The following is a 57,098-nucleotide window of genomic DNA, read 5'->3' on the forward strand; positions in this document are numbered from 1 at the left end:
GCTCCTTCGCGGACGCCTCCGGCGACGGCATCGGCGACCTGCCCGGCATCACGAGCCGCCTCGACTCCCTCAGGGAGCTCGGCGTCGACGCGATCTGGCTGAGCCCGTTCATGACGAGCCCGCAGCGCGACGCCGGCTACGACGTGGCCGACTACCGCGACGTCGACCCGCTGTTCGGCACTCTCGCCGACTTCGACGAGATGCTCGCGCAGGCCCACGCCCGCGGCATCCGCGTCGTCGTCGACCTCGTCCCGAACCACTCCTCCGACCAGCACGTCTGGTTCCAGGAGGCCCTGAAGGCGGCCCCCGGCAGCCCCGAGCGCGCCCGCTACATCTTCCGCGACGGCAAGGGCGAGAACGGCGAGCTCCCCCCGAACAACTGGGAGTCCGTGTTCGGCGGCGGCATGTGGGAGCGCATCACCGAGCCCGACGGCACGCCCGGCCAGTGGTACCTGCACATCTTCGACGCCACGCAGCCCGACTTCGACTGGACCAACGAGGAGGTGCGCGAGGAGTTCCGCTCCATCCTGCGCTTCTGGCTCGACCGCGGCGTCGACGGCTTCCGGGTCGACGTGGCACACGGCATGATCAAGGCCGAGGGGCTGCCCGACTACACGCCCCCCGCAGACGCCGACTCGATGGGCGGCGGCGAGGCGGACGTGCCGTACTGGGGTCAGGACGGCGTGCACGACATCTACCGCGACTGGCACAGGGTGCTCGCCGAGTACGACGGCGACCGCGCGCTGTGCGGCGAGGCGTGGATGCCGACGCTGAAGCAGACCGCTCTCTGGGTGCGCCCCGACGAGATGCACCAGACGTTCAACTTCCCGTACCTGATGACCCCGTGGGACGCGAAGGCTCTCGGCGACGTCATCCGCGAGTCGCTCGACGACTTCGGCGCCGTCGGGGCCCCCAGCACCTGGGTGCTCTCCAACCACGACGTCGTGCGACACGCCTCGCGCCTCGCGCTGACGGCCGACAACCCGCAGGGCGAGGGCATCGGCCCGAACACCCCGCACAAGCCCGACACGAAGATCGGCCTGGCCCGCGCCCGCGCGGCGACCACGCTGATGCTCGCCCTGCCCGGTTCGGCGTACCTGTACCAGGGCGAGGAGCTGGGCCTGCCCGAGGCCATGGAGATCCCCGACGAGTTCCGTCAGGACCCGACGTGGTTCCGGACCGACGGCGAGCGTTACGGACGCGACGGATGCCGCGTGCCGCTGCCGTGGGAGGCGGATGCTCCGGCCTTCGGCTTCAACGACACCGGCCTCTCGTGGCTGCCGCAGCCGGCCGACTGGGCGAGCTACGCGCGCGACACCGAGGAGGGCGACCCCGTCTCGACCCTGTCGCTGTACAAGGAGCTGCTCGCCGCGCGCCGTGAGCACGGCTTCGGCTCCGGCTCGCTGGTGTGGGAAGACGCGGGGAAGGATGCCGTGGCCTTCCGCCGCGGCGACGTCCACGTGCTCGCCAACCTCGGCACCGCGCCGCTGCCCCTGCCCGCCGGCGCCGCCGTGGTCCTGAAGAGCCAGCCCTTCACGGGCGACGCCCTCCCGGTTGACACGGCCGTCTGGTACACCACGGCCTGAGCCGACTCCCCCGTTCCGGTCGCGAACCTGGTCCTCTGCACCGTCAGATCACGACCGGGTCCGCGACCGGAACGAGGAACCCCGAAAGGAACACCCATGGCGAGCATCGATGAGGTCGCCCGGCTCGCCGGGGTCTCGACGGCGACCGTGTCGCGTGCGCTGAGCGGACGCGGGCACGTCTCCGAGTCCGCGCGCCTGCGGGTGCAGGAGGCGGCATCCGCCCTGGGCTACGTGGTGTCGTCGCGAGCCTCCAGCCTGGCGTCCGGACGCACCCGCAACATCGGCGTGATCGTGCCGTTCCTCGACCGGTGGTTCTTCAGCACCGTGCTCTCCGGTGTCTCCGCGGCGCTGATGCGCGAGGGCTACGACATCACGCTGTACAACATCACCGCCGACAAGGACGTGCGTCGCCACGTGTTCGACACGTTCCTGCGCCGCCAGCGGGTGGATGCCGTCATCGCCGTCTCGATCGAGCTCGACGACGACGAGACCCAGTACCTGCTCGACCTCGGCCTGCCCGTCATCGCGATCGGCGGTCCGAACCCGAAGCTCGACACCCTGACGGTCGACGACGTCGCCGTCGCGCAGCTCGCCACCGAGCACCTGATCGGCCTCGGCCACCGCGACATCGCGCACATCGGCGCGAACCCCGAGTTCGACATCGACTTCCACATCCCGACCAACCGGCGCCTCGGCTTCGAGAAGGCGCTGGCGAAGGCCGGCATCCCGCTCAATCCGGCCTTCCTCGAACCCGCCGACTTCACCGTCGAGGGCGGATACCGCGCGGCCAAGCAGCTGCTCGGCCGGCCTGGTCCTCGTCCGACCGCGGTGTTCGCGGCATCCGACGAGATGGCGATCGGCGCGATCCTCGCCGCACGCGACCTCGGGTTCGGCGTGCCGGAGGACCTCTCGATCGTCGGCATCGACGGCCACGAGCTCGGCGAGTTCTTCCGCCTGACGACGGTCGACCAGTTCCCGCTGGGTCAGGGCGAGAGAGCGGCGGATGCCGTGCTCGCCAAGCTCGCCGCCGACGGCGCCACCCGCGCGCCCGTCGCACTGCCGTACGAGTTGAACGTCCGCGGCACGACCGCGCGTCTGCTCTAGCCTGTGCGCGGCTACCCTGGAGTCATGACCGCCTCCGTGCCCTCCGTCCTGTTCGTCTGCGTGCACAACGCCGGGCGCTCGCAGATGGCCGCCGGCTTCCTGCGCGACATCGCGGGCGACCGCATCGAGGTCCGCTCGGCAGGTTCCCTCCCCGCCGAGCAGATCAACCCGATCGCCGTCGAGGCGATGGGCGAGCTGGGAATCGACATCACCGCGGAGTCGCCGAAGGTGCTCACCACCGAGGCGGTGCAGGATTCCGACGTCGTCATCACGATGGGATGCGGCGACGCGTGCCCGTTCTTCCCGGGGAAGCGCTACGAGGACTGGGCTCTCGACGACCCGGCCGGTCAGGGCATCGACGCCGTGCGGCCGATCCGCGACGAGATCCGCCGCCGCATCGAGGCCCTCGCAGGAGAGCTCCTCGCCTGACGGCCTCGGCCGCTGAGAGTCTCAGGCGCGCAGCGCCGACGCGGCGGACCTCGGCCCCACCGCGAGGTGCACGAGCATCGTCGCCGAGAGCACGACGGCCGAGATCAGCAGCAACTGATCGGGGGCCACGCCGATCTCCAGTGCGGCCCCTCCCAGGCCGCTGCCCAGCGCCGATCCCAGCGCCATCGCGCTGCCGTTGAGCGCGAACACGAGCGCCGCCGAGTCCGGAGCCATCGCGCTGAGGCGGGCCTGCAGCGGAACGCCGGAACCGCCGTTGCCGACCGCGCACGCGAAGAACCACACGATCGCCGCGACCGTGCCCAGTGCGCCGGGCAGCAGCAGGCCGAGCGAGCCGAGCAGCGCGGAGGCGATGAGCAGCCCCAGGATGCCGGTGACGACCTGCACGGGCGGGCGTCGGTCGGTGAGCCTGCCCGTGAGCACGTTGCCGACCAGGCTCAGCAGGCCGTAGCAGAACATCACCAGGACCATGACGAGCCCTCCGCCCACCCGCGGACCCACGATGAGCGTCGCATAGGTGAAGCAGAGGTAGCTCGCGCACATGATGCCGACGGGCACGACGAGCGCGGCCAGCAGACGCGGCTCCCGCAACGGCTGCAGCGTCTCCCGGAGCGAGCGCGGAGGCAGGCGCAGCCGCGGGACCCGGAGCAGGATGCCGACGAGCGCCGCCGAGCCGACGGCGACGACGAGGAACAGCGGAATCCGCCAGTCGCGCTGCCCGAGCAGCAGGCCGAGCGGCACGCCGAGCGCCGTGGCGGTCAGCCACCCGCCGAGGACGAGCGAGAGGGCGCGCCCTCGGCGCTCCGGAGGCGTCTTCGCCACCACGTAGGCGCTGATCACCGCGTTGAGCAGGGCGCCGCCGAGCGCCGAGACCACCCGCCCTGTCATGGCGATCGCGTAGGTGGGGGCGAGCGCGACGACGAGGTTGCCGATCACGAAGACCCCGAGTGCGCCGACGATCGTCGCCTTGCGTTCCCACCCTCCGGTCAGCGCGCCGAGCACGGGTCCGGCGAGGGCGCTCGTCAGGGCGAACACCGCCATCAGCTGACCTGCCGCCGCCGGTCCGACGCTCAGATCATCGGCGATCTGCGGGAGCAGGCCCGCGAGGACGTAGCCGTCGATGCCCATCGAGAACGTGGCGACGGCGAGCCACACGAGCGCTCCGACTCCTGCGCCACGGGCGCCATCAGCCCTCTCCCCCTCGACGTCGCACACTCCGCCATCCAATCAGAGTCGGCGCCGCCACGACCGCGACGCCCCGACGTCAGGCGTCCTGCTGATACACGTCGGGCACGCCGTCGCCGTCCTCGTCGAGAGCCTCCCTCTCGGAGATCGCACGGTAGCGGCGGTTCCGCAGGCCGAGGAGGACGGATGCCGCGAGCGCCGCGATCACCGAGGCGCCGAGGATCGCCGTCTTCGCCGCATCGTGCGCGACCCCCGCGGGGAAGCTGAGCTCGCCGATCAGCAGCGACACCGTGAACCCGATGCCGGCCAGCATCCCCACCCCGACGAGGTCGACCCAGCGCAGTCCGTCGCTCAGGCGGCTCCGCGTCACGGTCGTGGTGATCCAGGTGGCCGCGACGATGCCGAGGGGCTTGCCGATGACGAGCGCGCAGACGATCGCGATGGTCACCGGATGGGTCACGGTCTGCACGAAGCCGTCGCCCACCACTGTGACCCCTGCGGCGAAGAACGCGAAGACGGGCACGGCGAACCCTGCGGAGAGCGGGCGGAACCGGTGCTCGAACTCCTCGGCGAGACCGGCGTCGGAGGAGCCGTCTGCGGGCTTCACCGGGATCATGAAGGCCAGCGCCACGCCGGCGATCGTCGCGTGGATGCCGGAGGCGTGCACGAAAGCCCAGACCGCGACGCCGATCGGGAGGAGGATCGCCCACGCCGCGAACCGGTGCCGGAGGAAGAAGCCGCGGCGGCGCTGCGCGAGCGCCGCGTAGAGGGCGAGTCCGAGGAGAGCGGCGGGCAGCGGCATCGGATTGAGGTCGTCGGTGTAGAAGACGCCGATGATGACGATCGCGATGAGGTCGTCGACCACCGCGAGGGTGAGCAGGAAGAGCCTCAGCCCGCTCGGCAGGTGCGAGCCGATGATCGCGAGGACCGCCACGGCGAAGGCGATGTCGGTCGCCGTGGGGATCGCCCATCCGCGCAGCAGCGCGGGGTCGGGGCCGACCACGGCGAGGTAGATCACGGCGGGGACGACGACCCCGCCGACGGCCGCGATCACCGGCACGAGCGCGGTGCGCACGTCGCGGAGGTCGCCGACGACGAACTCGCGCTTGAGCTCGAGCCCGACGAGGAAGAAGAAGACCGCGAGCAGCCCGTCGGCGGCCCACGCGCCCAGGCTCAGCTTGAGGTGCCAGGGCTCGTAGCCGATCTCGAGGTCGCGCAGGGCGAAGTACCCGTCGGCGAACGGAGAGTTCGCCCACACGAGGGCGATGCCCGCCATGACGACGAGCAGGATCCCCCCGACGCTCTCCTTGCGCAGGAGCGCGCCGATGCGGCGGGCTTCGCGGTGACTGCCGCGCGCAGGGAAGGTCTGAGGGGCGGCGTGCGGAGGGACGGACATGGGATCTCCCTGGGGTCTCGACAACGATGTGTCGACCAGGCTTCCCGACTCTCCGCCGCCCAGCTTACCGGGCGCCGCGCGGCCTTCCCTGGGAGGTCACGCGGCCGCGATCACGCGGAGGGAAGCGCGCGCACCCTGTTGTTGCGCGGGTTGTGCTCCAGCTCGACGAGACCGAGCGCTTCGAGGAGCGGAGGCACGTACATGCCGAACCGGCCCCGGTACCCCTTGCGCTGCCCGTACCAGCCGCCCACCGGGTTGTCGTCTGAGCGACCCCACGCCTCGACCGTGTCGGGCGCGGCATCCTTCTTCTCATCCGCGGCCCCCAGCGCGACCCAGTCGCCGCGGCGCAGCAGCTCGGAGTGCAGGTCGTCGACCGCACGGGCGAGGTACGTCAGCTTCGTGGATCCGACCTGGCACACGAGGAGCGCGGGATCGGACTCGTCGTCGCGATGGATCGTGTATTCCGACGAGAGCGGAGCGGTCTTCAGCCGCCACGGGTCGGATGCCGTGCCCGTACCGGACCAGTGCTGCTCTGTCATGCGCGATTCCTCTCGACGGCGTACTGCCGGGGATCGGACGGACCCCCGGCAGTACATTGTGCTCCTCCGGACCGCTGCGGCGGCAGCATCCGGAGGGAATCCGTCACTTCGCGACGATGAGCCCCTTCGTCGCCTCCTGCGCGCGCTGGAACCGGCGCTGCACGTCGGGCCAGTTCACGATCTCCCAGAACGCCTTGACGTAGTCGGCGCGCACGTTGCGGTAGTCGAGGTAGTAGGCGTGCTCCCAGACGTCGAGCTGCAGCAGCGGGGTGACGCCGAGGGGCGCGTTGCCCTGCTGGTCGAAGAGCTGGAAGATCACCGGACGCGCGCCGACGCCGTCCCAGGCGAGCACGGCCCAGCCGGAGCCCTGCACGCCGAGCGCGGTGGCCGTGAAGTGCGCGCGGAAGGCGTCGAGCGACCCGAACGCGTCGTCGAGGGCGGCGGCGAGCTCGCCCTCGGGGGAGCCGCCGCCGTCGGGCGAGAGGTTCTCCCAGAACACCGAGTGGTTGATGTGGCCGCCGAGGTTGAAGGCGAGGTCCTTCTCGAGCTTGTTCACGGCGGCGAGGTCACCCGTCTCGCGTGCGGCGGCGAGCTGCTCCAGGGCGGTGTTCGCACCGGTGACGTACGCCTGGTGGTGCTTGGAGTGATGCAGCTCCATGATCGTTCCGGAGATGTGCGGTTCGAGGGCCGAGTAGTCGTACGGCAGTTCGGGGAGGGTGTACGGAGCGGACATGCGTCTTCCTTTCGATGGAGGTTCGGGGGTCAGTGCTCGCCGCCGGGTGGCAGCGCGTGGAATCGGCGGTCGACGTAGACGAGCGGACGCCCCGGGCGGCCGTGCCGCACCTCGAGCACCTCGGCGATGACGACGGTGGAGGAGCCGACGGGGACGCTCTGGATCGGGCGGCAGCGCAGGGCGACCCTGGCCTCCGGAAGGTACGGCTCCCCGGTCGGGAGCGTGCGCCACCCCTGCTCGGGGGTGAACCGCTCCGACCCGCTCACGGCGAAGCTCTGCGCCAGGGCGGAGTGCTCGTCGTCGACGAGGTGGACGACGAAGCCGTCAGCCGCGAGGATCGCCCCCGCACTGCCGGTCGCCCTGGTCACCGAGAACACGATGGCGGCGGGGTCGACGGCGACGGAGGCGACGCTCGACGCGGTCAGACCGACGGGCCCGGCGGGGCTCGCCGCGGTGATGATCGCGACGCCGGCCGGATGCTGTCGGAAAGCGGCTTTGAGGCTCTCGCCGACCTCGGTGGGGACCGGGGCCGCCGGTCGCGTGTCGTTCATCGTCATCGGGCGCGCACCGTCCGATGCGGGGCGCGTGCTTCTCGTGTTCGGGTCACGTCTGCAACGCTAAGACCTCAAGTACACTTGAGGTCAAATCGAGCGAAGGACGCCCCGATGAGCGCAGACACGGACCGCACGCCGCACGCCCCCGATGAGCCCCTGACGATCGGCGAGATGAGCAGACGCACGGGCGTCGCCCCCTCCGCTCTGCACTTCTACGAGGGCCTCGGACTCATCGCCTCCACCCGCACCTCCGGCAACCAGCGCCGCTACGCCAGGCACATGCTCCGCCGCGTCTCCCTCATCACCGTGGCGAAGCGCCTCGGCATCCCCCTCTCCGACGTGCAGGAGGCGTTCGCCGACGTGCCCCTCACGCAGACGCCGAGTCACGCCGACTGGCAGCGCGCCTCCCGCCGCTGGAAGCGCGAGCTGGAGAAGCGCCGCGAGGGCATCGAACGGCTCGAACGCGAACTCACCGGATGCATCGGCTGCGGCTGCCTGTCCATGAAGGCCTGCGGGCTGCTGAACCCCGACGACGCGCTCGGCAGCCAGGGCGCCGGCCCCCAGCGGCTGCGCGAGGACTGAGCCCGACGCTCGCGCCGAGCACCCTCGAGCGCCCCCGACCCGCCGGTAGGCTCGGGCCATGACGATCGACCTCGAAGCGCTCTACATCGACCTGCACCAGCATCCTGAGCTGTCGTTCCAGGAGACCCGCACCGCCGGCATCGCGGCGCAGCACCTTCGAGATCTCGGCCTCGAGGTCGAGGAGGGCGTCGGCGTCACCGGCGTCGTCGGCGTGCTGCGCAACGGAGACGGCCCCGTCGTCTGGGTGCGGGCCGACATGGACGCCCTGCCCGTCGAGGAGCAGACCGGACTGGCGTACGCGAGCACGGCGAAGGGCGTCGACCCCGCGGGCACGACCGTCCCCGTCATGCATGCGTGCGGCCACGACATGCACGTGACGGCGATGATCGGCGCGGTCGAGAAGCTCGTCGCCGAGCGCGCCGACTGGAGCGGCACCCTCGTCGTGCTCATCCAGCCCGCCGAGGAGTACGGAGCAGGGGCGCGCGCCATGCTGGACGCCGGCATCCTCGACCGCTACCCGAAGCCCGACATCGTGCTCGGACAGCACGTCACCCCGCTCCCCGCCGGGATCATCGGCGTGCGCGGCGGCACCCAGATGGCGGCATCCGACGGCCTCACCGTGACCCTGCACGGGCGCGGAGGCCACGGCTCCCGCCCGCACGCGACGATCGACCCCGTCGTCATGGCGGCGGCGACCGTCATGCGGCTGCAGACCATCACCTCGCGCGAGATCGACCCCCAGGGCGTCGCGGTCGTGACGGTCGGCTCGATCCACGCCGGCCTGAAGAACAACATCATCCCCGCGGAGGCGAAGCTCGAGCTCAGCCTGCGCTACCCGGACGAGGACGCGCGGGAGAAGGTGCTCGCCAGCGTCGAGCGCATCGTGCGCGCCGAGGCCGCGGCATCCGGCGCCGAGCGCGAGCCGGAGATCCGCACCGACCACACGCTGCCCGCCACGATCAACGACGAGGAGGCCACGGCGCGCGTGACCGCCGCGCTGCAGCGGGTGCTCGGCGAGGCGTCGGTCATCGACCCCGGCATGTTCACCGGCAGCGAGGACGTCTCGTGGTTCGCGAGGGATGCCGGAGTCCCGCTGGTGTTCTGGTTCTGGGGCGGCGCCGACCCGGCGACCTTCGCCGCGGCGAACGCCGCCGGACGCGTGGCCGAGGACATCCCGACCAATCACTCGCCCTACTTCGCCCCCGAGATCCACCCGACCATCGAGGTCGGCGTCACCGCCCTGTCGACGGCGGCGCGCGAGTTCCTGAGCTGAGCGGTCTCCCCGCCCGGTCGTTGAGCGAGCGCAGCGAGACGACACGCCGCACCCCCGTCTCGTCTTGTCGCTGCGCTCCTCGCTCGACGACCGGACGGGGGACGTGTCGTCGCGCTCTCGCCCAGCGAGACGACACGCCCGTCGCGTCATCCGGCTACTGGATCTGCCACTTCTGCACGGCGCTCGCCGACACGGCCTGCTGCGTCAGCCCCGTGCCGTTCGTCGACGCCGTCGCGGTGAGCAGGAGCCCGCTCTTCACCGACGTGAGCGTGTACGTGCCGTCGGACTGGGCGGCCGCGGTCCAGCGCTGGTTCGTCCCGCCGTTGCAGGTCCACTGGATGATCTTGGCCCCCGCGGCGGCCGACCCTCCGTCGACGTCGGCGCACATCCCCGACTCGACGTTCTTCACCTCGTACGAGCCGTCGGCCTGCCGGGTGAACTGCCACTTCTGGTTCGCTCCCGTGTTGCTCGTCCAGATCACCAGCTGCGTTCCGGCCGTGGTGCTGTGGTTGGGGTTGTCGATGGACTTCCCGCCCGAACCGATGGTGCGGATGCCGTCGAGCGCTCCCGTCGACGCGACCGGGGTCAGGGAGAGCGTCTGCTCTGCGGCGCTGCGGGTGCCTCCGACCGCGGTTCCGGCGGCGGTCCAGCTGCGGACCGGGGTGGTCTCGGCGAGGCGTCCGGTCGTGGCGGACACCGAGATGACGAGTCCGCTGTAGCGGTTGACCAGACGGACGGTGCCGTCCGGTGCGTTCGTCGTGGCCGAGCGGTTCTGCACGACCCACCACTGCTGACCCGCAGACGGGGATGCCGCGGCCACCGCCGTGAGCGGGGCGCCCCAGGCGCGTCCGGCCGACGACTGCGACGACACCCCGAGCAGGGCGCCCGTGGCGTCGTTCGCGACGGTGAACGCCCCGTCTCCCGTCGGCGAGAACCTCCAGGTCGCCCGGCCGTTGTCGGCCGCCGAGGACGTCACGCTCGTGTCGGCGGTCGACTGCACCAGCATCCGTCCTCCCGAGCCGATGCGGTAGGTCTTCGTCGTGTCGACGGGGGTCGCGACCGTGCCGCCGAGCGAGACGTTCACGTACTCGCCCGACTTGCCGCCGGAGCATCCGAACGAGCAGTACATCCGGAAGTCCTTGCCGACGATGGCCGAGCTGGTCTTGCTCACGGGATCGAGGAACCAGCGGTACCAGGATGCCGTGTGATAGGCCCCGGTGTCTCCGATCAGGGTCCACTTCTGCGAGGACAGGTCGTCGGTCGCGTAGATCTGCTGCGGGGCGTTGCCGCTCTGATCGACGGCCTGCGGCTCGCCGATCCAGAGGCCGAGGTAGGCGTTCCAGGCCACGTCCATCACGAAGAGCGGAGAGGTCGGCGGAGTCGTGCCCGCGGCGACCTGCTGGGCCACCGTGCCGGGGGTCGACGGCGAGTACTCGGCGCCGACGGGCGTGTACCCGGTGGTGTTCGAGGTCGTCACCGGCACCATGTTGCTCTCCTTGCCGCCGATGCCCGGCTGCGACCACTGGCCGTCGTACCACTTCTGCCAGCTGCTCGGGGCCATCTTTCCGGAGATGGGGGCGCGCGCGACGTGCGCATGGAATGCCGCCCAGCTGCCGTTCTTGTTCACGATCCGCGAGCCGTAGAAGACGTAGAAGTAGCCGGACGCGGCATCCACGACGAGCCGGGGGTCGCCGTCTCCGTAGTGGTAGGTCTGCTGCGGGAAGTCCGTGCTGCTGCCGCGCGTCGTGCCGAACGGCGAGGTGATGATCCGGTTGCTGATGGTCCAGGTCCTGCCCTGATCCCTGGACACCGCGAGATCGATGCCGTCGAAGTGGATGCCGTCTCCGTAGGGCTGCGGGGTGAACTCGTTGTGCACGAGGCCGTACCAGTCGCCCGAGTCCGGATCAACCCAGACTCCGGCGAGGTCGCAGAAGTTGCGCTGGGAGTACGTGGTCGTGCTCGGCGCGTACGAGGACACGAGTCCGGTGGGGCTGTTGTTGCAGCGCCAGGTGGTGTCCTTGTTCGAGTCGTTCGCGTTGGCCGGATTCACCGAGTCGGTCAGCGCGCTCGACAGGGTCGCGGTGTCCATGTTCGTGCCGGTGTAGAACGACCATCGCCGTTCCTGTGTCGCACCGTAGAGGGCGTGCGCCTGCTGGAAGTAGTAGGTGCCGTCCTTGTCGATGTAGCTCGCGGCCGGGGTGTCATCCGGCTTCGTCCAGGTGCCGGTGCTGCCCACCGTCACCGTGTACGTCCCGGTCACGGCCGCGCCCGCCGGCACGGACGCGAGGCCCGCCAGCAGAATGCTCGCACCCGCCGCCGCGATCAGTGAAAGTCGTCTTGTCCACGCCATCGTGTCCCACTCTCCGTTGAATGTTTGCGTTACCACTGAGAGCGCGATCTTCTCGCTGTTTTTGGACTGTGTCAATGTTTGAGAAAGGCTAAGCGCAAACAGTTTCGCGAACACCCGTCAGGACGGCCCGCTCGACGGCGCGGCATCCGTCCGGCATCCGTGCGTTTCTCGGACGGATGCCCGTTTCTCGGACGATCCTGCGCGGATCGTCCGAGAAACGGGGGATCGCCCGAAGAGCGGATGCCTGTCGTCAGCCCTTCGAGACCAGGAACTCCCTGAAGTCGGCCGCGGCGAGCATCGCGCGGACCCCGGCGGTTCCACCGGTCGCGCACGACGGATCCGTCACCGACACCCTGGCCTGGTCCCACGACGAGGTGCGCTGCCCCGTCGCGGTGATCGTGCAGCCCGAGGTGCGGAGCGTGACCCGGTACCAGGAGTTCACCTGCACGCCGCCGGGCACCCCGGTGTCGGCGAGCGGCGTCCACGACCCGTTCGCCTTGCCGAGCGACAGCCGCCCGGTGCTGCCGTCGACGCCGGCGAAGTAGCCCGTGTACGCATCGGGGCCGACTCCGGGAGAGGTCATCCGCGCGAGCACGCCGGCGTTTCCGCTCGGCGCGGTCAGCGACGTGAGCCGCACGTCGGACGACACGGTGTAGGCGTCACCGGCGATCGGAGACGCGAACTTCGGACCGTCGGTCGCGGATGCCGACTGACGTTCGATGCCGCCGGCGATCGTCGACCAGCTGCCGCCGTACCCCGTCCACCCCGTCGAGGCGCCGGATGCCCACGAGTCGGCGTAGGAGGCCGCCGTCGACGCACCGGCCTGGGTGACCTGGAGGTTTCGGAACGACGCCGAGCTCAGGTGCGTGCGCACCCCCGCCTGACCCGAGGCGAAGCATCCGGCGTCGGTCGCGGTCGCCGTGGTGGATGCCGTGCCGTTGTCGGGCTTGATCGTGGCGGTGATCGTGCAGCCGACGATGCTCGCCGTGAGGTGGTACCAGGTGCCGGCGCTCACGCCGCCGGTCACGTTCTGCAGGGCGAGCGAGGTCCAGTTGTTGTTCTGCTTGCCGATGAAGATCGTGCCGTTGGTCTCGACGCCGACGTAGTACCCCGCGTGCGCGTCGGCGCCGACCGCGGGCGCGCGAGTGCGCAGCAGCACGCCGGCCTGGCCGGTCGTGTCGAGGCGGATGTCGGTGTCGAGCGTCACGTCGGTCCATCCCGTCGAGCCCACCAGGGACTTCGGTCCGCTGGAGGCTCCGGCCTGGGAGTAGACCCCGCCGCTCACCGACCAGGCGCCGCCGTACGTGGACCAGCCCATGTCGTTGCCGGAGTCGAACGGCGCATAGAGGGGAAGAGTGCCCACCGGGCCGGTGCCGAACCGCACGTCGCACCTCGTGGTGGACCCGGCGACGAACTTGGGTGAGACCATCATGATCGCCGACCCGGATGCCGTCGGCACGATGCTCGGGCTGTAGTTGGCGCAGTGCTTGCCCGGTCCGTTGTTGTAGTCGCCGGTGGGGTCGATCGTCATGGGCGCTGATACGGCCTGCCAGGCGCCGACGCCGAGGTTGGTGTTGGTGAACACCACGCGTCCCGACTCGGGCTTGACGACCGTCGTCGGGCCGTCCGCCCCCGTGACGACCCGCTGGCCGGACATGATGAGGGTGCCGTTCGGACCTCCGGCCGGACTCCACGCGAGTGCGGGGGTGTGCAGCAGCTGACGGCCGTCCGCCGTCTGCACGAGGGTGCCGAGGTCGGTCGCCGACCCCCACGAGGCTCCGTCCGGCGAGGTCTTCAGGTAGACGCGACAGGTCTGGTCGGCGTTGCCCACCGAGTCGCGGCACAGCTCGTAGCCCAGCGCGTAGGTGCCGTTGGGCAGCTTCCGCACGATCGGCATGCCGGGGCGCGAGCTGCTGTCGCCCACCGCGACGACGTCCGTCTGGCTGCCCCAGGTCGCGCCGCCGTCGGACGACGTCGTCATCACGAGCTTCTGGCTGTAGCCGGAGGAGCGCAGACGCTCATCGGAGAAGTGGCAGGCGAGGTCGCCGTTGGCGTTCAGCACGATCTCCGGCTCCCACAGGCCCGTGGACACCTGGTTGGGCGCCCCCGACTTCGTCACGCAGTTGCCGCGGCGGGTCCAGGTGGCTCCGTAGTCGGTGCTGATGAAGGTCTGCACCTCCTGATTCGACCAGTTCACGTTGTCCCAGGCGTTGCCCGCGGCGATGATCGTGCCGGCGGGCAGACCTCCGGCCGCCTGCGGCAGCTCGTACATCGATCCGAAGTAGATGCCCCACCCGGCGGTCGGCGAGTAGAGGGTGCTCAGCGTCGACCAGGTCTGGCCGCCGTCGGTGCTCCGCTTGACCACGGAGTGCGTGCGCACGCCGGTGTCGTTGACGCTGTACATCACCAGCAGGTCGCCCCGCCGGCTCTGGTCCGCGCTGGCGCCCAGCCGGATGATGCGCGGGTAGTCGTTGTTCTCCGCGCCGCTCGGCGACGACGGCGCCGCGACCACCGAACCCGGTGAGGCCGAAGCCGCCGTGGGGAGGGCCACCAGGCCCGCCGCCCCCAGCACCGCCGCCGCGAGGACGGCCGTCAGACGGGAGGGTCGTCGCCGCCCCGTGGATGATCTCTGCATGACGCTGCTCCTTCTCTTCGTCGAGACGGACGTTCGCCGTCCCGGTCTAGGTGTGCGCGATCCCGCGCACCACGAGCCCTTCCACGCGGAGATCTCCGCCCGCCGCACGGATGCCGGTGGCGCCCGTGGCGTGAGGGAGGACGTCCGCGACGTCGATGATCGGCACGCCGTCGAGTTCGACGGCGATGCGCTCGCCGCGCAGCCTCACGACGACACGGTGCGGCGCCTCGGAATCGATGTCCGCCGCTGCGGAGGCGAGGATGCGCTCGTCGTAGTCGTGCCGGGCCAGCACCACCCGGCCGACGTGCAGCTGCACGGAGTACCCGAGCAGGAAGTTCACGCCGAGTCGGGTGTCTGCGCCCTCTCCTCCCTCGGAGAGGGCGCTCGCCCTCACCAGGAGGTCTCCGTGTCCGCCGCTCTCGGTCGCCGTGAACGCGAGCGCCGCCTCGATGTCGACGTCGGCGCGCGGGGTCGGATCGAGGAGGGCCTTGCCGTAGCCCGAGAGCGCGCCGCCGACCGGGCCCGCGTCACCATCGCCGAGTCCCGGCGAGACCGTGATCAGCTCGATGGCCGGCCTGCCTGCCACGGCGGAGATCCGCAGCGGGCTCTCCCCGTGCGCGAGGCGGATCTCCGCCGTCACGACGTGACCGTCGTGACGCACCGGAACGCGGGTGCTCTCCCCTCCGGCATCCACCCCGATGACGTCTCCGGCGGAGAACACCCCCGCGAGCTGCAGGGAGAACGCGCCCCCGCGCGCGGCGTGCAGGCGGTAGCCGGCGGACTCCCCTGCGGCGAGCGCGAGGCTCTCGCCCTGCGTCGACGGCGCGTCGGGCGTGAGCGCGGCCCAGAGCCTCCCCGGCACCGGGACGACGGCCCGGCGATCGGACTCATCGGGAGTGGTGTCGGTGAGGGCGACGTGGCCGATGCGCACGCCCCCGCCCCGCGCATGCACGCCGACGAGGGCGCGGGCGCCGAGCGGCGCAAGCTCCAGCGGCTGACGCCGCCCGTCGAGGAAGACCTCGATGCGGTCGTGGTCGGCGACGATCCTCCACGTGTGCAGCGCGGCGTGCGCGAATCCTGGCGGGAGCGGTGCATTCCCTGCCGGCTCCCCGCCGTCGGTCGCGTGCACGCGGTGCGCGTCTCGATCGATCCCGACCACGATACGACGGCCGTCCTCCGTCTCGAGCATCACTCCGTGCTCGGCGGCGTCGAGCGCCGTCAGCGACACCTCGGCGGTGAGCGCGGGCACGGCCCCGATGCGCCAGAGCGCAGCGGCGTCCAGCGCGCCGGTCAGCACGGCGGAGCGATGACCGGCGGCCAGCATCCCTGCCTCGACCTCCCAGGACGCGGCGTCGCCGTCGTTCCAGGCGCAACGGTGCGTCGGCGCCGCGGGGGCGGGGGCCTCGCGCGACGGCCCGAGCACGAGCAGCCGACCGCCGCTCCACACCTGCCGGTCGATGTTCAGATGCCGGGTCAGGTCGGGGTTCATGTTGTGGAACACGAGATAGGTCGACACCAGGTCGGGGCCGACGACGCTGCAGCTGTGCCCGAGCCCGGTGTACTCCGGGTCGGTGCTGACCACCAGCGGATTCAGCGGCCCAGGAGTCCACCCGGTGAGCGGATGATCGCTCGCCGCCGCGTCGATCCGGTAGCCGGGGCTCAGGTAGTGGTTGCCCGTGAGCGTCATGTGGTACCTGCCATCGCGCTTCGCCACGAAGGGACCCTCGGTCCAGCCGTTCATGTGGATGCCGGTGAGCACGGGCTCCCCGAACTCGGTCGGCGAGGGCATCTCGCACCCCCAGATGCCCTCGTCGCCCGCCCAGTAGAAGTACCGGCGACCGTCATCGTCGATGAGCACGTTGCCGTCGATCGCGTGCCCGACGTTCCCGCTCACGTCGACGAACGGACCGGTGGGGCTCTCGCTCCGCAGCACGTGGTGTCCTTGACCGGACGGCGAGGTGTACATGTGGAACTCCCCGTCGGCGTAGACCACCTCCGGTGCGAACGGGACCAGCCCGGGGAAGACGTCCGGCGCGATCGTCGGCCCCTCCGGCGCCCAGTGCAGGAGGTCGTCGGAGCTCCAGCAGTCCACCTGCGGGGTCGTCGAGTAGAGGTAGTAGCGGCCGTCATGGCGGAGCACGAAGGGGTCGGCGTAGTCGCCGTCGCGGGCGATCGGGTTCTCGTAGACGGCCACGGTCACTTGATCCCGCTGATCGCGAACGAGTCGACGAAGTGCCGCTGCATGAGGCTGAACAGCACGACCACGGGGAGCACGGCGATGACGGACGCCGCCATCACCATCGGGAAGTCGGTCTGCTCGGCGTAGTAGCCGGTGAGCGAGGCGACCACGAGCTGCACGGTCGACTTGTCGGGCGAGTTGGTGAAGATGAGCGGACCGAGGTAGTCGTTCCAGGTCGCCATGAAGACGATGATCACGTTGGCGGCGATCGCCGGTCGGCACAGCGGGAGGAAGACGCTCCAGTAGATGCGGAAGTACCCCGCTCCGTCGAGCTTGGCGGCGTCGAGGAGCTCGGTGGAGAGTCCCATCATGTACTGCCGCAGGAAGAACAGCATGAGCACGTTGCCGAGGGTGCCCGGCACGATGAGCGGCAGCAGGGTGTCGATCCAGCCGACCTCCGCGTAGACGAGGAACTGCGGGATGAGCGTGACGATGACCGGCACCATCATGGTCGCCAGCAGCAGGGTGAACAGCAGTCCCTTGAGCGGGAAGTTCAGCTTGGCGAACGCGAACGCCGCCATGGTGGTCGAGAAGGTGCCGATCGCCACGACGAGCAGCGTGACGATGGCGCTGTTCAGCAGGCCCGAGGCGAGGGGCACCACGTTCCACACGTCGACGTAGTGCGAGAAGTCGAACGGGTCGGGGATCCACTGCGGCGGGAACTCGAAGACCATCTTCGACTCCTTGAGCGAGGTCGACACCATCCACAGGAACGGCAGCACCATGGTGAGCGCCCCGAGCAGGACGAGCACGAAGAAGACGACGGTCGTCGCTCGACGTCGCGCCGTGAGGGTTCGCAGAGTGGCCATGTCGGTTCAGTCCTCCGTGTGCACCCAGCGCCGGGACACCCGGAACTGGATCAGTGTGATGACAAGGATGACGAGCGCGAAGAACACCGCGACGGCCGAGGCGTAGCCCATCTGGTTCGAGGCGAAGGCCTTCTCCCAGATGTAGTAGGTGATGGTGGCCGCGCTGTAGTTCGGCCCGCCGTTCTTGGTGAACAGCTGCACCTCGACGAAGGTCTGCAGTGAGCCGACGATGCCGACCACGATCAGGAAGAAGGTCACGGGAGAGAGCATCGGCAGGGTGATCGAGAAGAACGTCCGGATGCCGGATGCCCCGTCGAGCCGCGCGGCCTCGTAGTAGCTGTCGGGGATGTTGTTGAGGGCGGCGAGGTAGTAGATCGACGTGATGCCGATCATCTTCCAGACGATCATGATCACGATCGTGACCTTGATCCAGGCGGGGTCTCCCAGCCAGTCGGGCCCGCGGATGCCGAACCAGTCGCTGAGCCCCTGGTTGATGGGACCGAACTGGTAGTTGAAGAGCCACTTCCACATCACCACGAGCGCGACGATCGACGACACGTAGGGCAGGAAGTAGAGCACCCGGAAGACCTTGTTGCCAGGGGTGCGGCGGTGGCTGGCGATCGCGAAGAACAGCCCGAACGCGAGGTAGAACGGGATCGGCAGCAGCATGAAGAGGGTGTTGCCCGAGGCGATCCAGAACTTGCGGTCGGAGAGGAACGCCGTGAAGTTGTCGACTCCGACGAAGTGCTGCTCGCCGCTCAGCACGTTCCAGTCGGTGAAGCCGGCGTGGACGGCGACCGAGACGGGGACGACGAAGAACAGCAGCAGCTGCAGGGTGATCGGCGCGACGAAGACGGCGCTCCAGGTGCGCTCATGGCGCGCCTGTCTGGACGCTCTCCTGGGTGCCGTCATGGGCGGGCCTCTCTCGTGAGGGGGTCGTCCGGGCCGGTGCACGGCCCGGACGACCCTGTCCGTCTGGTGCTACTTCGCCGTCGCGATCGCGTCGTCGAGCGCGGTCTGCATCTCCGCCTCCACCGACTTCGTGTACTCGGCGGCGGTCACCTCGCCCCGATAGACGCTCGCCACGTTCGACGAGAACACGTTCCACCAGTCGCCGTTGTAGGTGAAGGTCTGAGTGGGTCGGTGGCCGACCTCCTCGATGATGCGGATGAACTGCTGCTTGTTGGCCGGCGGCTTGTCCATCGTCAGGTACTCGTCGTTCGTCATGTCGATGAGGTTGGGGACCGCCTGGCCCTTCTCCATGTTCGTGCGCTGCGCGTCTTCGTTGAAGGCGAGGAACGCGGCGAGGTTCTCGGCGTCGGTGGGGTTCTTGCTCGCCTTCGACACCGCGAAGCCGACACCGCCGTACCAGGTCGCCTCCGACGAGGTGGGCGTAGGGACCGGCCACGGCATGAGGTCCCAGTCGAACGTCACCTCGTCCCAGAACTGCCCCTGGCTCCACGGGCCGATGCCCATCATGCCGATCTTGCCGTCGATGAACCGCTGGAAGCTCCCCAGCGAGCTCTCCTCCTCCGAGCTCGGCGCCACTCCCTCTTTCAGGGAGAGGTCGGCGACCCACTGCAGGGCCTCGACGAACTTCGGGTCGGTCACGGAGACCTTCGTGTGATCCGCGTTCAGCCAGTCGGCGTCGTTCGACCACACCGCGGACTCGAGCGAGTACGGGGCGGTGCCGTAGGTCTTGTCCGCGCCCTCCCCTGAGGTCAGCTTCTTGGCGTTGGCGACGAACTCGTCCCAGGTCCAGGGGACCTCGGGGTCGGGATCGGGGATGCCGGCCGCCGCGAAGAGATCCTTGTTGTAGGCGAGGGCGAAGGGGCCGATGTCCTTGGGCAGCGCGTAGATCGCCCCCTGCCCCGGCGTCGTGCCGTCGAACTTCCAGAGGTCGATCGCGTTCTTCCACACGTTGTCGGCGTCGAAGATCTCGTTGTCGGCGACGTAGTCGCTGAGATCGGCGATCACGCCGTTCTTCACGAGCGGCTGCAGGTTCTCGCCCACCATGTAGAAGACGTCCGGCGTCTTCTTGGCGGCGATCATGGTCTGCAGCTTGGTCTGGAAGTCGGCCGCGGGCACGCTGATGTAGTCGACCTTCACCCCCGGGTACTTCTTCTCGTACTGCGCGATCATGTCCTTGAAGACGTCGACCTCCTGCGGGGACCCCCACCCCATGAAGGTGACCGTGCGGTCGCCGGACTGCTCTCCCGAGCCCCCGCCGGAGCATCCGGCCAGAACCAGGGCGGTGGCCGCGACCAGAGCGACTGCTGCGGTGCGTGTTCTCATCTGCCTCTCCTGAATGTGTGAGGAGCCGCCGGTCTCCCTCGACCGCGGCGCTGCGGGTATCCGGCCTGGGAGGACCGGCGGGAACTGCTCTGTTCGGGACGCTAATGTATAGCGCTGTAAATGTCAAAGGATTCTTGCTCGGGTTCGGCCCTAAGATGGCGGAATGGCGACAGGCAGGTCCGGCGGACGGGTGCGATTGCAGGACGTGGCGACCCTCGCCGGCGTCTCGATGAAGACCGTGTCGAACGTCGTCCACGACTACGAGCACGTGTCGGACCGGATGCGCGAGCGGGTGCAGGCGGCGATCGACGAGCTCGGGTACCGCCCCAACCTCACCGCGCGACGCCTGGCGACCGGCCGCACCGGGATGCTCGCGCTCGCGATCCCGGAGATGGATCAGCCGTACTTCGCCGAGATCGCCCGCTGCGTCGGCGAGGAGGCCGGCCGCCGCGGCTACCGGATCATCGTGGAGCAGACGCTGAACGACGTCGAGGCCGAACGCGCCGTCATCCGCGACCGCGAGGAGGGACTGGTCGACGGGGTGATCTTCCACCCCGCCCGCATCGACACCCTCGAGATCGCGCGCCTGCGCCCCGACACCCCGCTCGTGCTGCTCGGCGAGGCCGCGCGCCCGCTCACCGCCGACCACGTCATGATCGACAACGTGCGGGCGGCCCGAGAGGCCACCGAGCTGCTGCTCGCGACAGGGCGGCGGCGGATCGCCTTCCTCGCCTCGGTGCGCACGGAGATCGCGGAGTCGACGCACCTGCGCCTGCTCGGCTACCAGGAGGCGCTGATCGGCGCCGGCATCCCCCTCGACCCTGCGCTCGTGATCGAGAGCGACGGCTTCGGGATCGACGACGGCGTGCGCGCCCTGACCGCCGCGCTCGACAGGGGCGTCGCCCCCGAGGCCGTCCTCTGCCGCGACGACCTCTTCGGGCTCGCCGCGATGAGGGCGCTGAGCAGCGCCGGACTGCGCGTCCCGGAGGACGTCTCGGTGCTCGGCTGGGACGACACGTCGCTGGCCAGGTACGCGACGCCGGCCCTGTCATCCGTGTCGCCGGACAAGCGCGCGATCGCGGCGTCGGCGCTCGATCTGCTCGAGGACCGCATGAACGGCTACGACGGCATCGGGCGCCACCTCCTCGCGCCGTACACGATCGCCGACCGCGGCACTGTGGCTCGACTGCCTCACTGAGGCAGTCGAGCCGAGGCATCGGAATCCATCACCGGATTGCATCTTTCTAGCGCTGCAAGTTTTGGATATGCTTCCTGCCATGCCACAGGAAAGCCTCGCGTCGGCCAGCAGCCAAGACGGCCGGTACCCCCGCCCGCAGCTCGTTCGCGCCTCATGGGCCGATCTCTCCGGCCCCTGGCGGTTCGCCGTCGACCCGGACGACCGCGGAGTCCCGGAGGGCTGGGCGCAGGATCCGGCGGAGATCGCCGGGGAGATCATCGTGCCGTTCCCCCCGGAGTCGCCCGCGTCGGGCATCGGCGACACCGGGTTCCATCGCGTGCTCTGGTACCGACGCACCATCGCCGCAGCTGAGGTGGCCGAGGCCGGTCACGAGGGAGGCCGCACGCTGCTGCTGCACTTCGGCGCGGTGGACCACCGGGCCGACGTCTGGATCGACGGCGCCCACGTCGGAGCGCATGAGGGGGGTCACACGCCGTTCACGGTGGTGGTGCCGGAGAGCGCGGCAGACGGGTTCGACCTCGTCGTGCGCGCGGAGGACGACCCCCTGGACCTCGCGCAGCCCCGGGGCAAGCAGGACTGGGAGGAGCGGCGCCACGTCGTCTGGTACGACCGCACCAGCGGCATCTGGCAGCCCGTGTGGCTGGAGTCGGTGCCCGCCCGTCACGTGCGCAGGCTCACCTGGAGCACCGATTCGGATGCCGCCGTCGTGCGCCTCTCGGTCGAGCTCGACGGCCACCCGTCGCCGGGAACCCGGCTCTCGGTGCGCATCACCCGCGGAGAGGAGGTGGCCGCGGCACAGGTGACGGAGCTCACCGGACCCCGCCAGACGCTCACGCTCTCCCTGCCCGCGCTGCGCAACGGCCAGGCACGGGATGCCTGGCTCTGGACCCCCGAGCATCCCCTGCTGCTCGACGCGGCGGTGGAGCTGCTGCCGCCGCACGGCGAATCCGACCGGATCGGCTCGTACCTCGGCATCCGCTCGGTGGGGACCGACGGCGGCCGGGTGCTCGTCAACGACCGGCCGGTCGCCGTGCGCGCGGTGCTCTCCCAGGGCTACTGGCCGCAGTCGCATCTCGCGGCCCCGGACGCCGACGCCCTGCGGCACGAGGCGCAGCTCATCAAGGACCTCGGGTTCACCTCGGTGCGCGTGCACCAGAAGATCGAGGACCCGCGCTTCCTCTACTGGACCGATCGCCTGGGTCTTCTCGTGTGGGCCGAGATGCCGAGCGTGTACGAGTTCTCCGCGCTCGCGGTCGAGCGGCTGGTGAGCGAGTGGACGGCCGTGGTTCGGCGGGACTCGTCGCACCCCAGCATCGTCGTGTGGGTGCCGCTCAACGAGAGCTGGGGGGTCGACCGGATCGCACAGGTCTCCGAGGAGCGCGAGCTGGCCCGCACGCTCTACCACCTGACGAAGACGCTCGACGGCTCCCGTCTGGTCGTGTCGAACGACGGGTGGGAGCACACCCGCTCCGACCTGTTCACCGTGCACGATTACGAGAACGACTCCACGGTGCTGCGGGCGCGCTACGGCACATCCGATGCCGTGCGGCAGACCCTCGACGGCATCGCCCCGAACGGCCGGCGCATGCTCGTGGGCACGCCGGAGGAGTCATCCGACACCGCCGGACGGCCCGTGCTGCTCAGCGAGTTCGGCGGCGTGAGCGTCGACCGCGCCGCCGACGGCACCTGGGGCTACCGGACCGTCGCCTCGGACGAGGCCCTGGAGACGCATCTCTCCACGCTGTTCTCCGCGGTCCGGGACTGCGCGCCGCTGGCCGGATGGTGCTACACGCAGCTGACCGACACGGCGCAGGAGACCAACGGACTCACCGACGAGAACCGCGTGCCGAAGATCCCCGTCGATCGACTTCGGCGGATGATCACCGGCGGCGCCGAGCTGCCCGCCGCATCCCCCGTCTTCCACGCCTAGCCCCGCCCCGCTCCCGGCATCCGAACTTCGGACGCATGTCGCTTTTTCGGACGATTCCGCGCGGGTCGTCCGAGAAACGGGTGATCGTCCGAATTTCGGATGCGGCGGTAGGCGGATGCCGGACGGATCAGGTGCGGCGGTAGGCGGATGCCGGGTCAGACGCCGATGATGCGTGGAGGGGGCGGGGGCGCCAGCTGACGCCGCGGCACCCCGTGCGCTTCGCGGTGCAGGCGCTCCATGCGGCTGTCGAGCTCGGCCGCGGCATCCGCAGCATCCGTCAGGCTGTCGACGAGGTGCGAGGGCACCTGATTCGAGAACTTGTAGTAGATCTTGTGCTCGAGGCTGGCCCAGAAGTCCATCGCTATCGTGCGGAACTGCACCTCGACCGGCACCGACAGCGCCCCCGTGGAGAGGAACACGGGCACCTCGAGGATGGCGTGCAGGCTCTTGTACCCGTTGGGCTTGGGGTTCTTGATGTAGTCCTTCACGATCCGCACGGTGATGTCGTCCTGCGCGGTGAGCAGATCGAACAGCCGGTAGACGTCGGCGATGAAGCTGCAGGTCACGCGGACACCGGCGATGTCGGTGATCTCCTCGCGGATGCGGTCGAAGTCGGGCTCCTCGATGCCCTTGCGCGCGATCTTCTCCACGATGCTGTCCGGCGACTTCACCCGGCTCTTCACGTGCTCGATGGGGTTGTACGCGTGATCGTGGGTGAACTCGTCGCGCAGGATCGAGATCTTCGTCTCGACCTCGCGCATGCCGAACTCGTACTCGCGGAGGAAGCGCTGGAACTGATCCCTGAGCTCTTTCGCCTCGGTGATCGCGCTCTCGTCGACGGAAACCGTGCTCATGCTCACGACGCTACGCACTCGTGATCGGAAATCCCTGTGCATCGTCGATGAACGACGCTCAGGCACCCGCGGTGCGCGACTCCGCGGTCACCTCGACATCGCCTCTCGCGTCGACGAGCTCCTGACCGGTGACGAGGCCGGGGAGGCCTCGGCCGAGACGCGTCGTGAACAGCAGCACGACGGACGCGAGGATGAGGAGGGACGAGATCCCGTCGAAGGCGTCGCCGAGCAGGGGCAGGGCCCCGATGCCGCCGATGCCCGCGGCCCAGCGCAGCGGACGGGTCAGCGCCGCCGGCATCCGCGACCCGGCGTAGCGCAGCTGCACCGCCAGGTCGCCCACCGACCGCCCGCTGATCAGGATGATGAGCAGCCACAGCCCCGATGCCGCCGAGATGCCCATCACCTCGGCGAGGCGTCCGTCGAGGACGGTCTGCCGATCGTGCAGGACGTACTCGAACCACAGCTGCGTGACCACCGCGACGCCGTACATCACGAAGCCGTAGGCGAGGGCATCGCAGAGCATCGCGATCGCGCGACGTCCGCGCGTCACGGGGCGCGGCTCGCCGGCATCCGCACGAGCGCGCACGCCGCGCAGCGAACGAGGCACCACGAGCGCGAACACCGAGCCGAGCACCGCACCCGTCGTGTTGGTCATCAGGTCGCCGACGTCGAAGAACCGGTAGGCGCAGGGGTACAGGCCCCAGACGCCGGTCAGCTGCGTGGTCTCGATGAGGAGCGAGAGACCGAACCCGACAGCGAGGGCGGTGGGGATGCCGCGGGCGCCGAGCACCCGCAGGAAGACCCCGAGCGGCACGAACAGCAGCACGTTGAAGACGAGCTGCAGCAGCGCGGGGTGGCGCAGCGGGTTGCCCGGCGCGGCGAGCGCCTTCTGCACGTCGCGCACGACCTCCATCGGGTCGGTGATCATGCCGACGCAACGGATCGTCTCGGGGTCGGGCAGCGGCAGCAGCGTGTAGGTCCAGATCGCCCAGAAGTAGACGAGGGCGGCGAGCCAGAGCAGGGTGCGGCCGAAGCTCAGACTCCCCCGGCGGCGGTAGCTGATCGCCACGAACGGCACGAAGAGCAGGATGCCGAATCCCACTCCGATCGCGATGGCGATGAACCCCAGAAACACTTGATCCCCCACGGGATCCCAGTCTATGTCGCCCCGTAAGGATTCCGTTAGGGCAGTGCACGCGGGGCGTAGGGATTCCGTGAGGATGTCGTGAGGAGCACAGGGAGTGGCGTAGGCTCGCCCGACGTGTCAGACGAATCCCGGGAGAATCCGGACGCACCGCAGATCGCCAAGCGGATCCTCATCGGAGACCCGCTGACGAGCGAGCAGGCCGACAACCAACTGCTCCCCAAGCGCATGGCGCTGCCGATCTTCGCGTCCGACGCGTTGAGCTCGGTCGCGTACGGTCCGCAGGAGATGCTGCTGACGCTCGCGCTCGGCGGGCTGGCGTTCCTCACCTTCGCCCCGTGGGTCGCCGCAGCCGTCGTCGTCCTGCTGATCGTGGTGGTGCTGAGCTACCGCCAGCTCATCAAGGCGTACCCGTCCGGCGGCGGCGACTACGAGGTCGCGTCGAAGAACCTCGGCGAGATCCCCGGGGTGATCGTCGCGGCCGCCCTCCTCGTCGACTACATCCTCACCGTCTCGGTGTCGATCGCCTCCGGAGTCGACAACATCATCTCCGCGGTCCCCGAGCTCGACCCTCTCCGCGTGGAGCTCGCGGTGGGCTTCGTCGTCCTCATCGTCATCGTGAACCTGCGCGGCGTGCGCGAGGCGTCCACCGTGTTCGCGATCCCGACGTACCTGTTCATCGGCTCGGTCGGCGTCATGATCGTCACCGGCCTCATCCGCACCTTCCTCGGCGACGCCCCCGTGGCCGACAGCGCCGCGTATCAGATCCAGGGCGAGCACCTCGCTGATGCCGCCATCATCCTGCTCATCCTTCGCGCCTTCTCGAGCGGATGCTCCGCCCTCACCGGCGTCGAGGCCGTGTCCAACGGCGTGCAGGCGTTCCGCGCCCCGAAGATCCGCAACGCCCAGACGACCCTGGTGATGATGGGCTCCATCGCCGCCCTGCTGTTCGCCGGTCTCACCGCCATGGGGCTCATCACGAGCGTCCACTACGCCGAGAACGCCTGCGACCTGATCGGCTTCGACTGCTCGAAGCCGCAGCCCAGCGTGATGGCGCAGATCGCCGCCGCGACCTTCGGGGGCGGCAGCATCCCGTTCTTCATCGTGCAGGCGGCGACCGCCTGCGTGCTGCTGCTCGCGGCCAACACCGCGTTCAACGGCTTCCCGCTGCTGGGCGCCGTGCTCGCCCGCGACGGCTACGCGCCCAAGTCGCTGAACACCCGCGGCGACCGCCTCGTGTTCTCGAACGGCATGATCGTGCTCGGCATCGCCGCGATCATCGTGCTGGTCGTGTTCCAGGCGAAGCTGACGACCCTCATCCAGCTGTACATCATCGGCGTCTTCGTGTCGTTCTCGCTCGGGCAGATCGGCATGGTGCGGCACTGGAAACGGCTGCTGCGGCAGACGGACGGCAGCGTCTCGGCATCTGATCGCCAGGGCGCGAAGGTCGGCCTCGTCATCAACACGATCGGCGCGACGCTGACGGTCTTCGTGCTCGTGATCGTGACGATCACCAAGTTCACGCATGGCGCGTACCTCGTGTTCATCGCGATCCCGGTCCTGGCGTTCCTGATGCTGGGCGTGAAGCGGTACTACCGCGACGTCGAGCACGAGATCGCGATCGACGACATCACGAAGTTCGGCGCCACGGGAGACGTCGCGCTCGTCCTCGTCAGCAAGCTGCAGAAGCCCGTCGTGAAGGCCGTCGACTACGCCATCGCCGCCAAGCACGGCAAGACGATGGCGATCCACGTCGCCGTCTCCTCCGAGGAGGCCGCCGCGCTCCAGAAGGAGTGGGAGGATCACCTGATGCCGATCCCGCTCGTGATCGTGGAGTCGCCGTACCGCTCCTTCGCGCAGCCCATCGCCGGCTTCATCAAGAAGTACCGGGCGAAGCACGGATCGTCGGTCGTGACGGTCTACCTGCCGCAGTACATCGTGGGCCACTGGTGGGAGACGTTCCTGCACAACCGCCGGTCGAGGCGCATCGCCAACCAGCTGATGCTCATCCACGGCGTCTCCATCACGCTCGTGCCGTGGCTGCTCGACTCGTCGGAGCTCATCTACGGCCGGCGTTCGCGTCCGCTGCCTGGCCAGGAGCGCGCAGGTCGCCCCGTCGTCGTGAACGGACGACGCGCCCACCGCCCCGAGGGGCCGCCGTCGGAGGACCCGACGGCGAAGAAGGGCGCGAACGAGGCCTGAGGCTGCGTGCTCAGCCCGCGACGAGGCTGAGCACCAGCGCCGCGACGACCACGGTCGGCACGGCCACCGCTGCACCCCAGAGCATGAAGCGGCCCCAGCGGATGTCGACGCCGAGGGAGACGACCCTGTGGTGCCAGAGCAGGGTGGCCAGCGACGCCCACGGGGTGATGAGCGGCCCGAGGTTCACGCCGATCAGCAGGGCCATGAGCGCGACGGGTCCGTGCGCGGAGGGTTCGAGGATCAGGTAGGCCGGGAGGTTGTTCACGCCGTTCGCCGCCACGGCCCCCGCCGCCGCGAGCCCCAGGAGCTGGCCGGGCCCCTCGCCCGACGACGCGAGCGCGTCGAGGAACCCCAGGACGCCCTCCGCGTGCGCGGTCTCCACCAGCACGAACAGCGCACCGGCCAGGCCGAGCGCACGCCACGGGATGAGCGACAGGCGCAGCACGTGCCTCCGGCGGACGGCGAAGAGGACGACGAGGGCGCACGCCGCGGCCGTCGCGGGGATCCAGACCTCCGTCATGACGGCCAGCAGCGGCATGAGCACGATCAGCACCCCGGTGGCGCTCCAGAACAGGATGCGGTCGGAGGGCGCACCGCCCGTGGGCACGCGGTAGGCGGCGAACAGCGTGCGGCGATGCGCGACGGTGAGGATCGCGACCGGGATCGCGATGCCGACGAGCGTGGGCGCCCAGCTGAGCGCGAGGAACGCCCCCGGATCGCCGCCCATGCGCTGCGCGGCGAGGAGGTTGGTGAGGTTCGAGACGGGGAGGGCGAGGGATGCCGTGTTCGCCAGCCACACGGTGGCGAGGGCGAACGGCAGCGGGCTCACCCCGATGCTCTGCGCCAGGACCACCACGACCGGGGTGACGATCACGGCGGTGGTGTCGAGCGACAGGAACACCGTGCTCACGACGGCGAGCGCCACGACGGCGGCCCACAGTCCGATCACCCGCCCTCGACCCCAGCGGGCGAGATGCTGGGAGAGCACGTCGAACACGGCGGCATCCCTGGCGAGCTCGGCGACGACCGTGATCGCGATGACGAAGCCCATGACCGGCGCGATGCGCAGTCCGAGCGCCTCGGCGTCGTTCGTCGGGAGGATCCCCGTGAGCACACAGATCGCCGCGACGGCGACGAGCGCGAGGATGATCACCGTCCCCGCGCTGATCCGTCGAGTCGGTGCGCCCACCCCGCGAGTGTAGACCTCCTCAGCGCGCCTCGAGAACGCCGCCCAGGATGCCGGCCGCCTCGGTGAAACGGGCCGGATCGGCGCTCGCGTAGTTGAGCCGCACGAAGGGCCCGGACGGCTCGGCGGGGAACCACTCGGCGCCGGGGGCGACGATCAGTCCGCGGAGCTCGCACTCGCGGGTGATCTGCCCCACGTCGGACCCCTCGGGCAGTCGCACCCAGAGGTTCAGACCGCCGACGGGCACGGTCTCCACGGTCGCGAGCGGGGCGTGCTCGGCGAGGCACGAGAGCATCAGGTCGCGCCGGGAGCGCAGCTGCTCGCGGAGGCCGCGGAGGTGCGTGCGCCAGCCCGGCTGCGTCACGACCTCGAGCGCGGCGAGCTGGAGCAGACCGCTGACGTACATCGATCCCGCGGCACGGTCGCCCAGGATGCGCTCCCTGGCCGGTCCTCGCGCGATCACCGCCGCGACACGGAGCGCCGGAGACACGCTCTTCGTGAGCGATCGCAGGTACACGACGTGCCCGTCGTCGTCGAGCGCGGCGAGCGGACGCGGCTCCGCATCGATGCCGAGATCGTGCGCCCAGTCGTCTTCGATGAGGAAGGCACCGTGTCTCCGCACGCTCTCCAGCACCGCGTGCGCGGTCTCCGCCGGCCACTGCGCGCCGGTCGGGTTCGCGAACGTCGGCTGCGCGTAGAACGCGCGGGCTCCGGTCTGCGCGAACGCCCGCTCCACGGCATCCGGGTCGGGCCCCGCCGGTCCTGAGGGGATCGGCACCAGCACGACCCCGGCCTGCTCCGCCGCGAGCATGGCGCCCCAGTAGGAGGGCGACTCGATCAGCAGCGGCCGGCCCGGTCCGACCACCGCGCGGAAGATCGAGCTCAGTCCGCTCTGGCTGCCGGAGATGATCAGCGCGTCCCGCGCCGCCGCCGGGGTGACGCCGGCAGGGGCGGATGCCGCGAGCTCCCCGGCGAACCACGCCTGCAGATCCGGGACGCCCGCCGCCGGCGCCCTGGTCATCGCGATCTCGGTGCGGGAGACGCGCGCGAGCGCCTGACGCACCAGACGCTCGGGGAGCAGATCGACCGCGGGATACCCCGCATGCAGTCCGATCGCGTCGGGGGCGGCGACGCGCTGCGCCGATGCGAGCGCCGATGTGCGGTTCGGAGGAGCACCGAGGGCTCCGGTCTGCCAGCCGTAGTCGACCGACCGGGCCGCGCGCACGGCACGCACGAACGTGCCGACCCCTGGCCGCGACTCCACGAGCCCCAGGCCCACGAGCCGGCGCATCGCCTTCTGCACCGTCACGGGGCTCGCGCCGTACTCGGCGGTCAACGCTCGGTTCGACGGCACCTGGGCACCCGGAGGGGCCGCGGCGATCCATCCACGCAATCCGGCGACGATCCGGTCGGTGCTATCCTGACTCATGAAAGATCAGAGTAGCGTTATCCTCGATCAGCCGAAAGCGCTATCCTCGCGCGCCGGCCTCTGGTGGGGTCTCCTCGGCATCCTCGCGTTCTCGTTCACGGTCCCGTTCACCCGCATCGCCGTGGGCGGCCTCTCCCCTCTCTTCATCGGCGCCGGACGCGCGGTCGTCGCCGCCGGCCTCGCGGCGATCGCGCTGGCGGCGACCCGACAGCATCCGCCGACCCGTTCGCAGTGGGCGCGCCTGGCCGTCGTCGCCGGCGGTGTCGTCGCCGGCTTCCCGCTGCTCACCTCGTTCGCGCTGACGACCGCCCCCGCCGGACACAGCGCTGTCGTGATCGGCCTGCTCCCCGCGGCGACCGCCGTCATGGTCGTGCTGCGCACGAAGGAGCGACCAGCGGCATCCTTCTGGGTCTTCGCCGTCCTGGGCGCGGCCGCCGCCGTCGCCTTCGCGTCGCTGCAGAACGGTGGTTTCGGCGGGCTGCAGTGGTCGGACCTGCTGCTGTTCTGCGCCGTGCTGGCGGCGGCGATCGGATACGCGGAGGGCGGGCTGCTCGCACGCGAGCTCGGCTCGTGGCAGACGGTCTCGTGGGCGCTCGTGCTCGCCGCACCGCTGATGATCGCGCTCACCGCGGTCTCGGTCGCCGCCGACCCTCCGAGTGCCACGCCCGTCGAGTGGCTGGCCTTCTCCTATCTCGCCGTCGTGAGCATGTTCCTCGGCTTCTTCGCCTGGTACCGCGGCCTCGCAATCGGCCCGATGGCGCAGGTCAGCCAGGTGCAGCTGGCCCAGCCCGTGATCACGATCCTCTGGGCGGCGCTCCTGCTGCACGAGCAGATCGGCTGGGCGACCGTGCTCGGCGGCCTGGCCGTGATCGCGTGCGCCGCGCTGGCCGTGCGCACCCGACTCACCCCCACCCGATCGACCGAGGAGTCCTGATGCGCCACACGCCCCGCTACCTGATGACCGACCAGGAGGAGGTCAAGCGGCTCATCCGCGGCAACCCGTGGGCGACGTTCGTGTCGCCGGCATCCACCGGTCTCGTCGCATCGCACTACCCCGTGCTGCTCGACGAGGACGAGAGCGGCATCGTGATCGCCAGCCACTTCGGCCGACCCGACGAGCATCTGCACGAGCTCGGCGCGCACGAGGTGCTCGTGATCATCCAGGGACCGCACGACTACGTGTCGCCGAGCCTGTACGAACCGGGAGACCTGGTGCCCACCTGGAACCACGTGACCGCGCATCTCTACGGCACGCCAGTGATCCTGGACGAGGAGGAGAACTACGCGATGCTCTCCCGCCTCACCGACCACTTCGAGCAGCACAGGGCGCACGGCCGCAGCCTGAGCGACGACGAGGAGGGCACGCGCCGTGCGGCCAGGGGCACGGTGGGCCTGCGCATGCGGGTCACCCGGTTCGACGCCAGGGCGAAGCTCAGCCAGAACAAGCAGCCGGAGGTGCGCGAGCGCATCACGCGGCGGTTGGATGAGACCAACGGCCCGCTCGCCGAGGAGATGCGGCGCATCCAGGGGTGACCGGGCGGCGCCTCACCGCGCCGCGACGGCGAGCGCATGCGCATACGCCGCCCGCCACACGCGGTCGAATCCGGCACGGTCGCTCACGCCCTGACGGCAGGCGACGGCGGCATCCTCCAACGCCTCCGCCAGGGTGTCGAGGCGGCGCTGTCGGGCACGCTCGTCGGCCGTGTCGTCGCCAAGCCCCGATCTGCTCGACGAGAGAGTGATCGTGCGGCTCCTGATGCCGCGGGAACGACGGGAGAGGAGGATGCCGACGGGCAGGAGCACGACGGCGAGCGCGATCGCGGCGAGCAGGGGAGGCGCACCGACGGCGCACAGGGCCACCCACGCGACGACGCTGCCGCCGAAGGACAGCGGCGCGTACAGCCGGTTCGCCTCGGCCAGCCGGCGCTCGGCATCCGAGGAGTCGGGCGGATAGATGGCCAGCACGCAGGCGACGGTGCCGTAGTGGCTCACGCTCCGCGACAGGTGCCCCCACCGCGGGGCGCGAACGAGCGCGGCGGGCACCGCGGCGGTTACGGGTGCGGTGGTGAAACGGGGACGGTGGATGAGGGACATGCCACCCACACTCCTCCGCGCGCGACCGCGAGGCGCGGATCCAGACAGAACCCGAACGGCTCCCGCCCGTTTCCATGCGGAACGGCAACGATCCCCCTCCTCATCGGTCCTACCGGCCCCGATCCGACGCTCACTCACCACACGGACACCGAGCACCTCCGCGCCGGTCGCCGGTCACGGCCCCGGCGAAGGCGTCGGAGAGCGGATGCCGTGAGCATCCCGCATGCGTCGCCCTGGACGCCGTAGGGGAACCGTGAGGATCGCGGCGGCGACCCTCGCACAGGAGTTTGATCGACTCTCGTGCTCGACATCATCTACATCGCGCTGACTCTCGCGCTGTTCGCCCTCGTCTCCCTCGTGGCCAAGGGGGTGGAACGACTGTGATCTTCTTCGAGATCGCCGCCGCGGCTCTCGCCGTGGCCGCCGTCGTCTACCTCGTGGTCGCCCTCGTCGCCCCGGAGAAGTTCTGATGGGCGGGGAGATCTGGTTCGGCGTCGCACAGGCGGTCGCCGTGATCGTGGTGCTCGTGCTGCTGTACCGTCCGCTGGGCGACTACATGGCGCACGTGTTCAGCACCCCCAAGGATCTGCGCGTCGAGCGCGGCATCTACCGCCTGATCGGCGTCGACTCCTCGTCGGAGCAGACGTGGCGGGCCTACCTGCGGGGCGTCCTCGCCTTCTCGGTCGTCGGACTCCTCCTCGTCTACGGCCTGCAGCGGCTCCAGGCATTCCTCCCCGAATCGCTCGGCCTTCCGGCCGTGCCGGAGGGACTCGCGTTCAACACCGCGGCATCCTTCGTCGCCAACACGAACTGGCAGTCGTACTCGCCCGAGACCACGATGGGCTACACCGTGCAGCTCGCCGGTCTCGCCGTGCAGAACTTCGTGTCGGCCGCGGTCGGCATCGCCGTCGCCGTCGCACTCGTGCGCGGATTCGCCCGCCGCGGCTCCACGACGATCGGCAACTTCTGGGTCGACCTCATCCGCGGGCTCGGACGCATCCTGCTCCCGATCGCGCTGATCGGCGCCGTGGCACTGATCGCCGGAGGCGTCATCCAGAACTACGCCGGCTTCACCGACGTCACCACGGTGTCCGGGGGCGCGCAGACGATCCCCGGAGGCCCCGTCGCCTCGCAGGAGGCCATCAAGCTCCTCGGCACGAACGGCGGCGGCTTCTTCAACGCGAACTCCGCCCACCCCTTCGAGAACCCCACAGGGTGGACGAACCTGCTGGAGATCCTGCTCATCCTCGCGATCCCGTTCGCACTCCCCCGCACGTTCGGACGCCTGGTCGGCGACGACCGGCAGGGGTACGCGATCGCCGCGGTCATGGGCACGATCTTCCTCGTCTCCACCTTCGCGCTCTCGGCACTGGAGCTGGCCGGTCGCGGCAGCGCCCCGGAGCTCGCCGGAGCGGCGATGGAGGGCAAGGAGCAGCGCTTCGGCATCCTGGGCTCCGCCCTGTTCGGCAGCGCGTCGACCCTCACCTCGACCGGGGCCGTGAACTCGATGCACGACTCCTACACGGCGCTCGGCGGCATGATGCCGATGCTCAACATGATGCTCGGCGAGGTCGCCCCCGGCGGCGTCGGCTCTGGACTGTACGGGATGCTCGTGCTCGCGATCATCGCCGTGTTCGTCGGCGGACTGCTCGTCGGGCGCACGCCGGAGTACCTCGGCAAGCGCATCGGCCCGAGGGAGATCAAGCTCGCCAGCCTGTACATCCTGGTCACCCCGACCCTGGTGCTCGCCGGCACCGCGCTGAGCTTCGCGATCCCCGCCGTCAGGGCGGACGTCGAGGCCACGAGCATCTGGAACCCCGGGGTGCACGGCATGAGCGAGGTGCTCTACGCCTTCACCTCCGCCGCCAACAACAACGGCTCGGCGTTCGCGGGGCTCACCGCGAACACCCCGTGGTTCAACACGGCGCTGGGCATCGCGATGCTGCTCGGCCGGTTCCTCCCGATCGTGCTCGTGCTGGCGCTGGCCGGCTCGCTCGCCGCTCAGCAGCACGTGCCGGAGACCTCCGGCACCCTGCCCACCCACCGGCCGCAGTTCGTCGGCCTCCTCATCGCCGTGGCGGTCATCGTCACCGCGCTCACCTACTTCCCGGTGCTCACCCTGGGCCCGCTCGCCGAAGGACTCGTCTGACATGACGCTCATCACCACACCCGCAGAACACACGGATGCCGCGGCATCCGCTCCCGCCCCGAAGCCGCGCTCGTTCAGCTGGGGCCAGCTCGTCGAGGCGCTGCCCGGCGCCCTGCGCAAGCTCAACCCCGCCTCTCTCGTGCGCAACCCCGTCATGCTGCTGGTCTGGGCCGGCGCCGCGTTCACGACCGTGCTCGCGATCGCCGAGCCGTTCCTGGGCGGCCCTGCCGAGTCCGGCGGCACGGCGGTGCCCCCGATCTTCACGTGGGGCATTGCGATCTGGCTGTGGTTCACGGTGCTGTTCGCGAACGTCGCCGAATCGGTCGCCGAGGGGCGCGGCAAGGCCCAGGCGGCCAGCCTGCGCAAGACCCGCACGAGCACCATGGCCCGTCGCGTCGCGCGCTACGATCAGACGACGGATGCCGCGGCCGAGCGCTCCGAGATCGTCGAGGTGTCGTCGGCCGAGCTGCAGCGCGACGATGTCGTGATCGTCACGGCGGGTGAACTGATCCCCGGCGACGGAGACATCGTCGCGGGCATCGCGACCGTCGACGAGTCGGCGATCACGGGCGAGAGCGCCCCGGTGATCCGCGAATCGGGCGGCGACCGCAGCGCCGTGACGGGCGGCACGCGGGTGCTGTCCGACCGGATCGTCGTCCGCATCACCTCGAAGCCCGGCGAGACCTTCGTCGACCGCATGATCGCGCTCGTCGAGGGTGCGAGCCGTCAGCGCACGCCCAACGAGATCGCGCTGAACATCCTGCTCGCGAGCCTGTCGATCGTGTTCGTCGTCGTCGTGCTCGCGCTCAACCCGATCGCGTCGTACGCGGCGTCTCCCGTCAGCATCCCGGTGCTGATCGCCCTGCTCGTCTGCCTCATCCCGACCACCATCGGCGCCCTGCTCTCCGCGATCGGCATCGCGGGCATGGACCGCCTCGTGCAGCGCAACGTGCTGGCGATGTCCGGTCGGGCCGTCGAGGCCGCGGGCGACGTGACGACGCTGCTGCTCGACAAGACCGGCACCATCACGTACGGCAACCGCCGTGCGCACGAGGTCCTGCCGCTGCCGGGCGTCGACGCCGATGAGCTGCTGCGGGTCGCCGCGCTGTCATCGCTCGCCGACCCCACCCCGGAGGGCGCGTCGATCGTCGAGCTGGCGACGGCGCGGGGCATCCGCGTCGACGAGCCCTCGGACGCCGTGGTCGTGCCGTTCACGGCGCAGACCCGCATGTCGGGGCTCGACCTCGTCGACGGCACGCAGATCCGCAAGGGCGCAGGCTCCGCTGTCGCCGCGTGGCTGGGCGGGACGGCGGATGCCGAGCTCACCCGCCTCGTCGACGGCGTCGCGCAGAGCGGCGGGACCCCGCTCGTCGTCGCCGTGACCGCAGCCGACGGCGACGCCCGGATCCTCGGCGTCGTGCACCTCAAGGACATCGTCAAGGAGGGGCTCCGCGAGCGCTTCGACGAGCTGCGCAGCATGGGCATCCGCACCGTGATGATCACGGGCGACAACCCGCTCACGGCGGCGGCCATCGCGAAGGAGGCCGGTGTCGACGACTTCCTCGCCGAGGCCACTCCCGAGCAGAAGCTCGAGCTGATCCGCCGAGAGCAGGAGGGCGGACGCCTCGTCGCGATGACCGGCGACGGCACGAACGACGCCCCCGCGCTCGCTCAGGCCGACGTGGGCGTCGCGATGAACACCGGCACCTCGGCCGCGAAGGAGGCCGGCAACATGGTCGACCTCGACTCCGACCCGACCAAGCTCATCGACATCGTCCGCATCGGCAAGCAGCTGCTCATCACGCGCGGCGCGCTCACGACGTTCTCGCTCGCGAACGACATCGCGAAGTACTTCGCGATCATCCCCGCGATGTTCATGGGCGTGTTCCCCGGTCTCGCTGCGCTCAACGTGATGCAGCTGCACTCACCGGCATCCGCCGTGACCAGCGCGATCATCTTCAACGCCATCGTGATCGTCTTCCTCATCCCGCTCGCCCTCCGCGGCGTCGCCTACCGGCCGGCGAGCGCATCGCAGATCCTGCAGCGCAACCTGCTGATCTACGGCCTCGGCGGCGTCATCGCGCCGTTCATCGGCATCAAGCTCATCGACCTCGTCGTCAGCCTCATCCCGGGCTTCTGAAAGGCGCACACCATGTCCTCCACCCGCACCGCCCTGCGCACCACCGGCGTCGCCGTCCGTGCCATGCTCGTCCTCACCCTCCTCCTCGGCGTCGGCTACACACTCCTCGTCACCGGCATCGGCCAGCTGCTGCTGCCCTGGCAGGCGAACGGCTCCGCGCTCCCCGGCGACAAGGGCAGCGCCCTGATCGGGCAGTCCTTCACGGATGCCGACGGCGACGCCCTGCCGCAGTACTTCCAGTCCCGCCCGTCGGCCGCCGGCGACGGCTACGACGCGGGCGCGTCCAGCGGCAGCAACCTGGGACCGGAGAACCCCGACCTCGTCGCCGCGATCCAGGAGCGCAAGACGGCCATCGCCGAGCGCGAGGGCGTGGACCCGGCGCAGGTGCCGGCCGACGCCGTGACGGCATCCGCCTCCGGTCTCGACCCGCACATCAGCGTCGCCTACGCCCTGCTGCAGGCGCCCCGCGTCGCCGAGGCGCGCGGACTCTCGGAGCAGGAGGTCACGGACCTCGTGGAGTCTAGGATTCAAGGGCGGGATCTGGGATTCCTCGGCGAGGAGCGCATCAACGTCGCCGAGCTCAACCTCGCACTCGACGAGCGGGAGAGCGAATGACGCCAGAGCGGACGGACCGCGAGCGGATGCCCCGCCGCGGTCGTCTTCGCGTGCTGCTCGGCGCCGCGCCAGGAGTCGGCAAGACCTTCGAGATGCTCGCCGAGGGGCGGCGCCTGCTGCAGGAGGGCCGCGACGTCGTGATCGCGGTCGTCGAGACCCATGGCAGGGCGGCCACCCTGGCGCAGACGATCGGCCTCCCCGAGATCCCCCGGCGCACGGCGGTGCACCGCGGCGTCGAGCTCACCGAGCTCGACCTGGAGGCGGTGCTCGAGAGGTCGCCCGAGATCGCCCTCGTCGACGAGCTCGCCCACACGAACATCCCCGGCTCCGCTCATCCGAAGCGCTGGCAGGACGTGGATGCGCTGCTCGACGCCGGCATCGACGTCATCACCACCGTCAACGTGCAGCACATCGAGTCGCTCAACGCTGTCGTCGAGAAGATCACGGGCATCGCCCAGCAGGAGACGCTGCCGGATGCCGTGGTCCGCGGCGCCGACGAGATCGAGGTCGTCGACCTCGCGCCGCAGTCGCTGCGGGACCGGCTCTCCGCGGGCCTCGTCTACCCCGCCGAGCGGATCGACGCAGCCCTGTCAAACTACTTCCGCCTCGGCAACCTCACGGCGCTGCGCGAGCTCGCGCTGCTGTGGCTGGCCGACGAGGTCGACAGCGCCCTGCGCACCTACCGCGCCGAACAGGGCATCGAGGGCACCTGGCAGGCCCGCGAGCGCGTCGTCGTCGCGCTCACCGGCGGCCCCGAGGGCGAGACCCTGCTGCGCCGCGGCGCCCGCATCGCCGCACGATCGGCCGGAGGCGAGCTGCTCGCCGTGCACGTCACCGCCCAGGACGGACTCCGCGACGAGACCCCCGGAGCCCTCGCCGCCCAGCGGTCGCTCGTCGAGTCGCTCGGCGGCAGCTTCCACCAGATCATCGGCGACGACATCCCCGGCACGCTCGTCGAGTTCGCGCAGGGGGCTGACGCCACGCAGCTGGTCATCGGCGTCAGCCGGCGAAGCCGCCTCACCGCCGCCCTCACGGGACCGGGCATCGGCTCGGAGATCATCCGCCGCTCCGGCGACATCGACGTGCACATCGTGACCCACGCCGCCGCCGGCGGACGGGTCGTGCTGCCCCGACTCAAGGGCGGAGCGCTCGGCTGGCGCCGAGAAGCCCTGGGCTTCGCCACCGCCCTCGTCTTCGGCCCGCTGCTCTCCTGGGTGATGTTCACCTTCCGCAGCCCGGAGTCGATCACCGCCGAGGTCCTCGCCTATCAGCTGCTCGTGGTCGTCGTCTCGCTCGTCGGCGGACTGCGTCCGGCGGTGTTCGCCGCCGTGCTCTCCGGCATCACGCTGGACTTCCTCTTCGTCGCCCCGCTGTTCACCATCACGATCGCCCACCCGCTGCACGTCCTCGCGCTCAGCCTGTACGTCGTCATCGCGATCCTGGTCAGCCTCATCGTCGACCAGGCCGCCCGCCGAGCCCGCACGGCCCAGCGCGCCGCCGCCGAGGCCGAGCTGCTGGCCGCGGTCGCCGGCAACGTGCTCCGCGGAGACAACGCCGTGCTCGCCCTGGTCAGCCGCACGCGCGAGGCGTTCGGGTTGAGCGGCGTGCGGCTGCTGTCGCCGGAGGGCGAGCTGCTGGCCAGCGACGGCGAACCCGTGGCCGACGGCCGGGCGACGACCGTACCCGTCGGACTGACCGTCACCGGGGCGCCTCGGGCCCTCCTGGAACTCAACGGCGCTCCGCTCGACGGCCCGGAGCGGCGACTGCTCGACGCCATCGTCGCGCAGCTGTCGGCGGCGATGGAGCACACCGACCTGCGCGCGACCGCCCGCGAGGCCGAGGCGCTCGTCGAGACCGATCAGGTGCGCAGCGCCCTGCTCTCCGCGGTCAGCCACGACCTGCGCCGTCCGCTCGCCTCGGCGGTCGCGGCGATCGGCGGGCTCCGCGGGGCGCACGAGCTGTCGGCATCCGACCGCGACGAGCTGCTCGCCACGGCCGACGAGAGCCTCGCCACGCTGTCGACTCTCGTGACCGATCTGCTCGACGTGAGCCGCGTGCAGGCGGGGGTGCTCGCCGTGTCGGCCACGAGGATGGATGCCGCCGGCACCGTCCTCGCCGCGGTCGACGAGCTGGGCCTGGGGCCGGCGGACGTCGAGCTCGCCCTCGACCCCGACCTCCCCGCGCTGTACGCCGACCCCGTGCTGCTCCAGCGCGTGATCGTGAACGTGCTCGCGAACGCCCGCCGCCACTCGCCCGACGACACCAGGGTGATCATCTCCACCAGCGCCCTCGGCGACCGCGCGGAGATCAGGGTCATCGACCGCGGAGACGGCGTGCCCGCCGCGCGCCGCGACCGCATGTTCCAGCCCTTCCAGCGCTTCGGCGACACGGACAACACGACCGGCCTCGGCCTCGGCCTCGCCCTGTCGCGCGGGTTCACCGAGGGCATGGGCGGTAGCCTGACACCCGAGGACACCCCTGGAGGGGGACTCACGATGGTCATCTCCCTGCCGCTGGCCGCAGGACTCCCCGAGCCGGAGACGGAATGAAGCTTCTCATCGCCGACGACGACCCGCAGATGGTGCGGGCGCTGCGGATCACCCTCGCCGCCCACGGATACGAGGTCGTCGTCGCCCCCGACGGCGCCGCGGCCATCGCCGCCGCCGCCCAGACCCACCCCGACCTCATCATGCTCGACCTCGGGATGCCGCGGCTCGACGGCATCGAGGTGATCCAGGCGCTGCGCGGCTGGACGAACGTGCCGATCATCGTCGTCTCCGGCCGCACCGGCTCCGCCGACAAGGTCGAGGCGCTCGACGCCGGAGCCGACGACTTCGTCACGAAGCCGTTCCAGGTCGACGAGCTGCTCGCCCGGCTGCGGGCGCTCTCCCGCCGCAGCGTGCCCGCGGGCGGCGAGTCGACCGTCGGCTTCGGCGATGTCGTCGTCGATCTGGCCACCAAGACGGTCACGCGCGCCGGTGCGCGGGTGCACCTGACCCCGACGGAGTGGCGGATGCTGGAGCACCTGTCACGGCATCCCGGCGCCCTGGTCACGCGGCAGGACCTGCTGAAGGAGATCTGGGGCAGCGAGCAGGTCTCCGACTCCGGGTACCTGCGGCTCTACATGTCACAGCTGCGCAAGAAGCTCGAGGCCTCCCCCGGCGCGCCGGAGCACCTGCTCACCGAGTCCGGGATGGGCTACCGGCTCGTGCTTTGAGGAGGCTCTTCCTCTGAGGCGGCTCTTCCTCTGAGGCCGTTTCTCGCCCGAAGCCGCTCCCCGTCGAGGCCCCTCCTCGTGCGCCCGAGACCCGGAAAATCGACCGAGATCCGGATGCTGCGGCCGACGGCATCCGCATCTCGAGCGATCCGCCGGATACCAGGCGCGACCTGCGGCCGGTCGAGCGGCCCAAAAGATTGGCGGGTCGAGCGGTCCAAAAGATGCCGGGCCGCGGGGCCGCGTCTCCCCCTGCGCCCGAGATCCGGAGAATCGCCCGACATCCGGATGCTGCGGCCGACGGCATCCGCATCTCGAGCCATCCACCGGACACCGGGCGCGACCTACGGCCGGTCGAGCGGTCCAAAACATGCCGGGCCGCGGGGGGCAACGCCGCGTCCCCCCTGCACCCGAGATCCGGAAAATCGACCGACATCCGGATGCTCGGGCCGACGGCATCCGCATCTCGAGCCATCCACCGGACACCGGGCGCGACCTACGGCCGGTCGCGCGGTCCAAAACATGCCGGGCCGCGGGGGGCAACGCCGCGTCCCCCCTGCACCCGAGATCCGGAAAATCGACCGACATACGGATGCTGCGGCCGACGGCATCCGCATCTCGGGCCATCCGCCGGATCCCGGGCGGACCCGGGGCACCGGGCACCGGGGCACCGGGGCACCGGACAGAGCGTCCGGGCGGGGAGAACCTACGCCTCGGATGCCGGCGCCGCAGCGGGAGCCCAGTGGAAGCGTTCGATGACACCGGAGAGCCCGGGAACGCGATACAGGGCGAGCAGCAGCAGGTAGCCGAGCATCCCGCCAGCGACGTTGGAGAGCAGGTCGTTGACGTCGGCGATGTGCCCTCCGGCGAAGTACTTCTGCGCAGCCAGCTGGATCAGCTCGATGCCGAGGCTCGTGCCGACCACCGCCAGGAGCACCTTCCCCCACGTCGGCTTCGCGAGCAGCAGCGGGACGAGCATCCCGAGCGGCACGAACACCGCCACGTTGATCAGCGCGTCCTCGATCTCGTAGTCGGCGAAGGGGATGAGCGCGAGTCCGGGGGTCCAGTCATCCGGGCCGATGATGGGGTTCACGAAGATCGGGAAGACCGTGTTCCCGACGATGCCGGCGGCGTACACGGCCAGGGCTGCGGCCACCAGCGCCCGAGGAACGGAGAGCAGCCGCTTCGCCACGAGGCGCCACAGCAGCAGCCCGAAGATCACGATGCCGAGGGGGATGACCACCGGCAGCACCGGAACCTGAACTTGCTCATAGACGCCTTGCACGATCGTCAACGCTAGCTGACTTCGTATGTGAGGTTTCCGAAGGCGCTACGCCATCGCGGCGTCGATGAGGACCTCGGCTGCTCCGCGCGCCTGCACGGCGACCTGCGGATCGGCGGAGATCGCCGCGGTGCTCTGGGCGCCCTCGGCGAGGATCGAGAGCTGCGCGGCGAGGGATGCCGGGGCGCCCGCCTCGACGACGAGGTCCGCCATGTACGCCTGGAACGAGGCCTTGTGCTCGCGGACGATCGTCGCGACCTCGGGGTTGGTGCCGCCGAGCTCGCCGAACGCGTTGATGAAGGCGCAGCCGCGGAAGTCGACGGTGCAGAACCAGTCCTCCAGGTAGCCGTAGACCGCGAGCAGCCGGGCACGCGGATCCGTGCCGGCATCCGCCACCGCCGCCGCCAGCGACGACTCCCATTCGCGGTGCTTGCGCTGCAGCACCGCGGCGACGATGTCGTTCTTCGCGGGGAACAGGGCGTACAGCCGCCGCAGCGACACGCCGGCGGCAGCGCGGAGCTCGTCCATGCCGACCGCCGCGTAGCCCTTGCGGTAGTAGAGCTCCTCGGCAGCGGAGAGGATGCGCTCGCGGGCGTCGTCTTCGGTCATGCCACCAGTGTACTTGACATGAGAACGATCGTTCTCTAGATTGGAGCACATCGAACGAGAACGATCGTTCTCACCGAATCGAAAGGACACGATCATGGGCTACATCACCGTCGGACAAGAGAACAGCACCCCGATCGAGCTGTACTACGAAGACCAGGGAGCAGGCCAGCCGGTCGTGCTGATCCACGGCTACCCGCTCGACGGCCACAGCTGGGAGCGCCAGACCCGCGAGCTCCTCGCCCAGGGCTACCGGGTGATCACCTACGACCGCCGCGGCTTCGGCCAGTCCTCGAAGGTGAACTCCGGCTACGACTACGACACCTTCGCCGCCGACCTCAACACGGTCCTCGAGACCCTCGACCTGCGCGACGTCGTGCTCGTCGGCTTCTCGATGGGCACCGGAGAACTCGCCCGCTACGTGGCGCGCTACGGCCACGACCGCGTCGCGAAGCTCGCCTTCCTCGCCTCGCTCGAGCCCTTCCTTGTGCAGCGCGACGACAACCCCGAGGGCGTCCCGCAGGAGGTCTTCGACGGCATCGAAGCCGCCGCCAAGGGCGACCGCTTCGCGTGGTTCACCGACTTCTACAAGAACTTCTACAACCTCGACGAGAACCTCGGGTCGCGCATCAGCGAGCAGGCCGTCACCGGCAGCTGGAACGTCGCCGTCGGCAGCGCCCCTGTCGCCGCCTACGCCGTGGTCCCGGCGTGGATCGAGGACTTCCGCGGAGATGTCGACGCCGTGCGCGCGGCCGGGAAGCCCACGCTGATCCTGCACGGCACGAAGGACAATATCCTCCCCATCGACGCGACCGCCCGTCGCTTCCACGAGGCCGTGCCCGCGGCCGACTACGTCGAGGTCGAGGGCGCCCCGCACGGGCTGCTCTGGACCCACGCCGACGAGGTCAACGCCGCCCTGAAGGACTTCCTCGCGAAGTGATCGGATGCCGCGGCGGCTCAGTCGCGGCATCCTTCCGCTCCGGTCGCGAACCTGGTCCCATTCTGCGCAGAATGACGACCAGGTTCGCGACCGGAGCCGAAAGAACGACCGGAGCGGAAAGAACGACCGGAGCCGAAAGAACGACCGGAGCCGAAAGAACGGCGGAGGACGACGGAGCCCCGGAATGCTCAGCCGCGCATCGCGACGCCGCGGCGCCAGTAGCCCATGAAGGCCACCTGCCCGCGGTCGACGCCGAGGTCCTTCACGAGGTGTCGGCGCAGCGTGGTGACGACGCCGCTCTCGCCCGCGATCCAGAAGTAGCGGTCGGCCGGAGCATCCGCCGCGGCGATCTCCTCGCCGAGGCCGGAGTAGTCGGGGGTCTCCCACAGGAGGTCCTCGCCGTCGATGTCCTGCACCTCGAGGGCCGACGGGGCGTCACCCAGATGGGCGAGCACCGCGGGCATGAGCGCCGATCCGTGCAGCTCGCCCTCGGCCCGGGGCAGCCAGGTGACCTCGACGCCCGAGGGCGCATCGATCGAGAGGATGTCGGATGCCGTCGGCACCTCGATGAACGCGGTGCCGCGGAGCTCGCGCGGGGCGTCCTCCAGGATGCGGGCGATCGCCGGCGCCGCGGTCTCGTCTCCGGCCAGCAGCACCGACCTCGCGGTGCCCGGCGCGAACTCCGCGCCGCCGTGCACGCTCGCGGGGATGCCGCGACGCGGCCCGACGATGAACACCGGCTGGCCGACCTCGGCGGAGCTCGCCCACGTCGACGCGGGGCCGGTGAGGCCGGGTTCGAGATGCAGCACGAAGTCGACGACCACCTCGGTGCCGGCATCCGTCACCCTCAGCTCGCGCACGGAGTAGGTGCGCATCGATCCGCGCTCCTCCTCCGGCACGGCGAGGTAGGAGCCCCACCAGTCGTCGGAGTCGCGGTCGATCGCCGGGATCGCATGCGGCGCGGGCGGGAAGATGATCTTGATCCGCGCGTCGAAGACGTCGCCGGGCGTGCCGAACTCGTCGAGATCCTCGCCGCCGAAGGTGATCCGCACGAAGTTCGGCGACACCCGGTCGACCGCGCGCACCTCGGTCAGGGCGAGCGCGTAGGTCGGACGGGCCTTGGTCTCTGCAGCGGTGGTGGTCTCAGCGGACATGATGCCTCCCGATGGGTGTGACGAGCGGTGTCCCCGACACCGGGTCGATGGTGACGTGATTGGCGAGCCCGAAGACCTCGCGGACCAGCTCGGCGGTGACGACCTCGTGCGGGGTGCCGACGGCGTGCACCCGGCCATCCTTCATGGCGACGAGCTCGTCGGCGTAGCGGGCGGCGAGGTTGAGGTCATGCAGCACCATCACGATCGTGGTGCCGCGCGAGACGCTGAGGTCGGTGAGCAGATCGAGCACCTCGACCTGATGGGCGACGTCGAGGAAGGTGGTCGGCTCGTCGAGCAGCAGGATGTCGGTCTCCTGCGCGAGCGCCATCGCGATCCACACGCGCTGGCGCTGCCCGCCGGAGAGCTCGTCGACGCTGCGGTCGGCGAGCTCGGTCGTTCCGGTCGCGGCGAGCGCGTCGGCCACCACCTCGTAGTCGTGCGCGGTCCAGCGCGACAGCATCCTCTGGTGCGGATGCCGGCCGCGTCCGACGAGGTCGGCCACGGCGATCCCCTCCGGAGCGACGGGCGACTGCGGCAGCAGCCCGAGGACCCGCGCGACCTCCTTGGTCGGCCGCGCGTGCAGGGACGTGCCGTCGAGCACGATCTGCCCAGACGTCGGCGAGAGCAGGCGCGCCAGCGCGCGCAGCAGCGTCGACTTGCCGCATCCGTTCGCCCCGACGATCGTGGTGATCCTGCCGGGGGCGATCTGCAGATCGAGCCCGTCGATGATGGTGCGGTCTCCGTAGGCGAGGGTCACGGCCTCGGCCGACAGGGTGTGCGCCTCGGTCACAGGGAGCCTCCCGAGCGGTTGGTGCGGATGAGCAGGTAGATCAGGTACGGAGCGCCGAGCACGCCGGTGATGACGCCGACCGGGTAGCGCTCCCCGAAGGCGAACTGGCCGATCAGGTCGCCGCCGAGCACCAGCACGGCGCCGACGAACGCGCTCGGCAGGAGCAGGTTCGCGCCGGGCCCGGTGAGGCGGGCGGCGATGGGACCCGCCATGAACGCCACGAAGGCGATCGGCCCGGTGGCCGCGGTGGCGAAGGCGAGCAGCGCGACCGCGCCGAGGATGAACAGCAGACGGGTGGGGGTCACGCGCACGCCGAGCCCCGCGGCCGAGTCGTCGCCCAGCTGCATCGCGCCCATGGCCCTGCCCTGCAGGAGCATGAGCGGCAGGATCACCGCGGAGGCGATCGCGAGAGGGATGACGCGCTCCCAGGAGGCGTTGTTCAGGCTGCCCGTGAGCCACTGCATCGCCGTCTGGATGTCCCACTGCGCCGCCCGCGACAGCAGATACGAGATCACGCTCTGCAGCATGGCCGCGACGCCGATCCCGATGAGGATCAGCCGGGTGCCCGCGAAGCCGCCCTTGATCGACAGCAGGTAGATCGCCCCGGCGGTGAGCAGCGCCCCGCCGAGCGCGAGGAGCGAGACCGCCGGCCCGCTCAGCGAGAGCACCACGATGCCGATGACCGCAGCGGCTCCCGCACCGTCGGCGATGCCGATGATGTCGGGGGAGGCGAGCGGGTTGCGCAGAAGGGTCTGGAAGCAGACCCCGGCGATGCCGAACGCGAAACCGGCGAGCACCGCGAGCACCGAGCGCGGCAGCCGCAGCTCGCCGACCGTGAAGGAGGCGCCGGGGACCGTCTGCCCGAGGATGACGCGCACGACCTCGCTCGGACCGTAGAAGGTGTTGCCCACCATGAGCGCGACGGCCAGCAGCGCGAACACCAGGACGCCCAGCGCGATCGTCGTGCGCGCGTGCCTGCGGTGGCGGGAGCGGCGCCCCGCGATCACGGCGGCGGCACGGTCGCTCGCGGCGAGCACCGCGGTCTCGGTGGCGGTCACAGTTCACGCACCTTCTGGCGGCGGACGATCCAGATGAAGAAGGGGGCGCCGATGACGGCGGTGATGATGCCGACCTGGATCTCCTCGGACGAGGGGGCGATCACGCGACCGATGACATCGCTCGCGAGCAGGAGCGCCGAGCCGGTGAGAGCCGAGAACGGCAGGAGCCAGCGGTGGTCGGTGCCGATGAGCATCCGGCAGGCGTGGGGCACGATGAGGCCGACGAAACCGATCGGACCCGCGATCGCCGTCGCCGCGCCCGCGAGGATCACCGCACCGAGCGCCGAGACGAGCCGCGTGCGGAACACGTGCTCGCCGAGACCGGCGGCCATGTCGTCGCCGAGGGCGAGGGAGTTCATGCCCCGCGCGCTGGCGATGCAGATCAGCGCGCCCGCCGCGAGCACGGGCGCGGTGATCGCGATGCGCGGCCATTCGGCGCCGCCGACGCCGCCGACCTGCCAGGACTGGAACGCCGGGAGCAGATCGACGCGGGGCAGCATGATCGCGCTGATGAGCGAGGCGAACGCCGCCGAGGTGGCGGCGCCCGCGAGAGCGAGCTTGAGCGGCGTCGCTCCGCCGCGCCCGAGGGAGCCGACCGTGTAGACGAAGGCGGCGGCCGCCGCCGCGCCGACGATGGCGAGCGCCATCTGCCCGTACGGTTCGGTGAGACCGAAGAACGCGAGGCCCACGACCACCGCGAGAGCGGCGCCGTTGGTGACGCCGAGGATGCCGGGGTCGGCGACCGGGTTGCGGGTCACGGCCTGCATCGCGGCGCCCGAGAGAGCGAGGGCGGCGCCGACGAGGATCGCCAGCACGGTGCGCGGGACGCGCTTGACGATGGCGGCCTGCGAGATCGTCTCATCGTGCCCGGAGAGGGCGGCGAGGATGTCGGACAGGCTGACCTCGCGCACCCCGAAGGACACGGAGAGGATGCCGAGCACGACGATGAGTGCGACGCCGGCGAGGAGCCAGGCGGTGCGCACCACGACCGGGCGCCGCAGGTCTGCGGCGCCCGGTCTCCCGCTGGTCGCGGTGGTGATGGTGGAGCTCACGATGAGGTCGTTCCGCTGGCGCGGACCCGATGTCAGCTCGCGGCGAGCGGCTTCGCCAGCACGGCGAGGTAGTCGTCGAGGCCCCACGGGATCGACAGCGGCGACGGGTTGGCGGATGCCGCGAGCGGCGTCGCGTCGCCGAGCACGGCGATGCGCCCCTCGGCGATGGCGGGGATCTTCGACAGCAGCGGGTCGGCCTGGAGCACGGGGATGATCGACTCGTCGCCGTAGACGACGAAGACGTCGACGTCCTGGAACTTCTCCGCCTCCTCCGAGCTCACCGTCTGGTAGAACTCGGTGCTGTCGGCGCTCTCCTCGACGATCGAGGGGTACGGCAGTCCGAGGTTGTCGTGCAGGTAGCCGGGGCGCGTGTCGATGGCGTTGTAGAAGCCGATCTGGCTGAGGTCGGACGCGTCGATGTAGGAGAACAGCAGCTTCTTGTCCTTGAGCACGCTGTGCGCCTCGAGCGCGGCATCCGCCTCGGCCTTCAGATCGCCGATCAGCTTCTCGCCCGACGTGGAGAGGCCGATGGCCTTCGCGTCCAGACGGATCATGTCGTCGATCGAGGTGCCCCACGCGACGTCAGGGTAGGCGACGACGGGCGCGATCTTGGAGAGCGTGTCGTACTGCTCCTGCGTCAGACCGGAGTAGGCGGCGAGGATCACGTCGGGCTTGGTGTCGGCGACGGCCTCGTAGTCGATGCCGTCGGTCTCGTCGAACAGCACGGGGGTGTCGGCGCCGAGCTCGTCGAGCTTGTCCTCGACCCAGGGCAGCACGCCGTCGCCGTCATCGTCGCCCCAGGTCACCTTGGCCATGCCGACGGGCACGATGCCGAGGGCGAGCGGGACCTCCTGGTTGGACCAGGCGACCGTGGCGACCCGCTCGGGCTGCTTCTCGATCGTGGTCTCGCCGTAGGCGTGGGCGATGGTCACGGGGAACGTGCCGTCGGCGACGACCCCCGAGGAGTCGGCGGAAGACGTGGGCGCGCCTCCGGAAGAGGAGGACCCCGCGCAGGCGGTGAGGCTCAGGGCGAGCGCGGCGGCTGCGCCGAGGGCGAGGAGACGGGAGGTGCGCACAGGCGTTCCCTTCGGTTCGGGTGAGGGGGCGTGGCGCTGTTCGCGCCGGAGGCTTTGGTAAGCCTGGCCTAACCTAACACAAACGTTTAGGTCACCCTAACTTCCCCGTAACGCAGAAACCGGCCGGACCCGTGAGGGTCCGGCCGGTTCAGGAAGTCAGCGCGCGCTCAGAGAGCGCGGATGTTCGCCGCCTGCATGCCCTTGGGGCCACGCTCAGCGTCGAATTCGACCTTCTGGTTCTCGCGGAGCTCCTTGAAACCGGAGCCGGCGATAGCCGAGTAGTGGGCGAAGAGGTCGTCCGAGCCGTCATCAGGAGCGATGAAGCCGAAGCCCTTCTCCGCGTTGAACCATTTCACAGTGCCAGTGGCCATGTGTTTCTACTTTCTGTTGAAATGACCGCTTTCGCAGTCTGCGCCGCGGCGGAACATCCACCGCGCGCGCTCCGTCACCGTACCACGCCCGGCTGACAGTCTGCTCGTTCATTCCCCCGGGACGAAGAAGCAGCCCGAGGCGTCCGTGGTCGTGGCCGCCATCAGGTCGTCCATCTCGTCCATCCGGCGCTGCGTCATCACGAAGGTCTGCGGGTCGGACAGGAAGGCGATGAACACCAGACCCGCCCCGCTCGGCGGGTCGAAGCTGTAGCTGCGGCGCAGCATCAACGGGCGTCCGATGTGCGACGGGTGGGCGCGGCGGGCGTGGCTCGCCGCCGGGGTGAGCAGCCTCCCGTCCGCGGTCTTCGCGAACAGGTCGACCTCGTCGTCGGGGCCTCCGCCCGACAGCGGGGCGCCGGTGTCGCGCGAGCGCCCGACGGCCTGCTCCTGCGCAGCCACGGACTGCGCGGTGAACGATGCCGAGATGAGCATGCGGCGGACCACCAGGTGCGTGTCGTGGTGGGCGGCATCCGTCCAGACCCCGGCCTCGCGCAGCTCTGCGGTGCGCGGGTTGACGATCCCGTCGATGAAGCCGGTCGAGGTCCGCGCCGTGCCGTGCGGGGTGGGGGCGTCGCGGTAGCCCGCCTGCTGCCACACGATCCTCGCGCCGAGAGCCGCGACCACCGCGTCCGCGGCATCCCGCGCTCCGGATGCCGTCTCGGCGCACACCTGCACCGCGAGGTCTCCTCCCGTCACGATGGCGGGATCGTCGTGCGCGAACACGGGGAGCTCGGATGCCGCGGCGGCGCGCTCCGGCCACAGCGTGAGCGCGTGCGCCGGGGCGTAGCCCACGGTCACCGTCACCTCGCCGGCATCCGGCGGGGACTCGACGCGCGACGCGGCGGCGACCAGCGCGGGGAGAGCGGCCGGATCCACCCCGTCGAGCGCGAGGACGCGCAGCGCGAGGTGCCGCTGCGGCACGTCGGGGAAGGTGATGCCCGGGCGCCGGTCGGCGTGCGGCGACGGAGATGCGGATGCCGTCGGGGCTCCCTCCGCGGTCGATGCGTCTCCGTCGACCCCGCGCAGCAGCCAACCGGTCGCGCCCGCGGCGACCGCGGTCCCTGCGGCGACGGCGGCCCCGACGAAGAACCCACGGCGGGTGGGCCCCGTTCGCTCGTCAGCCATCCGCGTCCCCGAGCTCCAGCCCGGCCGGTCGCGGAAGCGGCACGTCGTCGGTGAGGAGGATCACGAGGCGCTCGTCGTCTCCGGCATCCATCCGGCGCAGCCGTCCGTCGCCGTCGAGCCAGAGCCTCGTCACCGCGTCGCCCCCGCCGTCGACGCTCGGCAGCCGGAACACCTGCTGCTGCTCGCCGTCCACGTCGACCTCGCCGAGGTGACGCGCATCGGACTGCCGCAGCAGCTGCGCGTTCTCGGGCCGGTCCGCGGCGAGCGCGAAGACCACCGACAGCGCGGGGTCGAGGACGGCCTCGGTCTGCCACTGTCCGTCGACCTGCCGCAGGAACGCCGTGGGCGAGAACGCCACGGTCTCCTCCACGGCCAGCGACGAGGGCCCGCGGAGCATGGCACCCCACGCGACGTGGTCCACCGGATCGAGGGTGACCTCGTACTCGCGGTGATCCACGTCGTCATCCGCAAGCATGCTGATGTGCAGCACGACATCTCCCCGGCTGGCGACCTGGAACCGCGTCTGCGCGAGCATCTCCGACTGCGCGACCGTCAGCGGCTCGCCCTCGTCGGACAACCCGGCCTGGCACCCGGTCAGGAGCAGCACGGACGCCGCGACGGCCGCCACGGCGGCGAGCATCCGCCTCATGACCCCGGCTCCGCCAGAAGATCGGCCGACGGCACGGACACGGCGGTGAGATCGGGCATCTCGACCGTGCGCGGCAGCGTGCGGGGCGTGTCGTCGACGTCGTCGAGTCCGGGGCGCTGGGGCTGCAGGGCGACCTTCGAGAACATGATGCCCGCCGGCCCCGGCGCCTGCGTGAACGAGCCCGGAGCCGTCGCGCATCCGCTCAGCCCCGCGGGAACGGTCGTCGCGGAGGCGTCCAGGGTGAAGCAGTTGTCCGAGCCCGCGGCCCGCCCGTTCGGCGCGAAGGCGACGTCGAGAGCGTTCCCCGCGAACACGTCACCCGCGAGAGAGGTGCCGGTGGGGGCGAAGTCCTCCGACGACGTCACCCACACCCCGGCCGCGCTGTGCCCCGTGATGAGGTTCGCCGTGACGACGGCATCCACCGTCCCGCCGAGTCCGACGCCGACGCCGAACGCGCCGCCCGCCTGCTCCGGCGTCTGCGCCTCGTTGTTGTCGGCGATCACGTTGCCGACGATCTGCACGCCCGCGGTCGGCCCGTGCGCCTCGAGGTAGTTGCTGAGCACGCTGATGCCGATGCGGTTGCGCACGATCCTGTTGCCGGTGATGACGACGCCCGACGCGTTGGCGAGCTCGAGACCCGCGGCGTTCATCGTGATGACGTTGTCCTGCACGAGCGCCGCGCACTGCTCGCACTGGCCCACGTAGATGCCCGAGTCCGAGCCGCCGCTGGCGAGGTTGTCGCGGATCACCCCGTCGGTGCGGTTGAAGGCGTAGATGCCGTACAGGCCGTTGTTGTTCGCCGTGACCCGCTGCACCAGATAGCCGGGCACCGGCGGCGGGCTCTGATCGGGGAGGTAGCCGTCGGGGCCCCGCGCGATGCCCGCGCCGTTCTCGTCGGTGACACCCGTGATGAGAACGCCGTTCTGCAGGAAGTTGCGGACGGTGAGGTTCTCGACCGTGATCCGCTCCCCCGTGCCGACGACGCCGTTGCTGCGGGTGAGCTCGCCGTCGAGGATCACCGCATTGCGGTCCTCACCCCGCACGGTCACGTCGTCGCCGCGCACGTCCAGGCTCTCGGTGTAGGTGCCGGGGGCGATCAGGATGATGCCGCCGTCGGCGACGAGCGCGCCGGCATCCGTCAGCGACGCGTCCTGCGGGACGCGCACGACGTCCTTCTTCTCCTGGGGATCGGGGGACGCTCCGGCCGCGCAGCCGACGAGGGATGCCGCAGCCAGGAGCACTGCCACCAGGACGGGGGCGACTCTCTTCACGTGAGCACGCTACCGGCGAGGACGCGACGCCTCGGGCGACACCCGACCCTATGACCCCCGAAAGGGGTCACAGGCCCTGGACGTCGATCGAGAACTCGCGCCGGCCCGACGTCAGCGGTTGACGAGATCGCCCGCGGCGAGTGAGCGCTGAGCCACCACGGCGGCCTCCGTGCGCGTGCTCACGCCGAGCTTGCGCAGCACCGCCGACACGTGCACGCTCACCGTCTTGACGCTGATGAAGAGCCGCTCGCCGATCTGCCTGTTGCTGAGCCCCTCGGCGATCAGGTCGAGCACCTGGTGCTCTCGCGCGGTCAGCGCATCGGCATCCGACGCCGCACTCGATCCGAGCCCCGCGGCCGCCGCGAAGGCCGCGACGGAGGACTGCAGCTGCACGTGACCGAGCTCCTCGGCGATCTCGGCCGCCCTGCCCAGAAGGGAGGCGGCCTCGACGCGGTCGCCCGCGGAGACGAGCAGGCGCGCGAGCGCGAGTCGGGCGACCGCGCGGAACACGACCGGCACGTCGTCGCCGTCGGCGAGTGCGATCGCCGCGCGGAGACCGGACGTGCTCGGCGCGAGCAGCGCGTCGAGGAGGGCCGACCAGGAGTCGCCCCTGAGCTGCTCGCCCTGCGCATCCCAGGCCGCGCGCACAGCGGCGACGGCGGCCCTCACGTCGACGCCCTGGGCCCGCAGCTCGGCGATGATCCACCCCGACTGCAGCATGAGACGCCGCTGGTGCAGCAGCACGGGGCCGTCGTCGCGGAGCATCGCGAGGATCGCATCGAGCGCGCCGGGGAGATCGCCCCTGCTCTCGGCGACCGCGACCGTCATGACGGTGATGTCGTACCAGATCTGCCGCTCGACGGTGCCCGTCTCCTGGAACGCGGACAGCGACTCGTTCAGCAGCTCGGCAGCCTCCTCGTGCCGCCCGCGCCACGACAGCACCCGCACGCGCGTCATCGTGGTGTACATGCGGAACACCCGCAGCGTGTTCTGCGAGAGCTCGCGGCGGAGCATCTCCTCCACGCGCTCGATCTCGCCGAGCTCGAGCAACGGCACGGCCATGTTCTGCGTCATCACCGAGCCGGAGGTGCGCTCGACGCCGAAGGTGCGCGACCGCGCCAGCCCCTCTTCCGCGAGCGCGACGGCCTCACGGTACCGGCCGAGCAGCGTCAGCAGATCGGAGTAGTTCACGCGGTAGCGCAGCTCGGCCGTCGAGCCCGTGGCGAGGGTGCGGGCGAGCTCGTACTCGCGGGCGCCGACGTCGAGGTCTCCGCCGTGGGCCGAGGAGGCCGCGCGCACGTTCGCGGCGATCGAGGCCTCGTCATCGGACCCCGCGCGGGCCGCGAACTCCCCGGCCTCGACGCCGAGCGCGTACCCGCGGTCGAGGTCGCCGGCGATCATGTACCTGCTCGCGAGGTTGTTGAGGATCGTCGCGCGCAGACGGTCGTCGTCGACCCTCCCGTCGAGCACCGACAGGGATTCGTGCAGCAGGGCGATCGCGCCTGGCCGCCCGAGGTTCATCGTGTAGTACGCCTTGTCGCGCAGCAGCCGCGCGTGCAGACGAGGATCGACGGCGGCCGGATTGAGCTCGCCGAGAGCCACGTTCACGACGGCGAGCGCGCGTTCGCCGTCTCCGGCGTTGCGCAGGATCGACCCCAGCACCAGCAGCAGGTCGAGCCGTTCGATGTGCGCGGCCTCCGCGGCATCCGGAACCTGCGCCCACAGGCCGAGCGCCAGCTCGCCGAACCGCGCCGCACTGGCGAAGGCGAACCGGGCCTTCGCATGGCGCATGGCGTCGACGGCGGCGATCAGCGCCCTTCGATCGTCTTGCGCGAGCTGCCAGTGATACGCGAGAGCCGCGGCATCGGCGCTGTCACTGCCGTCGCACTGCGCCTCCAGCGTCTCGGCGTACGCCCGATGCAGCCGCGCGCGCTCACCGGGGAGGAGGTCGTCGTGCACGGCCTCTCGCAGCAGCGCGTGACGGAAGCGGTAGTCGTCGTCCGCGACCACGAGGATGCCGCTGCGCGTCGCCTCCCGCACGGCCTCGTCGAGCCGGTCGTCGGGCACGGTCGCGAGCTCGACCAGCAGCGGATGGGACAGCGGACGCTCGGCGCCGGACGCCACCTGGACCACGCGGCGGGCGTCGTCGGAGAGGCGGTCGAACCTCGCGAGCAGCAGATCGCGCAGCCCGTCGGGGAGAGGACCCTTCGAGCATCCGGCGATCTCCTCCACGAAGAACGGCACCCCCTCGGCCCGCTCCTGGATGCGGTCGAGAGCCAGCGCGCTCAGGGCATGGCCGGTGATCTGCTCGGCGATCTCCCGCACGGCGTCGATGTCGAGGCGCTCCAGGGAGACGCGCTCGAGGAGGCGCGCCCTGGTGGCCTCGCCGATGAAGCGGCTCACCGCGTCGCCGCGGCGCACGTCGTCGGAGCGGCAGGTCAGCAGAAGGAGGATGCGCCCCCGCCCGAGGGCGCGCAGCAGGAAGGAGAGGATCGCGAGGGTGGATTCATCGGCCCAGTGCAGGTCTTCGACGACGAGAACCTGCGGAGCGCGTTCGGACGCGCACTCGATGAGGCTCGCGATCGCGTCGCGCAGCCGCTCGGGGCTCGTGCTCGCCCTGTCGTCGGACGTGGAGGCGAGCTCGGGCAGAAGCATGCCCAGCGCGTCGGCGCCGGCCCCGACGACCTCGCGCACCCGCTCGACGCCGACCGTCTGCACGATCGAGCGCAGGATGCCGGTGAGCGGACCGTACGGCGAGCGCGCGGCGCCGAGATCGAGGCACCAGCCGACGTGGATGTCGGCCCGGTTCTCGATCTCGTCGGCGAACTCGCGCAGCAGCCGGGACTTGCCGATGCCCGCCTCGCCCTCGACGAGGAGGGCGGTCGGCACCCCGCCGCTCGCGCGCTCGAAGAGCAGGCGCACGTGCGCGAGGTCGGCGTCGCGGCCGACCATCGGAGCGCTCGGAGCGAGAGGGGGCATGGACTCATCGTGCCACTCCCGTCCGACATCCGGGACTGCTGTCGGCAGAACGATCGTCACCGTGCGGCGACCGGCTCGCAGGTCGCCGGCGACGGGCTCTGCGAGCGTGTGCGCGAGCCGGCGGCGAGGCGACCCAGCATCCGACGGATCACGCCCTGCGGGCGGGCGACGATCTGATCGGCGTGCTCGGCGATGAACCGCGCGCGCTCGGCGGAGCGCTCCATCTGCTCCTGCTCGAACCGGGAGATCTGCTGGCTGAGGTACGGGTGCTCGTACATGGGGGTTCTCCTCTGTGGGTGTATGCCTACACTCCGCTCTGAGGCGGGACCCCGGCATCGGGCACCTTCCCTATCTTTCGGACAGGGGGTGCCTAGGCGCGTCCGTCTCCCGAACCGGGGGCGCCCCCGGCCGCGCTCGTGACACGGCGCTGACGCACCCAGGCGCCGATGATGAAGCGCGCGTCGTCGCTCTCGAGATCCACGCCGATCGACTCCGCCGCGCGCGCGAGCCGGTAGTACACGGTCGCGCGGTGCACGCCCAGCCGGTCGGCCAGATCGGCGACCCTGGCGCCGTGCGCGACGTACGCCTCGAACAGGGCGAGGACGTCGGGGGGCGCGTCGGCGAGACGGCGCAGCGGCTCGGGGAGCAGGTGGGCAGGGGGCTCGGCCGCGAGGAGCGTGACGATCGACGCGGCGACCGGATCGGCGGTCCACGAGGCGGACCTGCTCTCGCGCGATCGCGCGACGCGCACGGCGACCAGAGCCTGCTCGTACGACTCCCAGCTCAGCGAGAGCTCGCCCACCGGGGAGCCCACCCCCAGGACCCCCTGGAGCGGCTCGCTCACGTCGGCCGCATCCGTCTCCCTGATGATGGCCGCCACGACGTTCTCCATCGCCTCACGAGTCGGCTCGTTCCGGAAGCCGAGGAGGATCAGCGCCTCGGGCGACGTCGGCACGAAGCTGTACGCGTCGATCATGGGGGTCGTGATCGCCCGGAGCAGCGCCCGCGAGATCACCTCCCTCGACGGAGGGCCGTCCCACGGAGACCACTCGGCGCTCAGGGACAGGCAGAGCGCGACGAAGTGGCGCGAACGGGTGAACATGCCCAGATCGAGGAGCTCGTCCGCGGCCCTCCGACGGCTCGGCTCATCGGGGGCGAGGAGGCCGAGCATCTCCGATTCGACCTCGGCGTTGACCGCCGCGATCGACTGCGAGACGCTGACCAGGAGCGCCCGCAGCGTGTCGGCGGTCTCCAGCACGAGGAACGCCTCGCTCGGGGTGAGCGGCCGGGTGAGGGTGATCCAGAGGAACCCGAGCACCTCGTAGCGGGAGCGCACGGTGATCACCAGCCGCTCGTGCTCCATCCCGAGCCGCGGCTCGACGCCGAGCACCCGCGGGACGAGCTGCGCGTGCAGACGCCACGCCCTCATCTCGCCCACCAGCTCCGGCGCGGGACGACGCGCGGTGAGGGTGTGCAGTCTGGCCGGATCGAGATCGTCGAAGTGCGCGCTGCTGGCGAGCAGGGTCCACTCGGCATCCTCCAGCACCACCGACCGCTGCAGCGCCATCGCCAGCCGGTCGACGGTCTCCTGAACGGCGTCGAACATCGCACCTCCGCTCCCCGACCGGCGGGACGACTCCGATCCTACGCCGCGCTCGACGCCGCCGTCACTCGACGATCCGCCCGCCCTTGAGCACGGCCGCGACGTCGGTGAAGCGCCCGATCTCGTCGAGGTGGGCGCCGGGCACCGCCACCAGATCGGCGAAGCGCCCGGGGGCGACCGCACCGACGTCCGCAGAGCGTCCGAGGCACTCCGCCGCGACGCTCGTCGCCGACTGCAGCGCCTGCATGGGCGTCATGCCCGCCTCCACGAACTCCGGCAGCTGCCCGGCGTTGCGCCCGTGCGGGAAGACGATGGCGTCCGTGCCGTAGGCGATGCGCACCCCGGCCTCGACCGCGAGGCGCACGGCGGCTCGCGCCGACGTCCCGACGCTCGCGGTCTTCTCGCGCACGCCGATCGGATGCTCCTCGCGCTCGGCGTGCTCCTCCACCCAGTTCAGCAGGTAGGTGGTCGGCACGTAGTAGGTGCCGTGCTCGATCATCGCCGACATCGCGGTGTCGCCGAGCATGGTCCCGTGCTCGATCGTGCGGGCGCCGGCGCGGATGGCGCGCAGCGCACCCTCCTCCCCGTGCGCGTGCGCCGCGACGTAGAGGCCGTACAGCGCCGCCTCGTCGACGCAGGCGCGCAGCTCCTCCTCGGTGTACTCGGGCGCACCGGGCACCGTGCCCGAGGCGTACACCGCACCGGTCGCGATGATCTTGATCACATCGGCGCCCCGATGGGCGATGCGGCGCACGGCCGAGCGCACCTCGTCGACGGAGTCGGCGACGCCGAAGCGGAAGGACGTGGGCAGCGGGATGTCGAGGGCGAGGTCCGTGATCTCACCGCCGCCGGAGCTGCACGTGACGTAGGCGCCCGCGCAGACCATGCGGGGCCCCTCGCAGATCCCGGAGTCGATCGCGTCGCGCAGATCGCAGTCGACGAAGGCGCGGAAGCTGCCCACGTCGCGGACGGTCGTGAAGCCCGCGCGCAGCGTCGCCCTGGCGTGGCGCACCCCCAGCAGCGCGTCGCGCGCGGGGGAGCCGGTGAGGTACGGGCTGTAACTGCCGCGCTCCAGCTCGCCGATCAGATGGGTGTGCAGGTCGATCATCCCCGGAGCGACCAGGTGGTCGCTGAGGTCGAGCACATGCTCGCCGGCGTGCCGGGACGGCGACCAGGGCTCGACCGCGGCGATCCTCTCGC

General features: G+C 70.7%; 48 protein-coding genes (2 of these 48 running past the window's edge). 17 read left to right on the forward strand and 31 right to left on the reverse strand.

Annotation, left to right across the window (positions count from 1 at the left end):
* The 3 genes from ACFVRO_RS02170 to ACFVRO_RS02180 form a co-directional block, all read left to right on the forward strand.
* Window positions 1-1,586, forward strand: the 3' portion of a protein-coding gene (locus ACFVRO_RS02170; protein WP_386948743.1) for a glycoside hydrolase family 13 protein. Its footprint begins 76 nt before the window's first position; the window shows 1,586 of its 1,662 coding nt (coding positions 77-1,662); its start codon lies off the left edge, out of view; its stop codon occupies window positions 1,584-1,586.
* Between the two features lie 96 nt (window positions 1,587-1,682).
* Window positions 1,683-2,690 carry a LacI family DNA-binding transcriptional regulator gene (locus ACFVRO_RS02175; RefSeq protein WP_105673202.1) on the forward strand — a complete coding sequence of 336 codons (1,008 nt, stop codon included), beginning with the start codon at window positions 1,683-1,685 and terminating at the stop codon, window positions 2,688-2,690.
* Between the two features lie 24 nt (window positions 2,691-2,714).
* The gene (locus ACFVRO_RS02180) at window positions 2,715-3,119 is read left to right on the forward strand and encodes an arsenate reductase ArsC (RefSeq protein ID WP_105673201.1); all 405 of its coding nucleotides are present in this window, start codon (window positions 2,715-2,717) and stop codon (window positions 3,117-3,119) included.
* A 21-nt stretch (window positions 3,120-3,140) separates the two neighbouring features.
* Here ACFVRO_RS02180 and ACFVRO_RS02185 read toward each other — a convergent pair whose 3' ends face one another.
* The 5 genes from ACFVRO_RS02185 to ACFVRO_RS02205 all read right to left on the reverse strand — a co-directional run bounded on the left by ACFVRO_RS02185 (window position 3,141) and on the right by ACFVRO_RS02205 (window position 7,547).
* Entirely contained in the window at window positions 3,141-4,352 is a 1,212-nt protein-coding gene (locus tag ACFVRO_RS02185) for an MFS transporter (RefSeq protein ID WP_386948745.1), read from the reverse strand.
* A 49-nt stretch (window positions 4,353-4,401) separates the two neighbouring features.
* Window positions 4,402-5,718 (reverse strand): Na+/H+ antiporter NhaA, encoded by a 1,317-nt coding sequence (gene nhaA, locus ACFVRO_RS02190; RefSeq protein WP_386948748.1) that lies wholly within the window; start codon window positions 5,716-5,718, stop codon window positions 4,402-4,404.
* Between the two features lie 110 nt (window positions 5,719-5,828).
* Window positions 5,829-6,257, reverse strand: coding sequence for a DUF6855 family protein (locus tag ACFVRO_RS02195; protein ID WP_386948751.1), 429 nt, complete (start codon window positions 6,255-6,257; stop codon window positions 5,829-5,831).
* Between the two features lie 103 nt (window positions 6,258-6,360).
* The gene (locus ACFVRO_RS02200; RefSeq protein WP_386948754.1) at window positions 6,361-6,990 is read right to left on the reverse strand and encodes a superoxide dismutase; all 630 of its coding nucleotides are present in this window, start codon (window positions 6,988-6,990) and stop codon (window positions 6,361-6,363) included.
* A gap of 29 nt (window positions 6,991-7,019) precedes the next feature.
* Window positions 7,020-7,547, reverse strand: coding sequence for a flavin reductase family protein (locus ACFVRO_RS02205; RefSeq protein ID WP_386948757.1), 528 nt, complete (start codon window positions 7,545-7,547; stop codon window positions 7,020-7,022).
* Window positions 7,548-7,655: 108 nt separating this feature from the next.
* On the opposite strand from ACFVRO_RS02205, the gene soxR reads away from it, so the two are divergent.
* Together soxR and ACFVRO_RS02215 are read left to right on the forward strand one after the other, a co-directional pair.
* Entirely contained in the window at window positions 7,656-8,126 is a 471-nt protein-coding gene (gene soxR / locus ACFVRO_RS02210) for a redox-sensitive transcriptional activator SoxR (protein ID WP_105673197.1), read from the forward strand.
* Between the two features lie 58 nt (window positions 8,127-8,184).
* Complete coding sequence (locus tag ACFVRO_RS02215; protein WP_386948760.1) at window positions 8,185-9,399, forward strand: amidohydrolase; 1,215 nt, start codon at window positions 8,185-8,187, stop codon at window positions 9,397-9,399.
* Window positions 9,400-9,553: 154 nt separating this feature from the next.
* On the opposite strand, the gene ACFVRO_RS02220 is transcribed toward ACFVRO_RS02215, so the two are convergent.
* The 6 genes from ACFVRO_RS02220 to ACFVRO_RS02245 all read right to left on the reverse strand — a co-directional run bounded on the left by ACFVRO_RS02220 (window position 9,554) and on the right by ACFVRO_RS02245 (window position 19,727).
* The gene (locus tag ACFVRO_RS02220) at window positions 9,554-11,749 is read right to left on the reverse strand and encodes an RICIN domain-containing protein (protein ID WP_386948763.1); all 2,196 of its coding nucleotides are present in this window, start codon (window positions 11,747-11,749) and stop codon (window positions 9,554-9,556) included.
* Window positions 11,750-11,999: 250 nt separating this feature from the next.
* Window positions 12,000-14,384, reverse strand: a complete 2,385-nt coding sequence (locus ACFVRO_RS02225; protein WP_386948765.1) for a family 16 glycoside hydrolase — start codon at window positions 14,382-14,384, stop codon at window positions 12,000-12,002.
* A 46-nt stretch (window positions 14,385-14,430) separates the two neighbouring features.
* Window positions 14,431-16,584, reverse strand: a complete 2,154-nt coding sequence (locus tag ACFVRO_RS02230) for a family 43 glycosylhydrolase (protein ID WP_386948768.1) — start codon at window positions 16,582-16,584, stop codon at window positions 14,431-14,433.
* Window positions 16,581-17,432 (reverse strand): carbohydrate ABC transporter permease, encoded by an 852-nt coding sequence (locus ACFVRO_RS02235; protein WP_105673192.1) that lies wholly within the window; start codon window positions 17,430-17,432, stop codon window positions 16,581-16,583. Before ACFVRO_RS02235 ends, ACFVRO_RS02230 begins: the two co-directional genes overlap by 4 nt.
* 6 nt (window positions 17,433-17,438) lie before the next feature.
* Window positions 17,439-18,344 (reverse strand): carbohydrate ABC transporter permease, encoded by a 906-nt coding sequence (locus ACFVRO_RS02240; RefSeq protein WP_386948771.1) that lies wholly within the window; start codon window positions 18,342-18,344, stop codon window positions 17,439-17,441.
* Window positions 18,345-18,413: 69 nt separating this feature from the next.
* Entirely contained in the window at window positions 18,414-19,727 is a 1,314-nt protein-coding gene (locus tag ACFVRO_RS02245; protein WP_105673190.1) for a sugar ABC transporter substrate-binding protein, read from the reverse strand.
* A gap of 163 nt (window positions 19,728-19,890) precedes the next feature.
* Here ACFVRO_RS02245 and ACFVRO_RS02250 point away from each other — a divergent pair, with 163 nt between their 5' ends.
* Window positions 19,891-20,925 (forward strand): LacI family DNA-binding transcriptional regulator, encoded by a 1,035-nt coding sequence (locus ACFVRO_RS02250; protein ID WP_386948774.1) that lies wholly within the window; start codon window positions 19,891-19,893, stop codon window positions 20,923-20,925.
* 79 nt (window positions 20,926-21,004) lie between these two features.
* Entirely contained in the window at window positions 21,005-22,855 is a 1,851-nt protein-coding gene (locus tag ACFVRO_RS02255; protein ID WP_386948777.1) for a glycoside hydrolase family 2 TIM barrel-domain containing protein, read from the forward strand.
* Window positions 22,856-23,010: 155 nt separating this feature from the next.
* Here ACFVRO_RS02255 and ACFVRO_RS02260 read toward each other — a convergent pair whose 3' ends face one another.
* Together ACFVRO_RS02260 and ACFVRO_RS02265 are read right to left on the reverse strand one after the other, a co-directional pair.
* Window positions 23,011-23,709, reverse strand: coding sequence for a GTP pyrophosphokinase family protein (locus ACFVRO_RS02260; protein ID WP_105673243.1), 699 nt, complete (start codon window positions 23,707-23,709; stop codon window positions 23,011-23,013).
* A gap of 58 nt (window positions 23,710-23,767) precedes the next feature.
* Window positions 23,768-24,856: a VanZ family protein gene (locus ACFVRO_RS02265; protein WP_386948779.1), complete on the reverse strand. Its 1,089-nt coding sequence runs from the start codon at window positions 24,854-24,856 to the stop codon at window positions 23,768-23,770.
* 114 nt (window positions 24,857-24,970) lie between these two features.
* Here ACFVRO_RS02265 and ACFVRO_RS02270 point away from each other — a divergent pair, with 114 nt between their 5' ends.
* On the forward strand, window positions 24,971-27,055 hold the full coding sequence (locus ACFVRO_RS02270; RefSeq protein WP_386948782.1) for an APC family permease: 2,085 nt from the start codon (window positions 24,971-24,973) through the stop codon (window positions 27,053-27,055).
* Window positions 27,056-27,065: 10 nt separating this feature from the next.
* On the opposite strand, the gene ACFVRO_RS02275 is transcribed toward ACFVRO_RS02270, so the two are convergent.
* Complete coding sequence (locus ACFVRO_RS02275; protein ID WP_386948785.1) at window positions 27,066-28,244, reverse strand: SLC13 family permease; 1,179 nt, start codon at window positions 28,242-28,244, stop codon at window positions 27,066-27,068.
* Window positions 28,245-28,263: 19 nt separating this feature from the next.
* Entirely contained in the window at window positions 28,264-29,670 is a 1,407-nt protein-coding gene (locus ACFVRO_RS02280; protein WP_386948788.1) for a PLP-dependent aminotransferase family protein, read from the reverse strand.
* On the opposite strand from ACFVRO_RS02280, the gene ACFVRO_RS02285 reads away from it, so the two are divergent.
* On the forward strand, window positions 29,669-30,604 hold the full coding sequence (locus ACFVRO_RS02285) for a DMT family transporter (protein WP_386948790.1): 936 nt from the start codon (window positions 29,669-29,671) through the stop codon (window positions 30,602-30,604). The genes ACFVRO_RS02280 and ACFVRO_RS02285 overlap by 2 nt on opposite strands.
* Window positions 30,604-31,203 (forward strand): FMN-binding negative transcriptional regulator, encoded by a 600-nt coding sequence (locus ACFVRO_RS02290; protein ID WP_386948793.1) that lies wholly within the window; start codon window positions 30,604-30,606, stop codon window positions 31,201-31,203. The genes ACFVRO_RS02285 and ACFVRO_RS02290 overlap by 1 nt, the downstream gene beginning before the upstream one ends.
* A gap of 12 nt (window positions 31,204-31,215) precedes the next feature.
* On the opposite strand, the gene ACFVRO_RS02295 is transcribed toward ACFVRO_RS02290, so the two are convergent.
* Window positions 31,216-31,764, reverse strand: coding sequence for a DUF6611 family protein (locus ACFVRO_RS02295; protein WP_386948796.1), 549 nt, complete (start codon window positions 31,762-31,764; stop codon window positions 31,216-31,218).
* A 380-nt stretch (window positions 31,765-32,144) separates the two neighbouring features.
* On the opposite strand from ACFVRO_RS02295, the gene ACFVRO_RS02300 reads away from it, so the two are divergent.
* The 6 genes from ACFVRO_RS02300 to ACFVRO_RS02325 are packed head-to-tail and all read left to right on the forward strand — an operon-like array spanning window position 32,145 to window position 39,885.
* Entirely contained in the window at window positions 32,145-32,234 is a 90-nt protein-coding gene (locus ACFVRO_RS02300; RefSeq protein WP_105673176.1) for a potassium-transporting ATPase subunit F, read from the forward strand.
* Complete coding sequence (gene kdpA / locus ACFVRO_RS02305) at window positions 32,234-33,913, forward strand: potassium-transporting ATPase subunit KdpA (RefSeq protein WP_386948799.1); 1,680 nt, start codon at window positions 32,234-32,236, stop codon at window positions 33,911-33,913. The genes ACFVRO_RS02300 and kdpA overlap by 1 nt, the downstream gene beginning before the upstream one ends.
* 1 nt (window position 33,914) lies before the next feature.
* On the forward strand, window positions 33,915-36,053 hold the full coding sequence (gene kdpB, locus ACFVRO_RS02310; RefSeq protein ID WP_386948802.1) for a potassium-transporting ATPase subunit KdpB: 2,139 nt from the start codon (window positions 33,915-33,917) through the stop codon (window positions 36,051-36,053).
* 12 nt (window positions 36,054-36,065) lie between these two features.
* Window positions 36,066-36,668 (forward strand): K(+)-transporting ATPase subunit C, encoded by a 603-nt coding sequence (kdpC, locus tag ACFVRO_RS02315; protein WP_386948804.1) that lies wholly within the window; start codon window positions 36,066-36,068, stop codon window positions 36,666-36,668.
* Between the two features lie 26 nt (window positions 36,669-36,694).
* Window positions 36,695-39,217, forward strand: coding sequence for an ATP-binding protein (locus ACFVRO_RS02320; protein ID WP_386951580.1), 2,523 nt, complete (start codon window positions 36,695-36,697; stop codon window positions 39,215-39,217).
* Entirely contained in the window at window positions 39,214-39,885 is a 672-nt protein-coding gene (locus ACFVRO_RS02325) for a response regulator (protein ID WP_105673172.1), read from the forward strand. Before ACFVRO_RS02320 ends, ACFVRO_RS02325 begins: the two co-directional genes overlap by 4 nt.
* Window positions 39,886-40,588: 703 nt before the next feature.
* Here the strand turns inward: ACFVRO_RS02325 and ACFVRO_RS02330 are convergent.
* Both ACFVRO_RS02330 and ACFVRO_RS02335 read right to left on the reverse strand, forming a co-directional pair.
* Window positions 40,589-41,167: a VanZ family protein gene (locus ACFVRO_RS02330; protein ID WP_386948806.1), complete on the reverse strand. Its 579-nt coding sequence runs from the start codon at window positions 41,165-41,167 to the stop codon at window positions 40,589-40,591.
* 45 nt (window positions 41,168-41,212) lie between these two features.
* Window positions 41,213-41,773, reverse strand: a complete 561-nt coding sequence (locus ACFVRO_RS02335) for a TetR/AcrR family transcriptional regulator (protein WP_386948809.1) — start codon at window positions 41,771-41,773, stop codon at window positions 41,213-41,215.
* A 94-nt stretch (window positions 41,774-41,867) separates the two neighbouring features.
* Here ACFVRO_RS02335 and ACFVRO_RS02340 point away from each other — a divergent pair, with 94 nt between their 5' ends.
* The gene (locus tag ACFVRO_RS02340) at window positions 41,868-42,710 is read left to right on the forward strand and encodes an alpha/beta fold hydrolase (protein WP_223587271.1); all 843 of its coding nucleotides are present in this window, start codon (window positions 41,868-41,870) and stop codon (window positions 42,708-42,710) included.
* Between the two features lie 188 nt (window positions 42,711-42,898).
* Here ACFVRO_RS02340 and ACFVRO_RS02345 read toward each other — a convergent pair whose 3' ends face one another.
* The 13 genes from ACFVRO_RS02345 to ACFVRO_RS02405 all read right to left on the reverse strand — a co-directional run.
* Entirely contained in the window at window positions 42,899-43,864 is a 966-nt protein-coding gene (locus tag ACFVRO_RS02345) for a siderophore-interacting protein (protein WP_386948812.1), read from the reverse strand.
* A complete protein-coding gene (locus ACFVRO_RS02350) occupies window positions 43,854-44,654 on the reverse strand; it encodes an ABC transporter ATP-binding protein (protein WP_105673168.1) in 801 nt (266 codons plus the stop codon). Before ACFVRO_RS02350 ends, ACFVRO_RS02345 begins: the two co-directional genes overlap by 11 nt.
* The gene (locus ACFVRO_RS02355; RefSeq protein ID WP_386948815.1) at window positions 44,651-45,712 is read right to left on the reverse strand and encodes a FecCD family ABC transporter permease; all 1,062 of its coding nucleotides are present in this window, start codon (window positions 45,710-45,712) and stop codon (window positions 44,651-44,653) included. Before ACFVRO_RS02355 ends, ACFVRO_RS02350 begins: the two co-directional genes overlap by 4 nt.
* A complete protein-coding gene (locus tag ACFVRO_RS02360) occupies window positions 45,709-46,764 on the reverse strand; it encodes a FecCD family ABC transporter permease (protein ID WP_386948818.1) in 1,056 nt (351 codons plus the stop codon). The genes ACFVRO_RS02355 and ACFVRO_RS02360 overlap by 4 nt, the downstream gene beginning before the upstream one ends.
* Window positions 46,765-46,796: 32 nt before the next feature.
* The gene (locus tag ACFVRO_RS02365) at window positions 46,797-47,840 is read right to left on the reverse strand and encodes an iron-siderophore ABC transporter substrate-binding protein (protein WP_386948820.1); all 1,044 of its coding nucleotides are present in this window, start codon (window positions 47,838-47,840) and stop codon (window positions 46,797-46,799) included.
* Between the two features lie 167 nt (window positions 47,841-48,007).
* The gene (locus ACFVRO_RS02370; RefSeq protein ID WP_017831237.1) at window positions 48,008-48,211 is read right to left on the reverse strand and encodes a cold-shock protein; all 204 of its coding nucleotides are present in this window, start codon (window positions 48,209-48,211) and stop codon (window positions 48,008-48,010) included.
* Window positions 48,212-48,319: 108 nt separating this feature from the next.
* On the reverse strand, window positions 48,320-49,396 hold the full coding sequence (locus tag ACFVRO_RS02375; RefSeq protein ID WP_386948823.1) for a Dyp-type peroxidase: 1,077 nt from the start codon (window positions 49,394-49,396) through the stop codon (window positions 48,320-48,322).
* The gene (locus tag ACFVRO_RS02380) at window positions 49,389-50,045 is read right to left on the reverse strand and encodes a hypothetical protein (protein ID WP_386948826.1); all 657 of its coding nucleotides are present in this window, start codon (window positions 50,043-50,045) and stop codon (window positions 49,389-49,391) included. Before ACFVRO_RS02380 ends, ACFVRO_RS02375 begins: the two co-directional genes overlap by 8 nt.
* Window positions 50,042-51,316 (reverse strand): right-handed parallel beta-helix repeat-containing protein, encoded by a 1,275-nt coding sequence (locus ACFVRO_RS02385; protein ID WP_386948829.1) that lies wholly within the window; start codon window positions 51,314-51,316, stop codon window positions 50,042-50,044. Before ACFVRO_RS02385 ends, ACFVRO_RS02380 begins: the two co-directional genes overlap by 4 nt.
* Before the next feature lie 111 nt (window positions 51,317-51,427).
* On the reverse strand, window positions 51,428-54,295 hold the full coding sequence (locus ACFVRO_RS02390) for an AAA family ATPase (protein WP_386948832.1): 2,868 nt from the start codon (window positions 54,293-54,295) through the stop codon (window positions 51,428-51,430).
* 56 nt (window positions 54,296-54,351) lie between these two features.
* Window positions 54,352-54,573, reverse strand: coding sequence for a hypothetical protein (locus tag ACFVRO_RS02395; protein WP_386948833.1), 222 nt, complete (start codon window positions 54,571-54,573; stop codon window positions 54,352-54,354).
* 92 nt (window positions 54,574-54,665) lie between these two features.
* On the reverse strand, window positions 54,666-55,901 hold the full coding sequence (locus ACFVRO_RS02400) for a PucR family transcriptional regulator (protein WP_386948835.1): 1,236 nt from the start codon (window positions 55,899-55,901) through the stop codon (window positions 54,666-54,668).
* Window positions 55,902-55,962: 61 nt separating this feature from the next.
* On the reverse strand, window positions 55,963-57,098 hold the 3' portion of the coding sequence (locus ACFVRO_RS02405; protein ID WP_386948837.1) for an amidohydrolase family protein. 97 nt of this gene lie beyond the right edge of the window; only the last 1,136 of its 1,233 coding nucleotides appear in the window; the start codon falls outside the window, past its right edge — the gene reads right to left on this strand; the stop codon is at window positions 55,963-55,965.

The sequence above is a fragment of the Microbacterium sp. NPDC057944 genome (assembly GCF_042887445.1).
Classification (GTDB): domain Bacteria; phylum Actinomycetota; class Actinomycetes; order Actinomycetales; family Microbacteriaceae; genus Microbacterium; species Microbacterium natoriense.

What these genes read in the sequence shown, in the direction of transcription:
- ACFVRO_RS02175 (WP_105673202.1), top strand. Translation starts at nt 1,683, where the DNA reads ATGGCGAGCATCGATGAGGTCGCCCGGCTCGCCGGGGTCTCGACGGCG.
- ACFVRO_RS02280 (WP_386948788.1), bottom strand. Translation starts at nt 29,670, where the DNA reads ATGAGTCAGGATAGCACCGACCGGATCGTCGCCGGATTGCGTGGATGG.
- kdpA (WP_386948799.1), top strand. Translation starts at nt 32,234, where the DNA reads ATGGGCGGGGAGATCTGGTTCGGCGTCGCACAGGCGGTCGCCGTGATC.
- ACFVRO_RS02390 (WP_386948832.1), bottom strand. Translation starts at nt 54,295, where the DNA reads ATGCCCCCTCTCGCTCCGAGCGCTCCGATGGTCGGCCGCGACGCCGAC.
- ACFVRO_RS02325 (WP_105673172.1), top strand. Translation starts at nt 39,214, where the DNA reads ATGAAGCTTCTCATCGCCGACGACGACCCGCAGATGGTGCGGGCGCTG.
- ACFVRO_RS02335 (WP_386948809.1), bottom strand. Translation starts at nt 41,773, where the DNA reads ATGACCGAAGACGACGCCCGCGAGCGCATCCTCTCCGCTGCCGAGGAG.
- ACFVRO_RS02375 (WP_386948823.1), bottom strand. Translation starts at nt 49,396, where the DNA reads ATGGCTGACGAGCGAACGGGGCCCACCCGCCGTGGGTTCTTCGTCGGG.
- ACFVRO_RS02295 (WP_386948796.1), bottom strand. Translation starts at nt 31,764, where the DNA reads ATGTCCCTCATCCACCGTCCCCGTTTCACCACCGCACCCGTAACCGCC.
- nhaA (WP_386948748.1), bottom strand. Translation starts at nt 5,718, where the DNA reads ATGTCCGTCCCTCCGCACGCCGCCCCTCAGACCTTCCCTGCGCGCGGC.
- ACFVRO_RS02220 (WP_386948763.1), bottom strand. Translation starts at nt 11,749, where the DNA reads ATGGCGTGGACAAGACGACTTTCACTGATCGCGGCGGCGGGTGCGAGC.
- ACFVRO_RS02255 (WP_386948777.1), top strand. Translation starts at nt 21,005, where the DNA reads ATGCCACAGGAAAGCCTCGCGTCGGCCAGCAGCCAAGACGGCCGGTAC.
- ACFVRO_RS02215 (WP_386948760.1), top strand. Translation starts at nt 8,185, where the DNA reads ATGACGATCGACCTCGAAGCGCTCTACATCGACCTGCACCAGCATCCT.
- ACFVRO_RS02250 (WP_386948774.1), top strand. Translation starts at nt 19,891, where the DNA reads ATGGCGACAGGCAGGTCCGGCGGACGGGTGCGATTGCAGGACGTGGCG.
- ACFVRO_RS02245 (WP_105673190.1), bottom strand. Translation starts at nt 19,727, where the DNA reads ATGAGAACACGCACCGCAGCAGTCGCTCTGGTCGCGGCCACCGCCCTG.
- ACFVRO_RS02345 (WP_386948812.1), bottom strand. Translation starts at nt 43,864, where the DNA reads ATGTCCGCTGAGACCACCACCGCTGCAGAGACCAAGGCCCGTCCGACC.
- ACFVRO_RS02200 (WP_386948754.1), bottom strand. Translation starts at nt 6,990, where the DNA reads ATGTCCGCTCCGTACACCCTCCCCGAACTGCCGTACGACTACTCGGCC.
- ACFVRO_RS02320 (WP_386951580.1), top strand. Translation starts at nt 36,695, where the DNA reads ATGCCCCGCCGCGGTCGTCTTCGCGTGCTGCTCGGCGCCGCGCCAGGA.
- kdpC (WP_386948804.1), top strand. Translation starts at nt 36,066, where the DNA reads ATGTCCTCCACCCGCACCGCCCTGCGCACCACCGGCGTCGCCGTCCGT.
- ACFVRO_RS02225 (WP_386948765.1), bottom strand. Translation starts at nt 14,384, where the DNA reads ATGCAGAGATCATCCACGGGGCGGCGACGACCCTCCCGTCTGACGGCC.
- ACFVRO_RS02395 (WP_386948833.1), bottom strand. Translation starts at nt 54,573, where the DNA reads ATGTACGAGCACCCGTACCTCAGCCAGCAGATCTCCCGGTTCGAGCAG.
- ACFVRO_RS02380 (WP_386948826.1), bottom strand. Translation starts at nt 50,045, where the DNA reads ATGAGGCGGATGCTCGCCGCCGTGGCGGCCGTCGCGGCGTCCGTGCTG.
- ACFVRO_RS02195 (WP_386948751.1), bottom strand. Translation starts at nt 6,257, where the DNA reads ATGACAGAGCAGCACTGGTCCGGTACGGGCACGGCATCCGACCCGTGG.
- ACFVRO_RS02285 (WP_386948790.1), top strand. Translation starts at nt 29,669, where the DNA reads ATGAAAGATCAGAGTAGCGTTATCCTCGATCAGCCGAAAGCGCTATCC.
- ACFVRO_RS02240 (WP_386948771.1), bottom strand. Translation starts at nt 18,344, where the DNA reads ATGACGGCACCCAGGAGAGCGTCCAGACAGGCGCGCCATGAGCGCACC.
- ACFVRO_RS02340 (WP_223587271.1), top strand. Translation starts at nt 41,868, where the DNA reads ATGGGCTACATCACCGTCGGACAAGAGAACAGCACCCCGATCGAGCTG.
- ACFVRO_RS02205 (WP_386948757.1), bottom strand. Translation starts at nt 7,547, where the DNA reads ATGACGATGAACGACACGCGACCGGCGGCCCCGGTCCCCACCGAGGTC.
- ACFVRO_RS02290 (WP_386948793.1), top strand. Translation starts at nt 30,604, where the DNA reads ATGCGCCACACGCCCCGCTACCTGATGACCGACCAGGAGGAGGTCAAG.
- ACFVRO_RS02400 (WP_386948835.1), bottom strand. Translation starts at nt 55,901, where the DNA reads ATGTTCGACGCCGTTCAGGAGACCGTCGACCGGCTGGCGATGGCGCTG.
- ACFVRO_RS02370 (WP_017831237.1), bottom strand. Translation starts at nt 48,211, where the DNA reads ATGGCCACTGGCACTGTGAAATGGTTCAACGCGGAGAAGGGCTTCGGC.
- soxR (WP_105673197.1), top strand. Translation starts at nt 7,656, where the DNA reads ATGAGCGCAGACACGGACCGCACGCCGCACGCCCCCGATGAGCCCCTG.
- ACFVRO_RS02260 (WP_105673243.1), bottom strand. Translation starts at nt 23,709, where the DNA reads ATGAGCACGGTTTCCGTCGACGAGAGCGCGATCACCGAGGCGAAAGAG.
- ACFVRO_RS02180 (WP_105673201.1), top strand. Translation starts at nt 2,715, where the DNA reads ATGACCGCCTCCGTGCCCTCCGTCCTGTTCGTCTGCGTGCACAACGCC.
- ACFVRO_RS02235 (WP_105673192.1), bottom strand. Translation starts at nt 17,432, where the DNA reads ATGGCCACTCTGCGAACCCTCACGGCGCGACGTCGAGCGACGACCGTC.
- kdpB (WP_386948802.1), top strand. Translation starts at nt 33,915, where the DNA reads ATGACGCTCATCACCACACCCGCAGAACACACGGATGCCGCGGCATCC.